A 57,671-nucleotide genomic window follows, 5' to 3' on the forward strand; every position below is an offset into this window, starting at 1 on the left:
GATCGCTACGTCGCAGCGCTCTGTCCACCGAATTGGGGCGAAAAACCCCTGAAAATCGCCGGAAATGTGGGGAATCCGCCGAATTCGGACGGCCGACATCTCTGATTTAGGGCTTCAAATCAACTACCATCGATAAGGGTTACTTATCGATGGTGAGAAGCTCAGCCAGCAATCATACCATGGGAGGAACTATAACATTTCGATAGAGTTCTTTTAGCAAATCGTTTACCATGATTTCAATGGCTTATGATCTCGCGAAAATCAGCATGACAGCCCTGATGCGGCCGGCTTTCGACGCCGGTCTTGCTCTCACGCGTCTGGATGAGCGTATCACCCGTTCGCCGGTCGGCGCGGGTTTCCTCGAGCGTACCCAGTTCACCGACGCCTGCGCATCGCTGTGGATCGACGGGGAACTCGTCCATCTCGAAGACCTCGTGCTCCATGACGCCACGCGGGATATTCGCACACCGACCCACGAGCTGACCATCGCCCGCGATGTGTTGCGAACTCGTCGGCGTATTGCCGCGCAGCCGCCCGGCTGGGCGTTGTCGCCTGACGGAATCCGCACGCTGCGGAAAACCTCGGAGATCGGGTCGGGCGGCGGGGACGAGGCGACGACGGCCGGCGTCATTCGGCCCGCGGCCGCGATCAATCCGGAAGGGGAGGGGGATGATGGTGACGACGTCGAAAGTCTCCCCGGCGTCGACTATGCCGCGATCGATGCGATCCTCGCGCGCTCTGACGCCGCGATCGAACGAGCAAAAAAGCCCGGCCGGGCTCCGGCCGATCCGCTGGTCTATGATCTCGACTGGGACGAGGACGAGCGGCTCGACGAATGGCGCAGCGTCCTGCGCCAGGCCGGAAACTTGCCGGCGGTGCTGCAGGCGATCGTTGTCCTCGACGCCTGGAACGAACTCTCTGTCCTGCAGCATGCGCCCTGGCTCGGCCGGCTGTTCGCCGCCTCCATCCTGCGCCAGGCGGGCATCACGTCAGGTGCTCATCTCGCTGCCATCAACCTTGGCCTCAAAACCATTCCCGTCGATCGGCGCCGGCATCGCGATCGGGAAACCCGGCTGCTGGCCATCGCCCACGGATTTTTGGCGGCCGCCGAGATCGGCATGAAAGAGCATGACCGGCTGACTCTGGCGAAGACGATGATGGACCGAAAACTTGAAGGACGGCGAACCTCCTCGAAATTGCCTGAGCTGGTCGAGCTGGTGATCGCGAAACCGCTCGTGTCGGCCGGAATGGTGGCGAAGGCGCTCGAGGTCACGCCGCAGGCGGCGCGGCGGATCGTTTCGGAGCTCGGGCTTAGGGAGATGACGGGGAGGGGGAGGTTTCGGGCGTGGGGAATTCTGTAAGCGTCGAGGCGGAAGCCTACGAATCCAGAAGAACGGTAGGCGGGCCTACTTGATTTATACGTCGAGCAACGGCTATCGCGACCAGGCCTTCGGTAGAAATCATTTTCTCGCACCTTACAACTGGTTGCAATCGTTACAACTAAGGAATAGTGCGGAGAGGAACCTTTAATTTCGAGAATTGGGCTGGCGTTAGCCTGTTGGGGGAAGAGACCTTGCTTGATTACCTTAAAGCAGGGCTGAACGTCACGCTTGTCGTGGGCGAGAACGGCGCGGGGAAAAGCCGTCTTCTTCGCGAAATCGCGACGAGGGAGCGTTGGCAACGAAAGGTGTTCGCAATAAGCAACACCGTCTACGATCGTTTCTCTAACCTCCGTGGCGTAGAGCGCATTTCGGCTAGTTCCGGCAAAAACCTTCCTCAGAGAATTTTGAAACGGGCTATCGTCAACGCGATGACGGAGGGGCCAATTCGTCTCCGCGCACTGGCAGAGACATTGAGCTACTGTACCTACGAGCCGAGAATTGGACTAAAGGTCACCTTCAAGACTGCAAAAAAAGCCATGGACGATGGTGTCAGTGAACGCACTACGTCGCCGGACGAGATCGTCTCAGTGATTGCAGCCGATCCTACTTTATCGTTGGAGGACAATCTCTCAATCGATGATCTGCGCTACCTGCTGCCGCTTCTGATGAACAGAGATAACCTCGGGCGTGACGGTCTCTGGTGGCTGGACTTCGACGATTCCTACAGTAGCTCTCGTAGTAATCAGGCTGCTCAGATTCTTGTCTGGGAACCTCACCTCCGAGCTGCAGGCTATCTGTCTCGTGTCGAGTTGTTCCTCTCAAAGAAAGAATGGGGTACCGTCCCGCTTCATGAAGCCAGCTCGGGCCAGCTTACGCTGATCGCTTGCTTGGCGTTCCTGAACGCATCAGTCACGGACGAATCGATTGTCCTGATCGACGAACCCGAGAACAGCCTGCATCCGCGATGGCAGCGCGAGTACGTCGAGCGACTCCTGGCCGTCCTTTCTTATCGACAGCCGAACATAGTCATCGCGACGCATGCGCCTATTATCGTTTCCGGGGCGCAGCTTCTAGATGACGTGAGACCTGAGGTGCTCCGCCTGACGAATGACGGTCTAAACGATGTTACCCCGAATCTTCGACCCGGGGAGAAGGCAAGTTTAGAGGAAACGTTATTCGAGTCTTTTCGCACGGTCACGCCAGCCAATAGGTTCGTCAGCGAAAGCCTTTCTCGCGAATTTTCGAAGCTCAGGGCAGGGACCACCACAGCAGTGGATGTCGCCGAATTGGTCGACCTCCTTCGCGATGGCAGTTTCGACCCACAGCAAATCTCTTTCCTGGACCGCGTCGTACAACTCGCAAGAACTGTCGAAGCCGAACGCATCAACTTCGGGGTAGATGGTGCCTGACGCTTATTTGCCCGCGCTCGCCGACTTTGAATTAAGTGACGACGAGATATCCGCGATCGAAACAGCCCTGCAACACGCCGATCCATGGGCCCATGATGATGCGGCGCTTGCTGCGGTTCGCACTCACCTTCAGAGCGCGAAGCAGAAGCTTGTCGACTACCATATGGCGCGGCATCATGAAACTTGCTGCTATTGCCGTACTCTGATGGGCGGTGGCGGGCGATTTGTCCGAGATCGCGAGCATATCTTGCCAAAGGGGCGATATCGAGCGTTGAGCTATCGGTCGAGCAACCTTTCGGCATCGTGCAAGCGTTGCAACATGGAGTACAAGGGCGAGAAGATTGACTTCGTGGTCGACCCTAACACCATCTTGGACGATCATGAAAACCCTGACCGATACCTAATCGTCCATCCAAATTTCGACCGGTACGAGAGCCATATTCGGCGCAGGTCGGTCCAGGATGGCATGAATTATATCGTATCGTACATGCTCAAACCCGGCGACGCCAAGGCACAGTACACTTTCGAGTTCTTCGGCCTAGCCGCGCTCGAAAAGGAGTCTTTCGACGAGGCACAGGGACTTTTTTGGTCATCAGAGTCGGAAGACAACATCGAGGGCGAGTTCCCCGACCGCATCTAATGCCTTGAGGCGTCGACATTTGATTTCCGGTTATACTTGATCTGATCGTCGAGTCTCGCTTTCTAATGGTTGGCAAGCATCGACATGAGACCGTCTGGAAGCTAGGTAAAGAAATTGCATGCGGTATAGGTCGGCATACCCGCGGAAGGCTTAAATCAATGGCCCGAAGATGTTGCAATCCTCTTCTCTGTTCCTCCAGAACGTGTAATCTGGCCGTGAAGAGGCAGGCGTTTGATGCCTGGCTCGAAGGGGCAACGCGCAACTAGATACCGGGAGCAGAGCTTATGAAAAGCGTTGTGGTCTGTTGCGATGGCACGTCAAACCAATTCGCGGCAGACAAAACAAACGTCGTTCGGCTGTTCTCCGTGCTGGCAAGAGACGACAATCAGCAGACATTCTATCATCCCGGTCTCGGGACGATGGAGCCGCCTGGAGCAATAACCGACGTCGGTCGGAAGCTACGACGGACACTTGGCATGGCGGTCGGCTGGGGCCTCGAACGGGACCTCGTCGAGGCCTATGCGTATATCATGAATACATATCAGCCCGGGGATCAAGTCTATCTTTTCGGCTTCAGTCGAGGGGCGTACACGGTCAGAGCGCTGGCGGCCTTGATCTACATGTACGGGCTGTTTCCACCCGGCAACGAGCCGTTGATACCTTATGCAATCAGGCAAATGACCGGGTTCAACGAGGACGATGGTGACGTACATGAGAAATTCAAGCTCGCCGACGGTTTCAAGTCCACCTTTAGCTCGATCGATTGCCCGATCCATTTCATGGGTATCTGGGACACGGTAAGTTCTGTTGGCTGGATCGCCAACCCTTTGAGCATTCCCTATGCCTCCAAGCTTCCGAACGTCCAACACATCCGGCACGCGGTGGCGATCGACGAGCGGAGGGCGTTTTTCAGGACAAACCTTCTTACTCAGCCGCAGCCGGGTCAGCTGCCGCGCGATATACAAGAGGTCTGGTTTCCAGGATGCCATGGAGACGTGGGCGGAGGATACAAGGAAGCGGAGAACGGTCTGGCGAAGCTTTCTCTCGAATGGATGCTCTACGAAGCGGAACTGCTCGGGCTGCGTGTCGATCATCAAAGGGCGAGGGCGATCTTGAGGGCACCCGAGGAAATCGGCGAGGGTGCGAAAATACATGAATCACTGTGCGGTTGCTGGTGGCTTGCGGAAGTCGTGCCGAAAAAACGGAGACAGACCGGAGAGTGGAAGCCGAACTTTGCGCACCGGCGGGTTATACCTGAGGGAGCGAAGATCCACAGATCAACGCTTTCTCGGAAGGGATACAAAATCCAGCTTCCGATGAACTACACGGTGGTGGAGCGTCCGCAGGACTTCATTTGACAAGTCTCAAGCAACCCTTCAACCAGTTGAGGCGGATCGCAAGTATACCTTACTCGTCGGTGGCTTCTTTGAGCGCAGAGCTTTCAAGAACCCTATCGAGAACAAGTTCTTTCCAGGCTTCGGCAAGCCGCCGGTCGATTTTCGCGCGAGCTTTATTCAACTCTTCCTTCTCGAACCATTTCTCCATCATGTCCGCAATTTCGTTTCGATAGCCCGAGCCTTGTCCCCAGCGGCGCTTGAGTTCCTTCCAAAACTCGACGTCGGCATCAAGGAATTGCTTGAAGGCGTTTTTGCCGATTGTCACAGCCCGAACGAGGAAGTCTTGGTGCCAATCCGCGAGGTCTTCAGCTAAGGTGTCCACGAGAGCAAGTGCCTCGCTTGTCGAATTGAACTGGTCACGCAGGGCATCAAGACGGCCTTGAATTTTTCGGACAAGACCGGATGTCCGCAGATTTGCGTCTGAGCGTACCCCTGTTCCGATGAAGTGGTGGATGTCGAGGTTGTACCACGCTCCTTTTCGGACAACCGCCGCAGCAATTGTACTGGGATGACTGCGCTTCAGTTCTGAAATTAATCCCTGCTGAGCTGGCCTGACGGCGGTCGGAATATCCTGGTATGCGTTCCAGATATTCTGGCCTTCCCTCGCCAACGTGTTTCGTGCCTGCTGGATCTTATGGGCGTCTGCGCTGTTCTGGAAATCAAGCGCCAGTGCCGTGAAGCGCGATAGTCTCTCCAGCTGCCGTTGGCGAAGGACGTCGATGTTCTCGCTGATCTCGCGCCATGTGGTAGCTGATCCGTCCTCAACGGCATTGAAGTATAAGATCGGCACAGAAGGGATGTTTTCTGCCGCCAAGGAATCGAGGATTTGTGAGGTCCTGTAAGCGTAGCCTTCGGCCACGCTTTCGACCGGCTCGCCCATGCCGTTGATGACCTTCAATGCTTCGTCTGCACGCGGGAGCACCAATAGCATTACGCGCTGACGCTCAATCGCGTCCGACCCCATGTCGACGAGGCCCTTCAAGATATCAAGCGTTTCCTGACCAGGAGCGTCGTTGAAGGCGCAGCAAAGGATGCTGAGCGTCCTTGGGTTGCTATACATTGACTGCAGATCAGGCCTATCGGTCGCGCCATGGATGCCCTTAGTGTCGATGATCGTCAAATCGAAATCCGACTTCCTCATCGCCCGCTTCGGCACGAACACCGTCACTCTCTGGGGAAGAGAGAACCGAGCGTGGCGTCCGAAATTGATTTCGGTCACGACTTTTGAAAGCCATTCCAGGCCGCCCGCGTTATCTTCGGACAAAAGAAGTTGCGTCTCTGTTCGCTGCTCCAACTTCATCCGCGCCACGATGGCGTGGACAATATCTTCTCGCGATTCGGGATAGTCTCTAGTCAGTTCCCTGATCGGGTCGATCAGAATTTTTGGATCATTTGGGTCTCTTGCCTTTGGGAGATCAGCCATATTTCTGATGGCGCGATCGATCTCGGTGGAAACCCCGCCCTTGCCGTCGAGTGCAGCATCAACAATCTCAGTGACGAGTATCCTGATCTCATCCTCAGTCTTCGGCTCGACGGCCACACCAAAGGCCGGTCCCAGCCGAACAACAACCTCGCTGGTGGTCGTTCGACCACCAGATGCCGGGAATATCGGCTTGGGCCGTCCATCCGTGCCTGGAAGAATGAGGTTCGTCAGGTGGGACAGGGCAGTAGTCTTCCCGATCCCTACAACTCCAATCCATGCCAGAGCGTGATCTGTTTGCCAAACGTAATCAGCAGTCGAGATCAGGTTGCTTCGCAGGAATTTCAGAGGCTCGGCGAGAAGGGCATCGAACTCACCTGCCTCGGATGCCTCCAAGCTCTGCAAGGCGGTCTCAGCTTGCCACAAGACGTCGCGGTTCGGATGTTTAAAATCGGGGCGCTTCGAAATCTTCCATTCGCGCGAATAGTAATCGAGCATCGCCAAGCTTTGCTCTGTCCCAATCGCCTTGAGGTACCGCTCCGCCATAGCCTGGTCGGTCGTTTCGGTTTTCTCAAGTCGCGAAACCACGCTGTTGCTACTCACGCCCAGGCGTTGAGCCATCTCAGTCTGATTGATATTGGCGGCCTCGCGAGCCTTTTTCAACGCTGCTGTGGGAACTGTCATGTGCATCTCCTGACGATAGACGTCATATATCGCATCGAATTGTTGAGTGCAATATGGATTTGCAAACTTGCATTTTCGGTTTGCATGTGTCTTCTTAGGCGCAGACACCAAACCACAGTTGCAAGTGTTCGCAGTCCAGCGATCCACAAGACTCCCTGCAAATATTGGTGTCCTCGTAGGTAATAGTTATGCACGAGCAAAACCATTGCTTGTGAGATAATGCTAGTTTATCGAATATAAGCATGGGCTTAAGCAAGCGCTGGTGGCAGTAAAATGAGCAAAGTCAAATTCGAGATTTTTGTCGATGATACGCTTTCGAATGTGACTTCTATTGCTCAGTTGAAGGCTGCGTTGAACAAGCGGCTCCTGAGTTACGTTAACGACTTCGAGGACGGAAAGTGGTGCCACCAGGATTTCCAGAACTTCATCTGGGACAATATCGCTCAAACCGCCCTCTCGGAGCGAGAACGAGCAGCGCTTACTGACCAGAGCTTCACTGCTCTGTTGGCCGCAGCGAAGAATCTGCGACTGACTGACAATGACAAGATCGGCGAAGGTAGCGAGGTCGCCGAGATTTTCCTTTACGGCTTGATGCGCGAGCACTTCAAAGCTCTTCCTGTCGTTCCAAAGATTTTCTACAAACAGAACAGCCAAGACAACGCGAAAGGGGCGGATAGCGTCCACATCGTCGTAGACGGCAACGACTTCACCCTTTGGTTTGGCGAAGCAAAATTTTACAACTCAATAGCCGATGCTCGGCTCGATACTGTTGTGAACTCGGTCTACGAGGCCCTCACCACGGCGAAATTGAAGAAGGAAAACTCGATCATCACTAATGTGAATGATCTCGATCTTCTTCCGATCGACGCGGCATTGAAAGAAGCTATCAAAGCGGCCTTGTCGCCTCACCACTCGATTGACAGGCTAAAGCCTAGGATTCATGTTCCGATCCTGCTCATCCACGAGTGCAAGATCACGTCTGCAGCTACAGATCTGACACCTAAATATCGACAGTCGATCATCGATTACCATCGCGATCGGGCTGAGGCATATTTCGCCAAGCAGATGGCGAAGGCCAGCACGGTTCACAAGTACACGGACATCACCTTCCATGTGATCTTGGTGCCAGTCCCCGACAAAAAGGCGATTGTCAAAGCGTTCACGAAGCAAGTTAAGCAGTTCAAGGGCGATTGATATGGATGTCTTCGACACTTGCCATGAAATCAACGACCACTTGAACCGAGGGGACGAAGTCGCCGCCAGGAATACCCTGATCAAGCTTCTGAGCAATATGAAAGAGAACGGGGAGCCGTACCCGCAGGTCCTGAACCACCTTATCCGGACCACGGGTCTTTATCCCTATATGGAACTCGATTCCGGGTCATGGGAGCAGAGATATGTTCATTCTGCCTTCGAGGTGGATGTCGGTGACCGTCGCGCAACCTTGCATCGTGAGCAGTCCCTGGTTCTAGGCAAGCTTATGCGTGGCACAAATCTTGCGGTGAGCGCACCCACGAGCTTTGGAAAAAGCTTCATCGTCGATGCTTTCATCGCCTTAAATGACCCCGATACGGTCGTCATCATCGTGCCGACAATCGCGCTGATGGACGAGACGCGGCGCAGGATTTTCAAGAAGTTTTCCCGAAAATATCGAATTATCACCGCGCCGGACACCCAGTTGGGTGAAAGGAATATCTTCATTTTTCCGCAAGAGCGGGTGTTCGGCTACCTTAGCAAGATTGAGAAGATCGATCTTCTCGTCATCGACGAATTCTACAAGGCCAGCAAGGTCCATGACAAGGACAGGGCGCCTTCGCTGATCAAAGCGATAATCAAGCTCTCAAAGAAATCTGTTCAACGCTACTACCTTGCGCCGAACATCAAAAAGCTGACGAGCAACGTCTTTACCGACGACATGGAATTCCTTGAGCTGCTCGACTTCAATACGGTTTTCCTTGAAAAGCACGAGCTTTTTAGAGAGATCGCGGGTGATGAGGATCGGAAGGCGGACAAGCTCGTCGAGCTTATAAAGCCCAGAACTGCAAAGGCTTTGATCTACGCGGGTACCTACACAGACATCAACCGAGTGGCGAAAATCGTCAAACGGAGCATGGATATCGTCGACAGGCCGCACACAAACCACTTTGCGAAGTGGCTTCGAGAAAATTATTTGCAGGACTGGGATTTGGCCGACCTAGTCGAGCGCGGCACAGGCATTCACAACGGCAGCATGCACCGGTGTCTCAGTCAAATCCAGATCAGGTTGTTTGAAAACGACCGTGGACTCGACAACATCGTTTCGACCTCCTCGATCATCGAGGGCGTCAACACTTCTGCGCAAAATGTCATCATTTGGCGCAGCAAGATCGGCAGCTCGAAGCTGAAAAACTTTTCCTACAAGAATATCATTGGCCGAGGCGGCCGTATGTTCAAACACTTTGTAGGGAATATTTACCTTCTGGACGAGCCGCCAAAGGACGAGGACGCGCAGCTAGAAATCGAGTTTCCGGAGCAGATCCTTGGTGATCTTGATGAGCAGCAGGATGGTGATAGGCTCACGCCGGAGCAGCTGGAACATGTCGTCGAATATCGGCAATCAATGTCGGGCATCATTGGGGAAGATGAGTTCGCTCGATTGCGGCGGGACAACGTCTTGCACGACAGCGACTCCGAATTCTTGCTGCGCCTGGCGAGCGACATGCATAACCATCCTGAAGAGTGGAATGGCTTCGCATTTCTGAATTCCGACAACCCTCAGCATTGGGAGCGGATGCTCTACAAGCTGCTCAATTTCAAGAGTACGGGCTGGGACGGCCGCTTCACAGACATCGTAGTTGCCACAAAAGCGATGTCACAGAACTGGAACTCGCATCTGTCGCGGATACTCGACCGGCTGGATGACGACGGTATAGGCATCGATCAATTTTTCAAACTCGAACGCACCATCACCTATAAGCTGTCGGCGTTGGTCAGTGACGCCAACGAGCTATATAAGATCATTATAAATTCGGAGGTGGATGTCTCTCGCTTTGTCGGCAGCCTAAGTCGTGCCTTTCTACCCGGGCCGGTATACTCGCTTGAAGAATATGGGCTCCCTCGGATGATTTCGAAGAAGATTCATCGAAGCAGGCTCATCGACTTCACGACGGCAAACTTCGGGCTGAACGATGCCATCCAGAAATTCCAGGATATCGGGCTGGAACGGATGTTGAAGATTGATTCACTTACGCCCTTCGATAGATATGTGATGAAGTTCTTCTATGATGGGATCACACCTATCGAAAACGATGCGTAATCGTCGGCGTGACGTCCGACTCGCTATCGATCTTCGCCCTGGTTTCGCAGGCTTTTCTGGGCCTATTGGGCCGCAGTCGTGATTTCCTCGTCGACCTCATCAAGCACGTCGTCGATGGCGTCGCTTGTTCGCTCCGCTCCAGGATCTACGTTGGTGATGCCAAGCTTCTTAAAGAAAATGCTGTTTCGCATCTTCGCATCAGCCAGGAGCTTCGGGTAGGAGATAATTTCAACGTAGGCGTCAGGGTTCGTCAGGTAGCCCACCAGCCCCATTCCGTCGGGCGTCTTCTCAAAGCGATATCCTCCCAGCTCATCCATGAGCGAGTTGGTCAGATCGGCGACGATATAGCAGTGGAAGGCCGCGTTCTGCATATGAGGCGACAAGATGCGCCCCTTCGAGTCCTTCAGAGATGTAGAGGTTTTGAACTTCTTTATGTAGCTGATAACCTGACGGAGCGGGTTGTCATCACCGTCGTAATTGTCTCTGGCCGGACGTTTAAATTCCACCAACACCACTGTATTCGGCGTCTCCTGCTCCCGCCAGGCAAAGCAGGTGTCATAGAAGAAGGCGACGTCTGGTCGGTCGAGAGAAGGGTTGTCGGTGTAGCTTTTGAAGGGGCGGTCGGACGAGAAGTGAGCGAAAAACGCCAATCGGTCGTCAATTAGCCAGAGGTTATGGTCGCCGATTTCCATTGCTGCGGAATCGGTTCTCATTGGAACGATGAGCTTATGTACGGCCTCTTCGAGATGGTGTTTCTCTGTCCCTTCCTGATATTCCGAGTATCGGTCAAGGATATCTATCACCGCCTTGCGAAGCAGGACATATTCAGCAAGGACCCCGCGCTGCTGTTCCTGCACGAATTTTTGGTACTCAGTCACCCGAGCCTCAAGCTCTTTTTTTAAAGCAGATCCAGGCTTGGATGCTTCTTCAAGCTTGTTGTGCTCCTGGTTCATTCGCCGGTAGCGGTGGCGGCACATCTCGACATAGACGGCTTCTCGGGAAGTAACGCCAGGTGCGAGCTTCGTGATAAATGCTTCCATCTCGCTTTGAAGATAAAGGAACTGAGGGTACTCAGCGATAACTTGCTGAACTAGGCGGCGCTTCTTCTCACGCTGCTGCGACACATAGGAACTTAGATAGGACATGACGGACGCTTGTAGCGCCCGGCGGATTTCACGGCTCTCGCTCGCGTCAAAGCTGAAGCCGGTTCGCTCCTGGTTGACGTGCCGATCTAGATGAGAGCCCGACACGCAGCCAATATAGACGTCGCCGCCATCAAGAGCCTTAAGGCCAATCTGGTCGTCAATAACCGTTTCCTCGACGGCGCGGTCATTTGCGGAGAGGAACAGCCAGTTATATGCCTTCTTGTTTACGTCAGGTCGTATCGCCTTCGCTGCGCGGATGTGGCGGATTGTAAGGTCGAACTTCTCGTCGTCTGAGAGCGTGACAGAAACTGTTTCCTCCGACGTATTCTGAATAAGGTCCTTGAAGGCTTCCCTTAGATCGATGCTCTCTAAGCCGTCTTGCATCATGATGGAGGGAGCTGCATTGGCCGCGAAGAGTTGCATGAAGTGCCCGATGACGCGTTGGCGCAGCGTCGCTGCCTCCACTGGGCACTTTGAGCCGTACAGCGTATCAAAGACCTTCAGAGAGACGCGGGTACCTGGACCAGTAGGCGAAGGCTTCGCGTCAGGCTTCCAACGAACTTGCTCATCGTCGCTCAAAACGAAATCAAATGAACGAACGGCCGCGTCTCCTTGAGCATCTTGATATGTGCTGTCTACGCGGATTTCCTTGAATACCTTCAGCCAGCCAAGGCGGCCCACACCTTTGCCACCACGGTCAAACTTGTGCTGAGAGTCTGGTTTCAAAAACGAATTGTAGTTGTCATCATCTAAGCCGATGCCGTTGTCTGTGACCACAAACCCAACCACTGGCGACGCCGCTTCTTTGGGGTCGTGGCGAAGAACTTCAATTACTATCTTGCCTTGCACGCGAGCGTTAGCTTTGTGACGATCATCTATGGCATGCAGTCCGTTTGAAACTGCTTCGAAAACAGGCATAAGAGCTGACGTCGCCGAGGGCTTGAGTGGCAAGCGCCTCACGCGGCCGATGAGATCGGTATTAAGTGTAGGCATCAGCGCTCCCGTATGGCAAACAAAGCCATGATCTGCGATACAGTCGGTGGTAGAATATCGCGTTTGCCGCGTCTAGGTAGTTCGTTTGATCGTTCGCACGATTCACACCTAAAAAATAATCAAAATCCTTCTCCTAAACCGCGATGAAATTTGCTCTGAATATCGATCAGCTCGGCTGGAACCGTCTTGCCAATGTTGCAGAGCTGATCAATACTCGCCTTATACTTGTCGAGGGGATGCGGCATGCGTAGTTTTTTCTTTCCATATTTCTCGTCATCATCGGACCGATCAGTGCGCTTGCCTGGGGGCAGGAGGGCCATTCGATCGTCGCCGAAATCGCCCAGCGGAGACTGTCACCACAGGCCGCCACGATGGTCTCGACCCTGCTTGGGCCTGGCGTATCGCTGGGGTCAATCGCGAGCTGGGCTGACGATGCCCGCGACGCCAGACCGACTACCTATAACTGGCACTTCGTTTCCATTCCGATCGGCCGGGCGACCTATGATCCGACGATCGACTGCAAGCCTGATGCCGCAAAAGTCGACTGCGTTGTGGCCGAGGTTGAAAGGGCACGCAAGGAGATGAACTGCGCGACCGACCAAGCGGCCCGTGCGGAGGCCCTCAAGTTCCTCGTTCACTTCGTGGGCGATCTCCATCAGCCTTTTCATACAGTCCTGGAAGAGATCGGCATGAACAACCACTCGGTAACAACGAGGATCGGGGGTGAGACCTGCGGGAAGAGCTGCGCGTTCTACCAATTGAAATCCACCGACGAGAACCTTCACACCGTTTGGGACAGTAGCCTAATCAAGAAGGAAGTTTATGGGTGGGGCGCATATGTCGATCGCTTGGAAAGCGGCTGGCTGGAAACGGCGAACGTAGTGACCGTTCAGGCTGGTGATCCGGCCTCGTGGGCAGTCGAAACCCACGTTGTTGCGATGAAAGTCTATGCCGACACCCCTACCGACAACTTCCTTGATGATGCCTACTTCGACAAAGAGATTGGGGTCGTTGATCAGCAGCTCGGCCGCGCTGGGCTTCGCCTCGCGAAGCTGCTGAGCGATCCTGTTTCCTGCCAGTAGAGTCGATCAAGGGGGATGCGGTCGATGGCGAAACGAACCACACCGGGCAAGCTGAGTAAGGAAACAAGGATACGCCTATACGCGACCCGGCGCACGCTGCCGCTTTCGGTCCAAAGTGACGTTGGCCTGCGTTTCAACGTGAACGTCTATTTCAAGGACCCGCTCGTCGCCAAGAACAATCCGGGTGCGGATATCGACAAGGATTTCGAAGTACCTTGGGAGCCGGGCATCACACACGGGCCGACCAGTGCCAGGTTCGCGGTTGTCGACTACGACTCCAGCTCCGGGACGCTTGAGGAACCTGCGCAGTGGGACGAAACGACCAATGCTTTCCTTGGTCCAAAAGGTGTTGATCTGAATACTGCCAGGGGAAGGAGCTTGGCTCAGTTCCGGCAGGTCAGCGTCTGGGCGACTGTGCAGCATACCTTGGATTTTTTCGAGGGCGGTCGAGGCCTTGGAAGACGGATCGAATGGGGCTTTGAAGGCAATCGACTGCTCCTGGTCCCGACAGCCGGATATGGTGAGAATGCCTATTACGACCGTATGAGCAAATCCCTGCAGTTCTATTGGTTCGTGGCAGACGCTGGCAGGGTGAACACATGCGAATCCAGCGACATCGTGAACCACGAATTCGGACATGCTGTGCTGGATGGGCTGCGACCATACTATTTCGAGAGCATCCTCACCGAGACAGGTGCCTTCCATGAATTCATGGGCGATCTTACGGCACTGTTGATGGCCTTTCGAAACAATGTTTTCCGCAAAAAGATCGTCGAACAGAGTAAGGGTGATCTCGCGGACGCGAGCCTCTTGGCCTCATTGGCCCAGCAATTCGGGGAGGCGGTAACCGCTCAACCCTATCTCCGTACTGCGCTTAATCAGATGAAAATGTCAGACGCGGCGACCGCCAACTCTCACACCATGTCGCAGGTCTTGACGGGTGCGGTCTTCGACGTGATGATCTCCCTGCTGAATATAAGAAAAGCCCGAGAGTTAGATCGGCAGGCGGCCAATCCGGCGTACAAGCTTGCCTCGCTCGAACGCTTGTTCTGGTACACCATCGATCACATGCAGATGTGCGCTATCCAGCCACTGGACTTCTTACCGCCATGTGATGTGACCTTCCGTGACTATGCTCTGGCAGTGCTCCGCGCCGAAAAAATCACGAACCCGATCGATCCAGACGGGTTTCGGAAGGCAATCTTCGAGGCGTTCCTTCACAGGGAGATACTGACGGAGGGGGATCGAAGCGTCCTTGATCCAACACCGGTCTTTACGCGCCCCGGATTGGCGGTATTCCACAGCATCGACGATATCTCCGCGTCGCGGGGCAGCGCCTATCGCTTCCTTGATGACAATCGCCGCGAGCTATTGATACCCCCGACGGTCGATCTCAAGGTCGCTGATATCGCGCGGGCTCGCAAACTCACGACAGAGGGGCGGCAACAGTCTGACCAGATCGTCCTGCAGTACATCTGGAAGGAAGAGATTTCCCTGAATGGTGCCCAGTTTGGGAAATTCGATGGAGAGCGCACTGCTATGTTGTGTGGCGGGACGATCGTACTCGACCAAAACGGCAACCTCATCCATTGGTCACGCAAGCCAGGGACAGAGGTGCTGGGAACGGATGACGCCCGGAAGAATGAGAGGGCTGACGGCTTGGCCCGTCGCTCAAAGTTCCTGGAAGACCTGGCCAAGCGAATCAAGCTTGGCATGATCGGGGACACGCAGTTCAGTCCGCTCGGCGTTCTTGCTCGCGCCATTCCACCTTATGAAGCTGGCCGTCAGGATGGTCTTCTGACCTTCGGCATGTCTCCGCATTTCAATCTCAACCACGACGATGACCAGGAAGTTGGAGGACGCCAGTGGCAGATCAGCTCCTGATCCGGATGTTTTACGTCGGCCTTGGCGACTTCATCTACTGCCGCATTCCCGGAGCCCATGAAAATGGGGGCGACTTCCACATTGTCATCGACTGCGGAACGTTGAGCGGCGAGGGGTACCTGCGGGATGCGGTTCCCCTCTTGAAAAAGGAGTTGCCGGAAGAAAATGGCAAAAAGCGCCTCGATCTTCTCATCGTAACGCACAAGCACAAAGACCATATGGCTGGCTTCGGGCTGCCCTTATGGGACGACGTGGCAATCAAGGCCATGTGGATGAGCGCGGCGATGAAGCCCGGGAACCCCCAGGCAAAACGCGCCAGCAAGCTCCACGAACTGGCCGGACAGGCATTGACGCAAGCCGTAACGCTCAATCTCGGTCCAGAATTCGACGCGCTTTTCGGTGCCTATGCAGCCGACAACGATACGGCCGTTCAAAATCTGACGAAGAACCTTCCGAACTCGAATGGGATCGAGCCCGTCTATGTCCATGCAGGTCAGTCGACCGGCGGAGATCTCAAACTACCGATAGCTGGCGCGACTTTCCACATCCTGGGTCCGGAAGAGGATATCGACCATTGGTATCTCGGAAAGCCGGAGGATTCCTCGATCAGCAAGCTAGTTCAACTCGCCGATGACGGTGAGGTAGAGCGCTTCATATCTGTGCCGCGCGGGTCGGAGGCATTGCCTAGAAATGTGGCTCCCATCGATTTCCGCAACCTTCAGAGCAGGATGCTGTCGAGTGCTTTAGCCTTCTCTGAGGGCGATGGGGCACTTGTGAACAACACCAGCGTCGTCTTGCTCATCGAATGGAACGGCAAACGACTGCTTTTCGTCGGGGATGCTGAATGGCAGCCGAAGTTCAAGGAAGGCAAGGGCAACAGCTCCTGGAACACGATTTGGAATCGACACAGGGCGCTTCTCGATAAACCGGTCGATTTCTTGAAAGTCGGGCATCACGGCAGCATTAACGCGACGCCGTGGGGCGAGGGGATCGACCGAGCGCCTGGCACTTCCTATGAACCGGTCGACATACTGAACGCGATATTGCCTCCGGGATCCAAGGCACAGGCTGCAGCTTCGACGGAGCGAGGTCGGTATAAGACGATTCCAGAGGCCAAGCTTCTCGTAGACCTTGGCGGACGCATCGGCAATTCGAAGAAGTATGCTCCAGCTTTCAAGGCGGCCGATATTAAGCCAGAGACCATCAAGCTTTACAAAGAGTACGAGGTGCTGTCTTTCTCGTCGCCACAGCCGCCTCGGACTGATTTCGAGAAGTTGGCCGCGCACGCTCCCTGGGTGGACATAATGATCTGAGGTAGAATGGAAAGAGGCTTTGTAAATTACATTGTTCTAGAGCTTTAATCAGTCAATCGGCAGGCTACAGACGAAACAGCAACTTGTGAAAAATGTAGTCGACTTGCGGCTCTTCGACCAGAGTGACGCTATACCGCCGATCTGACAATTTTTATGCGGATATCCAGGATTTGCCGGGATTGTTTCCCGTTAAAGCTTGAGCACATATCAGCACGATTGCTCTGATGGTGAACCTAGATCCTTACGGGCTGCTCCAAAAGCTGAGTTTGATATTATACGTTTGATGTAGATAGGCCTGCACCGAACCGAGGATTGGCAAATGGTCAGGGGCAGTCCTAGCCTTGGAATAGCCCGGCTGAACAAGGGTCATACTAAACCGCGTTACGAGGTCTCTGCGGTGCGTCAACCAGTCATCCAGAATTGGGCGATCGCCACTGATGAATCGAGTTTGTTGGCAAGACTTCTGCCTGTTCTCCTCCTGTCGGCGAAGCCTCTGCAGGAACTTACTCCGCGGGTCAGCCCATCGAACGGCCTTCATTGCCTGTCCGCAGATCTCGTAGAGATCGTCAACGCGAGCGCCTGGTTTATCCTTCGACGAGAACTTGCAATGATAAAGCTCGACATCGAGGAACCGTCCTTGCCTACGAATGGCAACGATGTCCGCCACCTCGCCGGAAGCGTCACAATCGAAAATCACGTTATAAGCCGGCTCCGCCGCGAGCAGCCTGGCTATCGTCGCATGCTGAATCGTCCCCGACTTTCGTAACGGGCCTTGCGACTCTTGCGTGATATCGACGCCCTCCCATGAAAACGCTTCCATCGTCGTCACATCGAAAAGGGGTCAGACCAAGAGCAGTCCGAAATCGTACGCTAAGGCCGAACGAAGCATGAACAATGCCATAGCTGTGTTTAAGCATGGAATGTTGACCCCTCTGGTGGGGTGAATGTTCGGTGCTGATTGACAGGCGAGGCCGCCCATAAGATGAAACGGGCTGTGTTCTTCCACGAGCGGGGCGAGATCCGCGACCGGTCGTTCGAGAGCCAAGCATTCCGCGCCTCAGGGCTCAATCTCGTCGTCAGTGCAATCGTGCACTGGAATACGGTCTATCTTGATCGCGCGGTCACACAGCTGAAACGAGCCGGACGAGACATTCCTGATACTCTGTTGAAGCACATCTCGCCGCTGAGTTGGGAACATATCAACCTTACAGGCATCTACACCTGGGATGCCGAACATCAGATGCCCAACGGATTTCTACCGCTCCGTCTGCCAGTCGGCCTACGGCGGGTCGCATAAGTTCTCATTCCGTTCGCCCTTAGCGTACGATTTTGCACTGCTCTTGTTCCGACCCCAACTTCAGCGCATGCAATCACTACTGGCACTGCGCTAAGACGGCTATCGTGGTAACTTTAAAGATATGACGGCTGTCCGCCAAAACCCGACGGCGGAGGGTGCCTCTATTTGGTTCGGTTCTTGGCAAGTCAACTCTAGTCGACATGGCTGATCGGTCTTGGACGACCATCTAACCCTTTGACAGAGTAGTTATAGGCCAGAAGCCATGGACGAGTACAATTCTATGCTCGGTACCATTTTGCTGGTGCTCGCTTTCTCGGACAATGTCTAATTTCCATCTAGGAGCGGCACGCAGGCCTTGGTCAGACCCGTAGCGTCGACGTAGCCGATCATCGACATTGGCAATTGTTCGGGTCATGGGTCCAACTCGTTCCAAACCTGCCATAATCGCAAAACCATGACCTAGCGCGTAGGCGCCGGTCACAATCCGATCCACGCCTTCCGCGACATATTCATCATCCGAACTTCGGTTATTCGCATCGAGATACTTACACTCAATACAGAGGTAATCACCGCGCCTTCCGACTTGCTGACTGAATAAAATACGAATGTCGAGCCGACGAAATGCTATCACTCTACCGTCTTGGTCCACTATCGGCAGTTCGCCCTGATGCTCGATGTGATAACGTCCTCCGCCCGCCGCATCGCGTGCATCCTCGAAGCATGATGCAAGTTGACGAGTAAAACGCGGCTCCAGATGACGGACATCGCCGATGAGACCGACTGTAGTCAAAATAGCGTCATTAAACGTGAACAGAATTTTTCGAAGAACCTGCGGCTGTATCCGGTGGAAGTTATTCGGTAGTATGGTGGACCCGACTGCCCCCAGATGATCGTTAAGAGCACTCATGTAGCTGCACCGCTATCCACAGTGGTCTGCATAGGTTGCATTAAATCTGCAAGAATTCGGTCTCCGTCAGAGAAGGCTGCCGCGGGAGTGAAGCATCGATACCTTGCGGGCTTCGCAATGATGAGCGCGTCTTGCACGTACAACCTCAAGCTTCGGAGGGGCTTTAGGTAGGGAAGTTCAGAGCCTCCCAAAGCGGATGAAAAATCCTGGGGAGCCACATCCGCAAGCTTTGCTTGTCTTATGTCTCCTCCTTTTGCAGCTCCCTTCCGCCCCAAGCTGAATCTCATCACGACAAGATCATTTGCGGCAGCAGCATAGCATTCGGGTGTGAGAACCTGATCGTCGTCGTCGTCCGCGTACTCATTCAAAGCGCTACAGAGGTTTGTAGCATAGGTGAGGACCTCGTCGGCGGAGGGCTCCATGTCCATCGATGATCTGTCGCTAGGGGTCTCGAACATTACTGCTCGCGCTCGTCGGACCGCGTCACTGAGAATTGCCTTTTCCGGGGCGATCAGTCCGCATGCGTCGTAAACAAGCTCATCGAGTTTTTGGAGGATCGGCTTGGTCTCAAGGCTGTTTGCAAGTCTGTTTTCAAGTTCGGCGAGGTCCTCAATAACCTGAGGATTAAGTTGTTCGAGCCTCGGAAGCCAGATATTGTCGAGATCTACCCGCTCCACTTTCGTCTGTTTGATTCCTAATGTGCAGCCAATTAAGGCAAGCTGGTAGGCTACGAAAGACGAATTCATAACGGCGGTAAGCGCACGGGCCATTAGATTGCTCGATGCGGCGAACGAAATGCCAATGAAAGATTCGTTAAAGGCTAGATCGCGCTCGTCAAAAGCTGCTGTGTAGCGGCCCCGTTCGAGTGCTGCCGTTAAACCACCTTCCGGTAGGAGGACCAAGGGGCCTCTATAGCGATCAAGGCCATACGCGCGATTTGCATGCGGCGCGTCAAAAATTGAAAGATTGCGAGCGACCCGCATGGCACTGAACTGCCGAGTGGTTAGAATAGGCAAGCCTTGAAGGTGTGTGGCTGGGTATTTTTTCCCCGGCTGGTAGCCTTGGCCAGCGGGCAGGCTCAGTTCCGCCAACAATGCCGCGAATGTGGTGACGTGTTTATTACGTGCAAGGCGCTCAACAAACCAGACGTCGCGTTCTTCACCATAGGCGGCAGTCTTCAACAGCTCAGGACGAAGAGCCAGCAGATCTAAAGGAACGCCCTTGGCGGGATCCGCGGGAAGCTCAAAGATTCCGGTGCTTTCAAATGTCGACGTCCACGGAAGGTTAATAACTGTGGCTGTGTCTGGATCCACAGGCAGGCAATTCGAGAAGAACAGAAGGGCTGGTCCAGCCGCAGCCTTCGCTTCTCCCTGTTCTGCCTCGTATTCTTGAAACAGTCGCGATAATCGAAGCTGCGCCATGTTGACCAAACTAACGTTCGGAAAGGCCCGAAGCAGTCGATTTCGGCGCTCGGCTGCACCTCGCTCAAGGCTGAAAAACGGTGTCGCTTTCATCACCAAAGCCAAGCGGGTCTTTGAGTGGGAGAAATCGCGGCACCTCCAGAGAAAGGCCCAATCGTTGGATCTTTGCGGCAGAGGAACACCGGACAAGCGAGCGTAGGTGATTCCTGATCGCCGCTCCGGTTCCTGCTCGAGTTCCTCCGGATCGTCTCCACGTCCTTTCGCGTCGCGCTCTAGTTTTACGAGCGCGCGATCGGCTTCTTTGGCTTTTGGATCATGAGTCCAGGGCGGATTTCCAATAATGGCGTCAAACTGCGGTTGGCCTAAGACCTCACCCTCGGTCATGCGCGCGGCTAGCCTCGGGTCGAATGTACTTGTTGAGAACAAGACTTTTTCGTGCAAGGGATCGAATTTCAGGCAGTCCAGGGCGTCGATTCCACGTGGGGGATTTGGATCGAGCTCGAGAAGCGCAAGATAAAGACTGAATGCCGCTACTGATAACGCAGCTGGACTTATATCGACTCCTCGAATTTGCCACATAAGCGTATCGCGCACCAGCTCGCGGGTGACCGGTTGTTTACGAGAATGAAGCCAGACAAGGCGCCGCAGGCTCTCTACAAGAAAAACGCCAGAACCGCAGGCAGGGTCCAGCACTCGTGCCGTAGGCTCAAGCCCTTCAAATACAGGGTCAAGTACAAGATCGACGAGATTGATGGGCGTATAGTGTACGCCGAGCTTTTGTTCGCCGTCCGTGTCCGCCATGTGCACGAATTTTTCGTAGATCGAACTAATTAACTCAACCGGGATCGCGTCGAAGCGGAATGGAAACAGACGGCCTTGCTTGTCCGAAACGTTGAAATGGCCGAAGAAATCGCTCAGTGGTTCCAGCCAGGCGGCACTATGGCCGAGTTGATCACGCTCCGCGGCCTCGTTTTCAATCGGAAAAAGGTCACCATTGAATGTCGCACGGATCCACCGAAACAAGCCATAGGTGCTGTCGAGATCTCCCAGAATACTATGTAGTTCACCTCTACCAAATCGTGCCTCGAGTTCACCTTCAGTCACATACCCCCGATGGACTAGATACTGAAAGAAGATGCATCGTCCGACAAGCTTTTGTGCTAGAGCAGGTCGTATGCCGCGGCTGACAAGGTTACGGAGAAGCGCGGTGAGTTCACGTAATAGGACATTATCGATCCGTGTACGCCGATCTATACGACGTGCGAACTCCGAGCGCCAGAAGCCGCCCATAGCGACATGTCGGCGCCCGCACACTTGCCGCAGCTGAGTAAGGGCCTGATCAAGTCCATTGGAGAGCGTGAATTCACCTAGAAGCGGAGACTCGTGCCCAAAGGCCTCTGGCGGCTGGTAGGCATTATAAATTCTGACATATTGGGGAGTTGTTACCCAAAGCAATGGTGCCACGCCGAAGTTCCAGGCGAGCCGATGCCATTCGGTCTCACTGTCGGCTTGTGTCTCTGACGACTTGAAGACAATAACCGGAGCAGTACCCACCTTGAAGACAGCATCGGCAGACAAACCATGGTCGGCCGACATCAATGGGGCCACACGAGCCCCATCCCCCGCTGATAAACGCTCGCTACCAGGTAGAACCATACCCTCTGACGGTATCCCGTCGGGCCTAAAATAGCCCGCCCCTTCCAGGATACGTTGGGCGAGCGGCGTCATCTCGTTCATTTTACCCGCCTAGTCGCAAACAGTGGCAGTTTGTGTAGACGATTCTTGTGGCCAGTCGGCATTATCGACGTCTCTCGTTGCTGGCGATGACCGCTGGTGGGAATTGCAGATGTCCCTGCGCATTTTCCGGTTCTGCCGCAAGGAGACTTTCCCGTAGGCGACCTATAATTGGAGAACAGGGGACAACCAAAATCGGGTCAGACTCGTTTTGAAGTGTAAGAGATTCCAGTATGCAAATTTTTGCGAAATCCCGACCGACCACAATACAACATGGGTCTAGCTCCAACCAAGAAAGGTCATGGCAGGCATTTACAACCTTATCCATACGGTCCTCGACGGCGCTAATCCGGACGCCGTAGTCCCGTACAAGCTCGGCGATAACAGCAATTGCAACCACGTCTCCGGGAGTGAAGGTAGGACCGTGGCCGCGATGCTGTGTAAGAGCTTGTATTGCGCCTCGCCACGTTCGAAATGTTTCGACTGGAATGGAGAGAAGCTCTCGAATTTGTCCTTGTGTGAACCGCATGCCACAGGATAACATCGGTTTGACCCCGTGACAACCTGTTGTATACCACGTTACTGTTCCTATTGCATACAGACATTTTCCTTGCGTCGGACGTAGCGCCGCTGGTTAAGGACAAAACGCGGAGTTTTGCAGCTTTTAGATGCTGTTTTGCCGACTATCTAGTTCGTATTTGCCCTTGAGCTATGCACAGACCTTTGTCACAATAATAAGATATGAGCTTTCTCGGCCTATCACTCGATCGGCTCAACCTGTTTACGACCTCTATTAAGTCGCTCATATTTCTGTTTGCTGTTTACGATCGCCTCGTCGAGTTTTCGATCCAGTGGAATAATGCTGGTATCGATGCCGTCCGTAAGCGACAAAGTTTGGCGAAGATTCCGAGAGGTCTTCAGCGTCATAACTGAAATGTTTGCTACAGCTTCAAGTAAGCTATGGAATAATCTTCGATATTTCAAGCTTACGTTTAGTATTGATCCCATTTCCATATTATGGAATGGTGAAAAAGAAAATTCACTTGACCGTTCGCTATTTTCTTGAACATCGATCATCCAGATCAGGCTATGAGCCGACGGGTGTGTATAGTTGCAAAGTATTTGGTACGCTTCGTAATTGTCTGGCGATCCGGTCTCGTTTAACGTGTTTATATAGTCACGAGCAGAACGAGGTGTATGGCCAACCTGCTTTTGCTCTCCGGTAGTTTGGATGCGGGCGTGAGTGAAGTGTATTAGCTCGTCCTCAAGCTTTTTCGTTACCACCAACGTCCAGCCAACATCCCCGGCAAGGCAAGCTTGGATCGTACGATGGTTTTCTGCCAGCGTGGTTGCTGCATAGCGCAAGACAAAATAAGAGTCTGCGACAGCCTCTATCAAGCCGCGTGCGGCGGCGGCCCAGGCGAGTAAATTTTTACTTCTGTAAGCTTCGATAGCGCCTTCTGCCCAGCGCTGAGATCGAAGTAACGAGGTGAGGGTGCACAACTCCGTGCGCTGCAGTATCTCATCCCACATTATCCTATTCATTTCTGCCGTGTCTTGCACGTTGAGACTGGACATGTTTTGGATGCTATATTCAGAACCAAAGCCCCTATTTATGAGAGCCTCCGCAATTTTGCCGAAGTATGGAGCTGAGGCCCCAAAAATATCAATTGCACTTTTTTCAGAGAATAGTCCGTAATTCACATTAAATCTCCATCCAACATCAGCCTTAAAATACTAAAAGTCTTAAGCTAGAGTTGCTGAGAGGATACAGGCCGGGTTTCCACAAACTAAATATGGAACAGACCTTCCATTATACCGGAACCTTCGACGAGGTTGCCAGCGATTAGTATACGCAAGGCGTATTGCAGCCGTTCGCAGTTGCGACCGGCCCTATTCAATGAGGCCGGTTTCGCTTCTGTCGTTTCCCACTCCAAAGCCACTCATCGCGGTGACAAGCGGAAAGCGGTCACGATCAACCCCTACATGTGAAAATCGCTTACGTGCAGGGTATTGATAGCAAACGACTACGATGGATCTGTTTTCCTGTCTGGTAACACGTCATACTGAGCATACGCGTCCAGCATCATTTGCGTATAATCGCTCGTGCTCGAGGTTGTCACGCCGATACCCGGCCAGTGAAAAGGTGGAGTGGACCACATCGTTTCAACTTCAATCTCGATACCCAGTTGCGCCGCTACAATCAAAGCCTGAACCGGCTCCTTGTCCTGCGGCCACAAATCTTCATCAAGCGCGATACAAGCGTCATTTTCATCATCGACACTAACCTGCGCCTGAAGAGCGCCGAGCCTCTCGCTGATATTTGTGGCGTCATCAAGCAGAGCGCTTCGGAGGAGAAGAATGATCTTCTCGCCATTCAAGTCGAGTTTGGGACTGTCATCGACAACCCGAAAATCAGGCGCGCCTCTGTCAACGCCTCCATCAGCTCTCACGTGCTGGAGAGATCTCCCATCATCTCCACACCAGAACGCTTTCTCATATATGTCGAGAGGAGATGCCCCGCACTCCGGACAATGCCAAAGATTCTTGGCGATTTGAGTGCCGGTAATTTTTCCATCGCAATGCATGCAAAACCATACATCCGACTCGCCGCCCCACAGCGGATGGCGGACTATCCCGTCTACGTCTGGCTTTGTGGAACGGCGTGCCCAATCTGTCGAGATTTCGCCTCGAACCTGGAGAGCGAGATCATTCGCCACACCAAGTGCTTTCTGAAGGAATTTCTGTTCAAACACCGGATAGTTCCTGTCATTTTCAGGCGATGTCTGGACGATTGGTGCGGCGCCAGGGTTTTCGGAAACCTTGATGCTCCATCCGTCTCCGGCCATAATGACGTCGTGGGAAACCACTTGAAGGCGGTATGAATGACCTTCAATTACACCATGTCCGGCCTGTTCGAGGTATGCGAAGCGGCGTGCCATCGCTTCAGCGTTTCCAAGCTGAAAATCTGCCGTCGGAAGGGCTTGGTGAACGAATTCTTTGATGATCGCTATTTGGTCGGGATTGGGGGTCCAATCCTTTTTGCTCGCGGAGACGAGTTTCGTCCAATTCGCAAAACCCAGTTTCTCCGCGACAAAATCTAGGGCCTGGACTTGTGTGAGCCCGCTAGCCCGGGCGTATCGCTTTGCAAGATGCTTGATGCTGCTCAGTTTTTTTTCGGTCATATCCATATCCTGAAATGATCCGACCATGTGCCCGCTAATGACCAGACCATGCCGATGGGCAGGGAGTGACACCTTGAAAATAAAACGCTGAACTAGCTTTGCGTGGCGGGCACACCGGCCCGCGTGTAGGGCCACCCTTTGTATGCAAAAATGGAGATGACCGTCAAGTCGATCCGTATTCATACTTGCGGATCTGCGAACGCATGCCGATTACATAACGACATTCGCCAACTCAACGCGCTAAGGCACCGCGATCAATGTAGAGTTCATCGCTTTTACTCTTCCACCAACCGCAGCATGGGCGACGCACCTAAAGCACGGAATGTCCTCAGGTCAACCTGGATCATCGGGCCACGCGGTGTGTGCATGGTGAGCGTGCTGATGTCGACATCAAGGCCCGATTTATGAACGTCTCGAATGGCGTCGTTCAGCTGTCGAAGCGCTGCGTCCGTTCTCGTGGGCCGAGTTCAACACCCAACCGTGAACTGGAACACCAACTGCCGGAATTTTTGTGCTTCTACTTAGCCTGATCCTTGTTGGTGATAGTAAAACTGGTGATTATTATCCATGAGCCCAAACAGCGAATCAAATTGCCAAGAAATCTTTGGACGATACGTGGATCTGCAGCGTACTTTCCACGAACTCTCCCAGTCGGGCGGAGAGGACGAGGAGATCGTGCGAAGCTTCCAGATCGGACAGCGTATGATTTGGCAATCGCTGCTCGAACACCCGCGTGTCGTGATCCTGTCGGAAGCCGGTTCAGGCAAAACCCGTGAGATCCGTCAGGCCGCGCAGACACTCAGAGGCCAAGGCAAGGCAGCATTCTTCCTGCGTCTGGAAAACGTGGCAAACTGGTTTGAGGATGCTTTCGAAGCCGAAACGGGTACGTTCGACCAGTTTGAAGACTGGCTTGCGTCTAATGATGAGGGTTGGTTGCTGCTGGACTCCGTTGATGAAGCGCGCCTGCGAGACCCCGGAGATTTTGACCGCGCCATCCGCACACTTGGCCGTAAGACAAACACCGCAAAGGATCGCGTCCACATCATAATCACCGGACGCACGAGTGCGTGGCGCGCACGATCCGATCTGGACATCTGCCTGAAGGCCTTCCCGCCCCCGCAAACGCGGACACAGGAAAAGGCGCCTCCACCGAATGATCTGGCTGACGAGATCGAGGAAACGTTCAACACCGGAATTGCCAAGAAAGCTGAGAAACCGAGCTTTATGGTGGTCTCCCTGGACGATCTGAACAGAGAGCAGATCGGGGAATTCGCGCGCGCCAAAGGGATTGACGACACGCAGGCATTTCTAGCCGCGATCGAACGCGCCGACGCCTTCACGTTTTCCGCCCGGCCGGAAGATCTCTCAGAGCTTGTCCAGTTCTGGATCGACAAGGGCAAGATCGGCGGCCGGCTCGAATTGATGCAAAACAGCCTAGACCGCCGTTTGGAAGAGCGTGACCAGGCACGGCGCGACTATCGTCCTCTCTCCCTGGATCGAGCGCGGGAGGGCGCGATGCTGATCGCAGTCGCCGCAACGCTTTCGAAAACCCAGACTTTGCGTATCCCTGATGGGTCCGCGCATACCGAAGGCCTCGACGTCCGCCAGGTCCTCAGCGACTGGGATGACCGGGACCAGGCGACACTGCTTGCGCGGCCGATTTTCGATGAAGCCATCTACGGAACTGTGCGCTTTCATCATCGATCCGTCCGCGAATATCTGACCGCTGCGTGGTTCGCACGGTTGCTGCAGGCACAGACCTCCCGCCGTCGGATCGAGGGCCTGTTCTTTCGCGAACAATACGGCATGGATATCATCGTCCCAGCGCTGAGGCCCATTCTGCCCTGGCTTGTTCTGCTGGACGAAAAGATCCTTAATCGCGTGCGCCGGGTTGCTCCGGAAATATTCTTTGAGGGCGGCGATCCTGCGCGCCTGCCGGTGGATGTCAGGCGCTATGTGCTGGCGGAGGTTTGCGAACAAATCGTCTCGGGAAATTCGGGGCGAAGCATGCAAGATATCTCGGCCGTGCAGCGGTTTGCAAACCCTGACATGGCCGCGGATATCGAAGCGCTGCTGCAGAAATATTCCGAGAATAACGAGATCATCGCATTTCTGATGCGGATGATCTGGGTCGGCGAACTGGTCGCGCTGCGGCCTATAGCACTCAAATTCGCCCTAAATCCCGACGGTGAGCACTACGTCCGCGTCACAGCAATTCGGGCGCTGGCAGCGATCGGCGATGCTGCGGATCTGGCACGCTTGCGCGAGAGCTTCCTGAGCGAGGCGAGCGAACTCGACCGTGACTGGTTTGGGGAGATCCTAGGAGGGACCAAGCCAACGGCCGAGACCGTTGAATGGACCCTTGCCTGCATCGAAAAACTAGCCGAGCAACAGCGCTTCTCAGTCGATCAGGCAGCAATCAACCTCGATTCCTTCTTCGCGGCGGCAGAGATCGACCTGCTACCCGATGCCATCGCGAGGCTCAACCTCCTCCTGGAGACGCCGCCGGTCATCGAGCGGCGGTATTGCGAGATATCAGAGCACTATCCGTGGCTGTTGCCGATCGCCGGTAAAATGTTGTCGCGCTTGATTGTTAACCGCCATCCAAGTGCCTTGGCGGCGTCTTCCCTTTCGATCTTGCGAAAGGTCAGCGCAGCAAAGGGTTATGGCATCGATCATATCGAAGAGGTACAAAGGCAGCTCTACGAAACGACGGCCAGTTGGGCTGAGCTGCGCTACGCGCTGTTCTGGTCGGAAGTGTCTGCCACGCGCCTTGCCCTTGATCGCAAGAAAGGCGAACGTCTGACCGAGCACTGGCAGGCCTCCATGTGGGGTAGTTTCTCGATCTTCGGCCCGGCTGACTTTCCGTATGTGCTCGAGGAAATCGCCAATCGGCGCGACGAGGACGATAGGCTGGTTGCCTTGTCGCTCGCCTTCACGCTCTATCGGAATGCTGATCGCCCGACCGGCTGGCGGGACAAGCTGAAACGCAGGACGGCCAAGGAACCCGCGCTTGCAGAACGCTTGCATCAATATCTCCATCCAGAACCGCGATCGTCGGAGAGCCGCAGGTTCGAGAAGACGCAGGCGCGCTGGAAGCGCGAGGATGCAGCCCGCAAGCGGAAAGACCTCGCCTATCACGACGGGTGGCGGAATTACTTCGATGAAAAACTCCCGGAGGCACTAGCCGCTCAGGAGGCCGCGCCAGGAGAGATTTCAAATCCGCTTTACTATCTGTTCCACCAAGCCCGGCATAAGCAGGCGATTGCGAAGCGCTGGACTGACTACAATTGGCAGAGACTGGCAAAGCGATACGGCGATGCGCCGGCACGCTTTTATCGTGACGGGGTCGTCGGCTTCTGGCGAAATTATCGGCCAAAACTTCGCTCGGAAGGATATCCGGCGAATACGACGGCTCACGGGACAATCCTAGGGCTGGCAGGCCTTGAGATCGAAGCCATCGAGTGCGGCAATTCTTTTCCGTCTGCCTTGAGCGAAGACGAGGTCATTCGGGCCTGCCACTACGCGTCTTTCGAGCTGAACGGTTTTCCACTCTGGTTTCCAGCTCTTTATGCGGGGTTCCCGGCGGTTGTCTCGCGCTTCATGTTGCACGAGATCACCTACGAACTAGCGGCGCTGAGCAAGGAAGGTGATCCAAGCTATATCCTGAGCGACATAAGCTGGTCGGGACAATGGGCCTGGGACGGCCTCGGCCCTGGAATTTTCGAATTATTGCGACAGCAGGAACCGGCCAACGCGGCCATGCTGAAGAAGCTCCTAAAGATCTTGCATGGCTCGAACGTCCCGGACGCGCTTGTTACAAACCTAGCGATCGAGAAGTGCCGAACCGTCGAGGACCCGGACAATCTTGCGCAATGGCTTGCGGTCTGGTGTGGCACCCAGCCTTCCGCTGCAATCGCGGCTCTCGAGGAGAAGACTTCCGCGATCAAGGATCGGGAAGCGCGTGTCGATATGGTCATGAAGTTCATCACGGCGCTCTGGGGTGGGAGCCGTGATGAATCTATCAATGCCCGCGACGCCTACCGTACACCTGAACATCTCAAAGCCCTCTACCTGATGGTCCATCAGCATGTGCGTACCGAGGAGGATATCGAGCGGGCCGGCACTGGAGTCTACTCGCCGGGGCTGCGTGACCGCGCGCAAGATTCGCGTAATTCCCTTCTCGGCGCCCTGACCGCCATTCCGGGTAAGGCGGCGTTCCTAGCGCTAGTCGAAATCTCCAAGTTGCACCCCGTGGCGAAAATGCGGCCATGGATGCTGCATCATGCCCGGAGCAAGGCCGAACAAGACGGTGACATGCAGGCATGGACGCCGGGCCAGGTTCGGGTATTCGCCAAGGACATCGAACGCACGCCCGACAACCACCGGGATCTTGCCGAACTCGTTTATCTGCGCTTTCTTGACCTCAAGGATGACCTAGAAAATGGCGATTCTAGCGTGGCCTCGCTCTTGCAGGTCATCGGCCAGGAGACAGAAGTTCGAAAATATCTTGGCCACGAGCTGCGCGAAAAGGCGGCAGGGCGCTATTCGGTGCCTCAGGAAGAAGAGCTCGCCGACATGAAGCGTCCCGACCTACGCTTTGCCGGCGTCGGCTTCGACGGACCTGTCCCCGTCGAGCTAAAACTCGCCGACAAATGGTCAGGCCCCGACCTTCTCGAACGGCTTGAAAACCAACTTTGCGGCGATTACCTTCGAGACAACCGTTCGAACCGTGGACTGTTTGTTCTCGTCTACTCAGGCGAAAAAAAAGGTTGGGATGTCCCCAATCGTGAAAACAGGGTCGATTTCGACGGCCTCATTCAGGCATTGATCGACCATTGGCAGTCGATCTCGGCGAGTTTTGTCAACGTTGAAGACATTCGGATTGTGGGTATCGATCTCACCAAGCGCTCGAGTTAGGCGTACGAGACTGTTCGCATTGCCGACTTTACCGATGCCTGCCAATCCGAGATAGCTCTAGTTGGTAGATCGGGAAGCATCTGCGGTTTTGACCACAATGCCGGTCAGGGCGTGATCAGTCGATGATCGCGAACTCATTTCGCCATCTCGGCAGGCCGAAGTGATCTGGGGATTTTTTACGCGCCGCCGAACAAAAGCGAATTTCGGGTTAGTCGTCTCCGAGCGCTTTTAATAGCGCCAGTACAGCCGAAACAACCTGAATGAAAAAGATAAACCAATGCATCGCAACCTCCGTCGTTGATGTCGGCAATCATCGTTGATTGCCACTCAGACGGCATCACCTAAGTTGTACCTGTCTTCTCCATCTGCTCCCGAAAGGCCGGTTTTAAAAGGGTGCCAAAAAGGTGGTATCCGAGGCTCCGATTCGCTCAATTCCTGTTATGATCGCTCATCACGGAGAGCTCAATGGCACGGCGAGGAACAGAAATTCACAACTTGCAGGAAAAACTGCGAATTTTCACGGAGTTGCTCCACCAAGCAGATATCATTGTTTCCAACTCAAACGCAGAGCTCGCCCGCGCCCTTGGAACAAGTTATGAAACGTTGAAGTCTGCTTGGCGGGAAGGCCGGTTATCTGACGAGCTCATAAATAATTGCGCCAAACTCGGCCATTTTGAAAACGAGCGGCACTATTTCGTCGATCCAAACGTGGCGCCAAAAGAGCGTTCCAAGCCAGGCGTGATCTACTCTGGGCGAGATACGGTGGATGCCTTTCGCGCAATGCTTCTTCGCTCGCTTAACGTTGCTCCGATTCACACCCGAATTTTAGGGAAACCTCAAGTCCGAAATCGAAATATCGCTTGGTTTCAGGTCGATGACGCAAGCCAAGCCAGGCACCTCGGAAGCGTGTCGGATTTGTTTCTCTCCATCGGCCTCGAGACCGTAGAATATGACCAGTTTTTGGTCGGGATAACCGAGGTCAGGATCCGCCTCTCCTTCTCTCCGAATTCCATGGTCCAAGCTAGCCGCCTAGCTGGAAGAGACAAACCGATAGAGCTCAATGGAGCGTATCTCACCGCGAAACCAGCTGATATGCTTCCAGAGTGGCGCCTAAGTGGTGCAGGGAAGCCATTGAACCAGGACTTCGTGACAACTGAAAGGCCACTTCTTGAGGTCTCGGGACTGAAGCTGGGGGAGGAATTCATGGCGTCTCTTGCATTCAAGCCCACAAGGGCGCTGCACCTCGAGGGTCAGGGCATTGAGCCGATAAGTCTGCTAAAGCAACGAATATTAAGTGCTCTTTTCGTCGAGTCTCTCGATGATGAGCCTGACCGTGACGGGTGGATAACGCTTGGTGTGCAGAAGATGCGCCTTGTGCGGGGAGATCAGATTGGTCAATAATATCGAAGCGGCAGCCCGCGCCGTTCTCGCAAGCCAGAGCGAGGAATTTGTTCAACTTGTCGCCATAGCGGGGCTTTCTCCCAACCGATCGTTCAAACATCTCAACCTGCGCGGCATCAGTTTTGCGGGCCAGGATTTGTCCGGGTTTGATTTTACCGGCGCAGATCTGCGTGGCTGTGATTTCGTAGGTGCGAAGCTTGACGCCACCATCTTAGACAACGCGCAACTTGACGCTGAAGGCGAGGCAATAGTTTCCCTTTCTTCTGAATTAACCAAGCCTACATATAAACAGGAACCATTTGTACCCGATATCTACGTCGATCTGGTTGGGGAGTCACAAGATTTTCTGCAGTCAGTAAGTGCTTTGCGTGCTCTCAACGCCGAGGATTACATTCCCGTCCACTGCTATCTTCACGTGCTCGGTCTGGCCTCATCGGAGGCGACAGCATTCAGTGTTTTCGAGTCATGGAAAGATTATCCAGGTGCTTACGACCCACTCGTCGCGCAAGCGCTATGCACCCGAATTAGGACGCGCTCCACGGCAAGATTGATAGCCGATCGTCTGGATCAATGGGGGATTTTTCCGCACGATATTTTGATGAGCTTCAGGTCAAAGGACGCAAAATGGGCGTTCCTAGTCCGGCTGGCAGAGGGCGGAGTCCTAACCGAAGACTTATTGCAAAAGTTGCCGCCCACTGCGTTTCATGAATTTGAAATCGAAGAAATGTTGGGCCAGTTTCGCAAGCTTTCCGAAATTGGACTTCTGGGTTTGAACTTGGCAAGACTCGTAACGTGGGCCCGCTCATTCTGCGAAGCAAAGATGATTTTTGAGGAGCTTGAGCAGTGGAATAAAATGCTTTCGCGAGAGGAATGTTCGCGTTTTGTGTTGGCTCATGCTCGAACAGCTGAGGAGGCCATGGCGGCACTGTCAATCGGCTCGGAGCCGAAAGCTCGGGCGAATGCCCTACGTACAATTCGGCAACTTTCAATTCGTGAAGCTCGCATATTCCTGTTGGGTAGCCCGTCTAGCCTAGATCCAAAAGCTGCGTTAGATGCACTCTTGATGAAGTCATCTCTTGGAGTGGCCGACCATCTGCAACTGCTCTCGTTCACCGTCGCAAGTGGTATCGCCTATCCGAAAAGTAGTTTAAGTGCGCTTAGCAGACTAAGGCCCGCTTTGCTCGAAGTTCTGCATGATGACGGGGATATGGAGGATCATCCTGGCTGGAAAATCCTCCAATATCATTGCCACTCGGAAGAGGAACACCAGGCACTCTCTGAGCTTCGATCGGCTCTCCAGGTTCCTCGACCGAGGTAGTATGGTGGTCGCTCGTTAGCAGCGGGTCGGGGTGCGAGCCTGATTCCCCGAGATTTAAAATAGGTGGTGTAGTCCGTGCCGCTCAGGAAAACGTTCCCTCGGCAAGATCGTGAGCGAAGAGTGGTTTCTCTCGGAACTGTCGAATTGTATGCTCGGGAAGTTATGTCGATTCAGTGGGTTCGAAGCTTGCTAGAATCGTAAGTCACTCATTGAATACCATAATCACGGACTGTGCCGGTGGTTCGAATCCTATCAAGGCGGTGGCTACGTCAGCTTTGTCCCACGCGTCCTTGACGACGACAAAATTGCCAGCCCTGCCCTCGGCATAATACTGTCGAAGTTACTGTACGCTCGTCCCGTCGTTTCGGTTCACTACCGAACAGCATCCGCTCATAGCATGCTCCAGAAATTTCTTACTTCGATAATCCTTAACCAAAAACCGCAATCAGCACAGCCGAACTATCGACTATAACACACAGAATTACATAAAAGCCCAAAAATTGCTGCGGGATTGATGGCACATAGATAGTTACGTGAGCCAGCAAGTCAGGGCGTCTAGCTCGTCTTGGTGGTGCAGTAACGTGCAATATTCCACGTGCCACCAGCCGATTTCCGCAGCAAGAAAAGTTCCTCGTATGCCGCGGGTGCGACCTTGCCGGTTGCTTTGGTGGTTTCCGTACCCCTAGTCGCACTGCGGACGAAAGCCCAGTCAAGGCTTGTCTGCACGACCTCTATGACCTGATACGTCATACTGAAATCAATTTTCTCAAAGACACCGGGATAGACTTTTGCGAGTTCTTCTTTCCCTACGGAGGAGGGTCTGCCGGGACCCATCAATACGCCGTCATCAGCAAATGTTGCTATAACTCCTGCGACGTCTTCCCGAGCGAAGGCAGTCAGGTACGAAACGGCCGTCGCTTCGATTGCGGCCAATTCAGTGTTCATTGGTTCAGTCATCGTCTTCTCCTTCTGCAGCAGTTCTTCTTGGTCGGCGATAATGATTCTCACACGGGTATAGCCAGTGGAAAGGCCAGCTGGGCTATTTGACGCTTACCAATACCGCTCTTTCGTCTGATCGCTGGGATTGGGCTTTGCTTACCTCGTCTAGCGCATTTTAGTAATCACACGTCAATTTCATTGGCTGCGAACCATCGTGCCAGAACAGATCCTATCAGGCCTAGACCAGCGATAGAGATGCTCGATGAGTTGCATTCCTTCGAGAAAGCATGCGTCCACGGCAAAAGCTCATTTGGCGGCATTATTTTGAGATTGGGATCGCGAGACCCTCTCGGCGGGCTATCTCCGCGGCTATATCCGCAATTGTCACACTGCCTAACTCCGCCTTTAATGCTGCCTGCGCCTTATCAAGGGTTGGGCGCAAGACGTTCTGGATATTTTTTCCAACTTTGCAGACATTGCTCGGTGACGAACGGTGCATTGAAAAAAAGCTACTGTCCTCCACTGCGCTGTAAACGTCTAATAAGCTGATATTGTCGGCATCTTTAGCAAGTAGGGCCCCTCCACCTGCCCCGAGTTGTGCAGTCGTGAAACCAGCGTTCGCCAGCGCCGACAACAAAGATCGGATGACCGTTGGATTGGTATTAACGCTGAGTGCCAAATCCTCGGAACGCACAGGGTGCGTATCTTTGATAGCTAAGATCGCTAGCGTGTGAACGGCTACGACAAATCGAGTACTAGTAGGCAAGCCCTGCTCCAAACGTATGTCTGTAACCTTCATACTTACATATGATCGCATCGTCAATTTATTTTATGGTCTCATGATCGTGTCGTTCCGTTTCCAATCACTTGAAATAGTGAATTTTGTCGCCCACTAAAAGTTATGAAATCGACTGCGCGCTTCAAAACTATCGTTTTATGATGGTTGTCGTATGCTGATAGTCACGAGCAGACACACCGAAGTGCCGCTTGAATTCCCGGCTGAATTGCGGCGTGCTCTCGTAGCCGACCCGCTGCGCCGCCTCGCCAATCCGTGCGCCGTCGAATGCAATCATGTCCCGTGCGGCGTGTAGGCGTAGACGCTTTACATATTGCAGTGGTGATTGGCCGGTGCGCTGCCGGAAAGCCCTGTGGAAAGTCGTGATGCTCATTGCGACGCTAGTGGCCATCTCCTCGATCGTAACAGGCCGGGAAATATCGCGCTGGATATCCTCAATCAGCTTATCCAGCTTTCCGTCATCGCCGGTCTGCTGAGCATACGCTACCAGCGCCGGGCCGCACGGCCCGCGCAGGGCGTGGAATAGCAACTCTCGCCGCAGGGTTGACCCAATCAACCGCCCTGCGAGCGCATCATCAAGAACAGAAACTAGCCGCTCAATGGTTGATCGCATCCTCCAATCGACCGGAGCGGGGGCCAGCCCACTACGCCGCGATTTCGACGAGATCGAGCCGACGTCTGCCATCTGTCCCAGCAGGCTGGTGAAATCGTCGCGCGTTGCACTCACAAACAGCCCGCAAAGTGGTTCGGCGCGGCTGGCGCGATGCGCGCAGAGGAAGGGCATGGGCAATGTTAGGACGAGATAGTTGTTCTCGTCATAGACGAACGATCGTTCACCAAGCTGCCCGTCCTTGCGACCGCGGAGTACGATGACGATCCCCGCATCATAAACCAATGGCTCGGGTTGTGTGGACATCGTTGTCCAAAACAGGCGCACGCCCTCCACTTCCGTCTGCAAAACACCCGCGGGCGCTTGGGCCATGCGGGCTGCAAGTTGGTCGTCGAGCAATTTCTGGAACGTCATGGTTGATCCGAATTGGTAGGAATAGGCAAATAATTGGCATGTATCGACATTGGTGAACGCCAATCTGACACTATTATTCATGGCATGCAACGCCCTGTCTTTGGGCGGCATCTTCAACAGACTGACTGCAATCGAGGAAAACACATGCAAAACATTAATGGAAAAGTTATCGTCATCACTGGCGCATCCAGTGGCTTCGGCGCAACCACGGCCCGCTACCTTTCGGAACATGGAGCGAAAGTCGTGCTTGGCGCGCGCCGACTTGACCGGCTGGAGGAGGTCGCCGCCAGCATCCGCGAGACGGGAGGAGAAGCGGTTGTGGCGCAAGCCGACGTGACCCAACGTCGCGATGTACAGAACCTCGTCAACTCTGCGATTTCAGCTTTTGGACGACTAGACGTGTTGATCAACAATGCCGGCCTGATGGCTATTGCACCGCTCGATGCCGACAAGGTCGAAGAATGGGACGCGATGATCGACATCAACATCAAGGGTGTTCTCTACGGCATTGCCGCTGCACTGCCTGTCTTCCGCAAACAGAACAGCGGTCATTTCATCAACATCGCCTCGGTGGCCGGACACAAAGTTTCAGCGCCGGGCGGCACCGTGTACTGCGGCACTAAGTTCGCCGTGCGCGCTATCTCCGAAGGACTACGCATCGAGGCGGGGTCGCATATCCGCACCACGATCATCTCACCTGGAGCTGTCGACAGTGAACTGAAATTCGGCTCCTCCGATCCTCAGGCACGAGCAGCCATAATCGAGTTGTACAAAGCGGCCATCCCGACCGAGACGATTGCGCATGCCATCGCCTATGCGATCTCGCAGCCGGACAACGTCGACATCAACGAAATCCTTCTGCGGCCAACTGTGCAAGAGTACTGATGATTCAAAAGCAAGAGATACGCGCTCACCCAAGCTCAGACCGCTGGTGGGTGCGCTATCGTCGAGCGTCGCTAGGAAGCGCTATGCTCTTTGCCCGCCATCCTATGCAATGGAGTTGCCTAGAGCTGACCACCGGCGGATTTCGTTCTTCTGTGACACGATCCTCGATTGATTTTCCGGTAAGACTTTAGCAGATAAACTAAATTCCTTTCGACGGTTAAAGTCGATCAGATTTCCGCTCGAAGAGCCAGCCATACCGAGCTGTCCTGAAATCAGTGAAGCGACCGTGCGGGTCTTGGTGAATTGACTGTCCTTTCTTCTCCAAGTACCCGTGGTAGCAGTAGCGATACGGTAATTTATTTCGGAGGAGCATTGGAATGGCAGACGATACCTCACTGTGGCTCGAGGAAGAGAGGCAGGTTCGCGCCAAACTGCTGGCTGTAGATGTGGTGTCACAGGAAGAACTCCTCGCCCGACCGGGACTTGATTTCTTGACCGCGATCCTTGCCGGTGAGCTTCCGCCGCCGCCTATTGGCGACGCCATGGACTTTGTTCCCATAAGTGCCGAGCACGGTAAGGTCGTCTTTCAGGGTCGACCGCAGCGACGGCACTACAACCCCTTAGGAAGCGTTCACGGGGGATGGTTCGCTACCCTTCTCGATTCTGCGGTGGGATGCGCAATCCACTCAGTATTGTTGGCCGGACAGGGCTACACAACCCTAGAGTTGAAGGTAAACATGATTCGCGCATTGACAGAAAAAGTTCCCGTTGTGCGGGCGGAGGGCAGTGTCATACATGTGGGTCGCCAGGCCGCGACCGCAGAAGGCCGCATTTTTGGTCCTGACGGGCGGCTGTATGCCCATGCCACAACGACCTGTATGGTTTTTGAACAACGATGATAGCTTGTTAGCATGCGGCCAATTCCCCTCGTCCAAGCAAAGAAGGACGTTGGTCGACCGCTCTCCCCATCTTTGAATGAGAGTGACCGGCTAACGCGTGAAACGGGACAGTGACATCGTCGCGACCCCCATGGCAATCGTGAGCCCATGTTTCATCTTACCCGGGGCAGTCGTCCATGTCAGATTGCTCAGACAACGTCTTAGGAAAAGGCGTTCGCGATTGCCTCATGTTCGAAAGCTTGAGGCATTTGTGTCTCCAAGGAATTCCCGCATGCTAACGCTTCTGGGTTATCGAAAATCCGCCAGGTTCACCGATTCCGACTACTTCGACAGCTCCGTGAAGACCACCCTGTTCGCAACCTTCCCAGCTAATCCCATATCGTATGTGACAATGATTATTGTCACGCCATTTTCAGCCAGTGAGACCTTAGTGTTGAGAACCTGCTTCACTATTCCCGGGTCGAGAGCAGACTAACGCCCGCGCCTATGTTCAGTGAATGTCCGGAGACGACAACAGGTCTCTTCAAGTCCTTCTAGATTCTTCTGCCCCTTGAAGTACTGCTACGAGGCCGAATGGGCTAGCCGACGGTCACCCGAGATCGGCTGGACGGGATTTCAACGCGACGCGAGCCGCTGCGGCTGAGAGCAGCGCGCAGGCGGTCATGGTTCCAACCATTGGAAGCTCGGTGCCGTCTGCGGTTGCAGCCACCACGAAGCTTGCTAATGCACCGGCCGCAAAACCTGCCGTTCCTAAGATCGCGGAGGCGGAGCCTGCGACAGCGCCGTGTGCGTGGAGGGCCATAACGGTGCCGACAGGCACCAGGATGCCCAATGAGAAGAAGACCATGGCGGCTCCAAGGACAAGCACAAGCATGCCACCGAGGTCGAGAAGCCCCACCACAAGAAGAGCAGAGGTCAGAATGGCATTTGCGCTGACGCAGCAGCTCAGAATGGGCGCGGCCCCGAACCTGTCCATCAACGGACCGGACAACTGTGCCGAACCAGACCAGACGACCGCAGCAAAGCCGAAAACCATGCTGAACTGCAACGGGGTCAATTCGTAGATCGTCATGAAGACGAACGGTGACCCCGAAACATATGCGAAGAACGTGGCCTGGGCCAAGCCGATCATCAAGGCGGCGCAGATGAAGCTTCGGTCCCGTAAAAGCAAGCCGTAGCCCCGCAGGGTGGCCATTCCCGAGACGCGGCTGCCTACCGGTAGTGTTTCTGGAACCTGCGTGACGACGAGCGCTAGTGCGATTACGCCGGCGATGGTCAGGAACCAGAAGATAGATGTCCATCCGTACGCCCCGACGAGAGCCGTCCCCGCCATAGGCGAGACGAGGGGCCCGATCGAGACGACAAGGACCATGAGCGACATCATCCGTGCAGCGGTCGACCCGGTGTAGCGGTCCCTGATCAGCGCCCGCGGTACGGCCATGGCGGCGCAGGCCCCGATACCTTGCAGGAACCGCCATACGATCAACTGCTCGGCTACGACGGCCAAGCTTGCCCCTATCGACGAGACGACGAAGAGAAGCAGTCCCGCGTAGAGCGCCGGCTTTCTCCCGAACCTGTCGGAGAGCGGTCCGAAGATGTTTTGTCCGATCGCGAGTGCCGCCAGATAGCTTGTAAAGCTGAGTTGGATCGTGGCGCTGGTCGTTTCCAGCGCCCTGGCCATTTCGGGGAAGGCAGGAACATACATGTTCATCGCGAGAGGGCCCGCAAGCGACACCAATCCTAATATCAGCGCTTCCTTCCTGAACGACCTGGTACTTTCATCATGCGACTTGGCTCGAGATGTCATCGTAGAAGCTTCCATATTGAATCGATAGGGTGGCGACCGAGGGCGTTCGATCTCTATCTGAGGAATGGAAGCTGCCCGATGTAGTCCATCTTTCCGATCCGAACGCCTTTGTGGCGGAGTATGTCGTAGGCCGTGACCAGGTGAAAATAGAAGTTTGGCACCCCATGCTGGTAAAGGTAATCCTTCCCGAGGAAGGCGCCGGACCAGCCCGGAGGCGCCACGATACGTTCTTCCCAACCTGAGAAGTCGCTTTCTTCGATCGAGCTAACGTAGACGATCGTCTTTTCGATGAGCGCTTTGAGTTCCGGGATCGTTTTCTCGGTCTTCTCAAAAACCGGGACCGGCTTGCCGGATAAGACTGAGGCAACAAGTCTTGCCATCTCACACACCCACTGAACCTGGCTCGTGAGTGGCAGCATATCTGGCGCAAGACGGGCGTCCAGAAGAACTTCCGGCTTGAAGTGATTCGCCTCGGCGTGCTCTTGCGCCTTGTCCAACAGACGCGAGAGCGTGTGGAGCATTTTGATGAACTGCGTGATCTGCGCGTACATGATTAGGGTCTTTCGTTAGGTTGTCGCCTGGGCGGTTATCTCGAGTGAGCGCACGCGCTTGCTGAAGTCAAAGATGTCAGTGACGATCATCAACTCGTCGGCCCTTGTCTCGGCAATGAGCTGGTTTAGGCCAGCGCGGACGGTCTCGGCGCTGCCCACCACGCTGCAGCTTAGCATCTGTTCGGTCTGAGCTTTCTCCCGCGGCGTCCAGTAGGCCTCGATATCGGCTACGGGCGGCTTGAGAAGGCTTGGCATGCCCCGGAACATGTCGGCAAATGTCATCTGCTGGGAGGTTGCGAGTAGGCGAGCCTCGGTATCCGTTTCCGCCGCGATCACATTCACCCCGATCATGGCATAGGGTTTTTGCAGCTGCTCTGATGGCTGGAAATTGTTTCTGTAGACTTCGAGGGCCTGATGAAGCGCCTGAGGGGAAAACTGCGACCCGAAGGCATAGGGAAGGCCGAGTGCGGCTGCAAGTTGCGCGCCGAACAGGCTCGATCCCAAAATCCAAAGCGGCACGTTGGTACCGGAGCCGGGAACCGCTTCGATCCGCTGTGCTTCGCCCTTCGGGGCGAGGAATGCCTGGAGTTCCTGGACGTCCTGTGGGAAGTTCTCCGCGTTGCCGGGATCCTGGCGCAGCGCCCGCAAGGTCATCTGGTCGGTGCCTGGTGCGCGACCAAGCCCCAGATCTATACGGCCCGGATAAAGGGTTTCCAGAGTTCCGAATTGCTCTGCAATGACGTACGGGGCGTGGTTGGGCAGCATGACGCCACCAGCGCCAACGCGGATCGTCGTCGTACCGGCCGCGATATGCGCCACCACGACCGATGTCGCCGCGGTGGTGACCGCCGGCGAGTTGTGATGCTCAGCTACCCAAATACGTTGGAAACGCAGACGCTCGGCGTGCTGGGCAAGCGCACGAGCGTTATCAAGCGAAGACCGGCGATCAAACCCTACGCGAACGCGTCCGAGTTCGAGAACTGACAGGGGGATCATTGTGCGGGCACCCCCTCGATGACGACCTTACCGACGTGGTTGCCGCTCTTGAGGCGCTGATAAGCGGCCTCGTACTCCACGAATGGAAAGACCTGGTCGAGGACAGGGTGCACCTCGTGCAAGGCCATTGCGCGCAGCAGCGCCTCGAAGCTCGCTCGGGATCCGATCGACGTGCCGGCGACGCGGAGCGACTTGGCGAGGATGTTGATGGGCGGCAGACCACCACCGAAACCGCTGGTGAATCCGACCAGTGAGATATCGCCGCCGTTGCGGGTCGCGGCGGCCGACTGCACGATCGTCTTCTCGCCTGCGATGTCGATGGTCTTGTCGACACCCCTACCGTCTGTGAGTTTCAGAATCTCCTTGTCCCAGTTGGGATGGGATCGGTAGTTGACGACGGCTGAGGCTCCCAGCGCCTTCAGCCGTTCCGCCTTTTCGTCCGATGAGGTAATTGCGAGTACTCTGGCGCCGAACATCTTTGCAATCTGGAGCGAGAACAGCGCTACACCGCCGGTGCCCTGCACCAGCACCGTTTCGCCTGCCTGGAGGGGCGACGACAGGTTCAGACCCGTCCAGGCGGTAACGGCGGCACAGGGCAGGGACGCCGCCTCAGCATATGACATATAGTCCGGTAGATGCACGATGGCGTTCTCGTGCAAGAGAATCGTCTCGGCCAGCCATCCATCCGTCGTCATGCCCAGGCTGTTGGCATGATACTCTGGACGGTTGGGTCCGCCGATCCAATGCTGGCAGCAGGACGCCGAAACACGGTCGCCAACCTTTGTGCGCGTGACGTCACGACCGACCGCGATCACTTTACCTGCGCCGTCCGACAGCGGGACGCCGTTTGGCTTTGTAGGGCCGCCATAGGCACCATCGAGGATTGCCTGGTCTCGAAAGTTCAAGGACGCAGCATGAACCCTCACCACCACCTCGTACGGCCCAGGATTGGGCGTGGCCTCGTCGTGCAATTCCAGACCTTGCTTGTCCCCGGTCGTCCAACGTACAGCCTTCATGGTCTCATTCTCCTTTTGAGTAGTATTAGTGTCCCGCAAGGACCAATAGATTTGGCGGGCGGGTCGAGATCTGATCCGCTATTTACTGGACCGCAAAATAGCGGTAGCCTATCGGTATGACAAGAACACACTATTTGGTGTTATACCCACCGAAAGGTAAGTTATGAAACGAAACTGGCAAAACGGGGATCCGAAGCAGCAACTGTTCTGGGCGACGGCAACCTGCGAAACCCTGCGGGTGCTGGAAGGAAAGTGGAAGATCGTCATCATCGTCCAGCTCTTTGCGGCCAAGGCCCCGCTGCGCTTCTCGGAGCTTGAGAAGCGGGTCGCGGGCGTGAACCAGAAGATGCTGATTCAGCAGCTCAGAGAGCTGGAGAAAGATGGCATCGTCGCCCGGAAGATTTATCCGCAAGTGCCGCCTAAGGTGGAGTATGAGCTGACGGAGCTTGGTCGTGCACTCGGTCCCTCCATCGAGAGCCTGATTAACTGGGCCTTCCTCAAGTGCGAGATGAGCGGGGGAACGCCGCAGCAGGAGCCGTCGGGGGCGGCAGCTTAAGTTCGGTGTTTCGGTGTGCTGCATAGTCGCGATGGGCCGATTGAGATCCATCGCTGAAGTGCCTCAACCGGGTCGATCAACAAGAGCCAGCTTGAGGGGGCAACCACCAAACCAGCTCTTGCCGCCGATCATGGGCATCGAACCGAGCTCAGGCTCTACTCGCAGGAAGAACCGATCGCACCTGGTTGACAGTCAAACGATCAAGATGTGATCCCGAGGACCTTCTCGGTGATCGCCTCAGCCCGGTAAATCGCAGCATCGCCCCCTCTATCATTGTTCGTCGTGATAAAGAGTTCACCGGTGTCAGGATGGATCGCAAGACTGGTGGTTCCGAGGAAGTCTCCCTGCTCCCTTTCCGAAATCAATACCTGAGCAATCGGGACACCTCGTGAATCAAATACCAGCACGCGCCCTTCGGTATAAAGCGCGACATAGACGTTGCCATGCTCGTCCGTGCGAAGCGAGTCGACCTTCGCACCGATGAACCGGTAGGCGATCGTCAGTCCATAGTCGGCGATGGTCGTCGGTCCGGCGAGTTCGATGCGATGGAGCAGTCCTTTTCCAGTCTCGGTGGCCCACAAAATCTTCCCGTCCGGGCTGAGCCCAATCCCGTTAGCCAGTGACAAGTTCGGGAGGATGGGCGTGATCGTCGTCATGTCCGGGGCGACATAGAAAACCCCGCCTGTGGGGTTGGCATTGTTGCCTTGCATATCGGTGAAGTAGAAGCCACCATGCTTGTCGTAGACCAGGTCATCGGGGACGTGCCCGGCCTGGGGACCGACGATGATCTGTTTGCCCGAACCGTCCGGCTCAATGGCGAACAGTGTGCCGCCGCTGTGAATAGTGGTGAAACCGGCGACAACGATGCGACCGTCCTTGTCAAAGTCGATGCCTGCGGCTCCGGCGCTGTTTTCGGCGAGAACCACGGTCAATTCCCGATCTGGCGAGAGCTGCAAGACGCGCCCGGTGATGCATTCGACGAAAACTAGGTTACCCTGCTTATCGAACCTCGGGCCCTCGAGAATAACCCGTTCACTGACACCGCCGAGGGGCGCCATATCAGCCGTTACCGGGAACCATGATTCGGCGACAATCGTTGGAAGGCTTCTTTCCCACATCGGGATATTGGGCCCGCGACTTGAAATTATCATTCCTTTTTCTCCGCTCTTGTTTCGCAAGAATCAGAGTTACGAGAAACTATTTAAGTCAGCAAGAACCCACCTTTTTGTGCTATACACACCATAAGGTAAGTTATGTGAAGTGAGGCTGGGTGGACGAATATCTCAATCGAGATATTGAGCTTCGGCGACGAGCGCGATCCCGTATCGAGAGACGCTTCTTGGGTCGGCTGTGCCTCGAGTTCTCCATCGCTGCCGGCTGATGGTCGGACGCGCGGATTATCCGTCCGCCGTGCTTGAGGAGGTCACAGCCGATGAAATCGCCATGGCGCTGGCCAGTTCTATAGCAAGACGGAAACTGAAGCACGCGATGCGACGGCCAAGGGTGCATCAGGCGCTCGCGACGAGGATCTCGACGGTCCGGTCGGATACGACAGCGCCGCCCAGCGCAAGCGTGAATTCGCAGCCGATATGGGCATTCAGGCCCACGCGCTGCGCCTGGCCGCTGAAGGTGGCGTCGCGGCTTACGAACAGATTGTCGGCGAAGCGTGGAAGCCATTCGACCGTCCGGTCGACAACCCCGGCCAGACACTCGACCGCAAGGCGGCCGAGGCACAGATGGACGCTCTCGGCTGAGATTTATCCGGCGGAGCATCTGGCTCCGCCTTTTTCGTGACGGGGCTGCCTCACTCCGAGGCGGCCATTTTTGTGTCACTGCCAGAGCGAAGCTCAATGGGGATAGAAAAGTAAAATGAAGAAAGAACGGAGCGCGCCCATCGCGGCCTCCCGACAAGGAGGTTCGGACATGACAAGGAAATCAGAAAACACGCGCAGCGATATCTACGCGCGCATCACGGACAGAATCGTCACCGACCTGGAAAGGGGCGTGCGCCCATGGGTGAAGCCGTGGAGTGCGGCCAATCTATCCGAACGGGTCAGCCGGCCGCTTCGCCACAACGGACAACCCTATACCGGCCTCAACGTTCTCCTTCTCTGGTCGGAGAGCGTCGCCAGCGGTTTCAGGTCGTCGACTTGGATGACGCTGCGTCAGGCCAACGAGCTTGGTGCTCACGTACGCGCGGGTGAGAGCGGCGCGACCGTCGTCTATGCCAGCCGCTTCACCAAAACCGAGACGGACGCGGATGGCGGTAAGGTCAAACGTGATATTCCGTTCCTGAAAGCGTACACCGTTTTAATTGCGATCAGATCGATGGTCTCGCGGATCACTACTATCGTTGCCCTGCGCCGGTCGCGAAACCGCTTGAGCGTATCGAGCACGCCGATCGCTTCTTCGACAATACCGGTGCTGTCGTCCGATACGGCGGGGACAAGGCCTATTATTCCCCTCAACCGACCACATCCTGCTACCACGACCCGAACAGTTCCGGCACATTGCTTCGTTCATCGCAATTCGTGCGCACGAGACGCTGCATTAAGCAGGCGGCCCCGCCCGGCTGAACAGGGATCTCAGCCGCTACCACAAGGACCGCCGGGAAAGGGCATTCGAAGAAATGCTCGTGGAATTGGGGTCGGCGATGCTGTGCGCCGATCTGGGCATCGTGTCGGAGCTGGAGCCTCGACCGGATCATGCCGCCTATATCCACAGCTGGGCGGAAATCCTCGGCTCTGACAAACGCGCGATCTTCAATGCGGCAGCGCATGCGCAACGCGCTGTCGCCTACCTACATGACCTTCAGCGGCAAGCGACCGCCTGGCAGGAGGCTGCCTGATGCTTCATGATCCGAGCTTTGCAGGAGAAGGTGCGTCCTCCCCGATCCGGCTGCGCGCGCTTTCGCTCGGCGCTGGTGTCCCGTCCACCACCATAGCGCTGATGGCAGCGCATGGTGAAATCGCACCAATGCCCGACTGCGCGATCTCCGCCGACGATCCGGAGGCCTGGGCAGACGCGGTAATAGTCGATCAAGCACTGCGGACGGGCATTCGACGCATCCATGGCGAGGTTTATCTTCATCGCTCATGCGTTCCGCTTGACGAAGCCGACCTGGTAACAGCCGCCGATCATGGTCAACTCGATTTCTGGCCCATCGAATGAAAAGACACGTGTGGCTTATGATGAGTTCATATTAATTCGTATTATGTAGAGCTAGGAGCAATGTCGATGCGCCCGCATTCCCACCAGTCTAAATACAGCAATTACGACATTGCTGTATTTGCTGGAAATCTGCCTGTCAAATCGTTATGCTCGGTTAGCTGCCAATAACAGGAGGTCGATATGACACGTAGCGTCGGATACTATTCGACAAGCGATCTTTCCCGCAAATCCGGCGATATCATCGCCGAGGCATTGCGTCATCCGGTAACGATCACACAACGTAACAAGCCACGCCTGGTTCTCCTCAACATCGAAGACTATGAGCGCCTCATGCGTCAATCCGACCTCCGGGCCGCGGGTACGCTCGAGACCATGCCCGATGACTTGTTTACTGAATTCGAAGCGGCGGTTGATGCCTATGCCGGTTCAGACGAGCCGATGCGATGAGCCCGTTTGACGAAATCCAGACCGCTTGCGTGATCCGCTATCCCTATTTGTGGGCGCGAGAGGCTGGCAAAGGTGAGACCGAAGGCCGAAAAAATCGTCCTGTCGCCGTTGGCGTGAGAATGCCGCGACCGGATGGCGACATGATCCTGTTCTTTCCGATCACCACCAAACTGCCGTCCCGCGAGCGGTTTGCCGCGGAAATCCCGGATATGGAGAAACGTCGGGCTGGCCTCGATGCTGACCTTCGACTGTGGATTATTCTCGATGAGTTCAACAGCGATATCGTTGGGCATTCCTTTTATCTCGAACCCGAGCCTCCGGTTGGCCGGTTCAGCAAGGCGTTTTTCCTGCCCCTGCTTCGCGAGTTCATCGCCCGCAGGAAGGCCGCAGCCGAGGTCAATCGTTTCCGACGCTAGGCTCGCATCCTTCATCAGGCTTGCCGATCGTGGTTACGCGGGTGCAATCGGGAAGGGCCGGGGAAAACCCCGCCTGTTGGATGGGCAGCGATCATCAAGCCGGGGTATTTTGATCGGGTGGTTCCAGACCAGCACGTATGGCTCTCCAGTCCGAGTGGCTCAGACCGGCAGTGAGCAAAGCAGGAAGTGGGATGCACGGCCTCATTGTCGTGGGAAGGGCGATATCGCCGGAAACTGGCACAGCGGGCGGCGCATCGGCGGGCAGTTCGGCCATGACAGCTAAGCGAAGGCGACAACGCGATGCGTTCGGCCGGGAGCGGACAGTCTGTTCTGGAAAACTGGAATGTGCCGGTCGGTTAAAGGGTTGCTGTCGGTGGTGAATTCATAACCGATGATCGACAACGCCATCGTCATGATCCATCCGGCTTGAACAACCGGGCGCGGCCAACGCGGCCTCGATTTGACATGTCTGATCGAAGACCGGCTGCGCCTCGATCGTTTTCCCGCAACGGCTGTCGCCGACTTTCTTCCCCTGCGAACGGTGTTCGCATTCCTCACGGTCCAAGAAAGCCGCCTCTCGCCGCCCTCCACTGCGTTGCGGTTTCTTCGAGATGCGGTCCGATCGTCCCCGATCCACTCGACAGTCATCGAGGACGCGATGGTCGCGGCCCGAACAACCCGAAAGGATCACGACAATGGCAATCATCGGCGAATTCTCCACCAACGGCAACACCATCATCGGCAACGTGCGCACTCTGACGGTCTCCATGAAGGCCCGCCTGAATCCAATCGAGCGCACCTCGCGCGACGCTCCCGACTTCCGTGTCATGTCCGGGGCGGCCGAAGTCGGTGCAGCCTGGGACCAAGTCTCGGGCGATGGCGAACCCTACATCTCGGTCAGGCTCGACGATCCGAGCTTCCCGGCTCCGATCAACGCGGCCCTGTTGCCCTCCGAGGAGGACGGCGAGTACACGTTGGTCTGGAACCGCCCGAAGCGCGATGCCTGATCGAGAACAAGGCCCTGCCGGAAACGGTGGGGCGTCCCCTTGCCCAGGATGAAGAAGAAACCGGGCATTGAGCCCGCTTTCTTCTTACGGTCGCGATACGGGGAGGTGGGGTCTGCTCAGAGTGACCAATCGTGCCGTAACAAATGCCGGCCTCAAGGACTTCGCGGCCCCTCCAATTTGCTTCGATCGCCTGCGGCAATCTGCGCAAATCGGTTCCTCCGCTCGCCGCCTCCGGCGGTCGCTTCGCGATCCCTGACCCCGTCATTTCCCCATGCCCCGCGGCGTCATCTTTCTCAAACGTCAAGGAGATGGCGATGCTGCTGGAACAACACATTGAAGAACTACGCGCCGAATCAAAACACTGCCATCCGGATGAACGTCGCCAGATCCTGGCGGAGCTGGAAATGGCGGAAGCCGAGCTGGCGGTCATCATGGCCAAGCAGGACGGTTCAATGGATGCCGCGCCGCCCTTCTGAGGGCGGCAAGCAATCTCGCAAGTCGCCGGTTTCCGGCGGCTTGCATAATACAGACCATCCGTTACTTGTTCAGCGTATCCTTCAGCGCCTTGGCGGGGTGAAAAGTCAGCTTCTTTGCAGCGGCAACCTTGATGGTGGCACCTGTCGCAGGATTGCGAGCTTCACGCTCCGGCGTGTCCTTGATTTTAAACTTGCCGAACCCGGGGATCGACGTTTCCGCGCCGGACGTGGCAGCCGCCGTGATCGATGCGAAGACGGTTTCGACGATCGTCTTTGCCTGCGCTTTGGTCAGGCCCTGTTCGGATGCGATCTTGTCGGCAATTTCATTGGTTGTGGTCATGACGCTTTCCTCGTTAAAAGACTGAAAACCTTTTCAGTAGATCAGGGCGTTGTCATGGGAGGCGGAAGGGCGAAAGATGCTGTGTGGGCAGGTTTCCACAGCTTGTTGCCGGTTTATAGCCCCTTTTCCGCTTCAGTAGCGCCAGTTCAAGGAAGCGCGAGATAGCGTCCTTTTCCTTATCGAACACCTCAGTCATCTCCCCGCCCGCCCTACCAATGCGTCCCCATGTTCGAACGACGACCGTTTCCCCAAACAGGGTTTGCTGGATCGTGAGCATATAGTAGCGCGCCATATTCTTGTCGGCGTCGATCCTTTGGCAATAGAGTTGGTAGTGATGAATGCACATGTCGCATCATCGCGGATGCTCATGATCTGGTCCAACGACACTTTTGAATCGAAAGATCGCTTCCGATTCATTTCCGTGATGGATGTCTACGTGAGGTTGGGGCCCGTGTTCGGGCGAGGCGGCTGTGCCGCACGGCTCTATGCGCACGCGCACCGAACCCGCACGCGGTTTCGTCCATTCGGTTACGATCCTCTCGCGGGCCAGCACTGCTGGCTAGACGTCATGTTGTCTGTGCTTCCCGATGAAACCTGTTCTCACCGACGCAGGATTTCATATCGTCTCGCCGGAACCAGAGGGCGCGACCACAGCGCAATGGCGGATTGCCCGAGGTGAACACGATCTGCTCGTCACTGCGCATACGCAGCACTTCATGCGGCAGGATCAGCGGCCGGCGGCTGAGCTGCTTCGATCGCGAGCGCGACGATCCTTTCATTCCGGTCGAACGGTTGGTTTGGTCGACCTCGACTGTGGTGTCGCCACAGCGCTTGGAAATGTAGTCGGCGGAATCGGGATCATTGATTGCCGAAAACGAAATCCACGATGCCGATTCGAACCATTTGCTGGTCGCATCACGACCACCATAGGCCTCGCGCATCTGGCCGAGTGACTGAAAGATCATGGTCAGCGTGATGCCGTATTTGCGACCGGCGTCGCGGGCGGTTTCGAGGATGCGCAAATATCCGAGACGCGCCACCTCATCAAGCAGGAAAAGCGTGCGTCCCTTCACATTGCCATTGCGGTTATAGATCGCGTTGAGCAGCGATCCGATGACAACACGTGCCAGTCCTGGATGGGCTTCCAGCACCTTCAGATCGAGCGCGATGAAGATGTCGGTGCCACCGGCGGCAAGATCGTCGGTAGAAAAGCTGTCGCCGGAGACAAGGCCGGCATAGTTCGAATAAGAGAGCCAGTGTGTTTCCTTCACCGCATTGGCGTAGACACCGGAAAACGTCTCCGGCGTCATGTTGACGAAGACAGAGACATTCTCCTTCACAAAGTCGGATTCAGACCCTTCGTAGATTTTCGTCAGACGCGCCCGAAGCTTCGGCTCAGGTTCGGACAGGTTGGCGCGAACCTGACGCAATGTCTGGTCCTTCTCGTCCGTGTGACCAGACAGGCAGACGTCGGCGATCAGGGCCGTCAACAATTGCATCGCAGAGGCCCTGAAGAAGTCGTCGCGGACGGACGCGCTACGCGCGTTGTCGGTCATGATCCAGGTCGCGACGGCGACGATATCCTCTTCCTTGGTATTGCCGTGACGGCCGATCCAGTCGAGGGCATTGAAACCGACGCCATCGGCCGTCGGATCGAGAACGATAACCTTCCGGCCGGCCCGACGACGATGCTCCGAGACCATCGGCGCGACCTCGCTTGACGGATCGAGAACCACAAGCCCGCTCCCCCATTTGAGTGCGGTCGGGATTGTCACCGAGGTCGTCTTGAAGCCACCGGAACCGGCGAAGACGATCCCGTGCGATGAACCAAACGAGCCGTCGAAGCAAAGCAGCGGCGACTGGCCGCCGGCCCCCCAGCTTTGCGGTTCATCGGACCGGAACGGCATAGCGGCCACGCTATCGCGATCGACGCGATACTGCTCGCCTACGACGATGCCGCCGGCATCGGGAAACAGCTTGGTCGCGTCCTGCATTTTCATCCAGTCGGCCTCGCCATGCACGGCGCGCTTGCCGCCGATCCGCTTCGGAGCGGTCGTGGCGAACGCGACATTGCCCTTTATCGCAACGCGCAGGGCGAACACCCCGCCGATGAAGGCGAAGCCTGCGCCGGTCATCGTTGCCGGATCCACATAGGCCAGAACAAATTGTCCTGCTGGCACGTGGCTGGAGATGCCGTTCAGGCGGATTGTCTCGCGTGCGATGGCTATGCTGATGACTGCAGAACTTCCTGCCAGCACGCTCATGCCAGCCGCCGTGATGTTCGCCGATCCGTTCGTTGCGAACAATGCGGTCACGCCGATAGCGGTCGCTGCGATATAGGGCAGGGCGAGCCCGGCGCGTCCCAGCATCAGCTTCGCCTGCTCAACTGTGCCGAGCGTGGCCAGGTGATGTTCCATGCCGGAAGTCAGGCCCATCATGGCGAGCATGATTGCCGCGGGCAGGATCAGGAGCAGCAACCTACTCGCCGTCATTGCCAAATGCCTCCGCGCCGATCGTGGTCAGACGCGAGCGTTCCGCGTCGTCACTCCTGATGCGACGGCTGGCGTCGATCAGCAGGCCGAGCAACAGCGCGCGTTTCTCGTAGCGCAGACCCGCCTTGACGATCAGGCCGCCGAGCTGGATTTTTTCGCGCGTATCCTTCTTGCGTTCGTCCGTGGTCATCGTTCTGGCCATCCGCTCAAACCTCGCCAGCCCCGCCCGCATCCGCGCCAGCCGGCTGCGTCGCGGACGGTTCGCCGCCGCTCCTGGTCTCGCCGGCATTATTCTTTCCGGTTGCCACAACCTTGGTTCCGCGAAACCGTTTGGCAATCTCCTCTAAGGCCGCCTGAAGCTCGGCCTCGTCAATCTCGATTTCCCCAAGCCCTGCCTTTAGCGCGATCCGGCCGATGCGTTCGGCTTCGCGTGACTCGGCCTGTCTCAGTTGGTCCTGCAATCTGGCGATTTCTTCCCTAATCTTCGATGACGGTTTTTTCATTCCGGTTGGGTCTCCTTGAGATTCTGGCGTTGCATTCGCGATGCCAGAATCCTCGCCGATGCCATGAAAAGGAACGTGCAGATCTGCACATCGGCAACGCCGATACTTTGCAGCATCATCCCGCCGTTCCGAAGGAGCGGTTCCAAGGGCGCAATTATACGTCGCGATGCGACGCGTTGCTTTTCGGCCCATTGAGACCGGGCTCTAGCGCCGCTCCCTACGAACTTGGTTCTAACCGGGAGCGCTCATCGTCGTGGCCATCGCCCATTTCTCAGCCAGCATCGTCAGCCGCGGCTCCGGCCGCAGTGCCGTGCTGTCCGCGGCCTACCGGCACTGCGCGAAGATGGACTATGAGCGTGAGGCTCGCACCATCGACTACACACGGAAGCATGGGCTCCTGTACGAAGAGTTTCTTCTTCCGGCAGATGCCCCGAACTGGGTTCGCTCGATGATCGCCGACCGCTCTGTGTCAGGTGCGTCGGAAGCCTTCTGGAACCGGGTCGAGGCTTTCGAGAAACGTGCCGACGCGCAGCTCGCCCGTGACCTGACGATTGCCTTGCCGCTGGAACTGTCGGCGGAGCAGAACATCGCCCTGGTGCGGGATTTCGTCGAGAAACACATCCTCGCCAAGGGAATGGTCGCCGACTGGGTCTATCATGACAATCCCGGTAATCCGCATATCCATCTGATGACCACCTTGCGGCCCCTGACGGAAGACGGGTTCGGTGGAAAGAAGGTGGCGGTGATCGGCGATGACGGCCAGCCGGTTCGCACGAAAACGGGAAAAATCCTCTACGAACTCTGGGCCGGGGCGACCGAAGATTTCAACGTGCTGCGCGACGGCTGGTTCGAGCGGCAGAACCATCATCTGGCGCTCAGCGGGATCGATTTGCTCATCGATGGCCGGTCCTACGAAAAGCAGGGCATCGAACTTGAGCCGACCATCCATCTCGGTGTAGGCGCCAAGGCGATCGAGCGGAGGGCGGAAAGCCAAGGTGTTCGACCTGAGCTGGAGCGCATAGAGCTGAACAATAGGCGCCGTCAGGAAAGCACTCGTCGTATCCTGAAGAACCCCATGATCGTGCTTGATCGTATCATGCGGGAGAAGAGCGTCTTCGACGAACGCGATGTCGCCAAAGTCCTGCATCGTTATGTCGATGACACTACCGTCTTCCAGCAGCTTCTGCTGAAAATCATCCTGAATCCGGAAGTGCTGCGGCTCCAGCGCGACACGATCGATTTCGCGACCGGTGAGAGAGTGCCAGCTCGCTATTCGACCCGGGCGATGATCCGGCTGGAAGCGACAATGGCGCGGCAGGCAACCTGGCTGGCCGAGCGTGAGGGACGTGCTTTCTCCAGGACCATTCTAGAGGCAACGTTCCAGCGTCATGAGCGGCTGTCGGAAGAGCAGAAGACTGCGATCGAGCTGATTGCTGGTCCGGCCCGTATCGCCGCCGTCGTCGGCCGCGCAGGTGCAGGCAAGACCACGATGATGAAGGCGGCACGTGAGGCCTGGGAGCTTGCCGGATATCGTGTCGTTGGTGGTGCCTTGGCCGGCAAGGCGGCCGAGGGTCTGGAGAAGGAAGCAGGCATCGTTTCGCGCACGCTCGCATCCTGGGAACTGCGCTGGGGCAGCGGTCGTGATGTGCTCGATGACAAGACCGTCTTCGTCATGGACGAGGCCGGTATGGTCGCATCGAAACAAATGGCAAGCTTCGTCGATGCTGTGGTCAAGGCAGGGGCAAAGATCGTGCTGGTTGGCGATCCCGAACAGCTTCAGCCGATCGAGGCGGGCGCTGCTTTCCGTGCCATCGTCGATCGGATCGGTTATGCCGAACTGGAGACGATCTATCGTCAGGGCGAGGACTGGATGCGAAAGGCATCGCTCGATCTGGCGCGCGGCAATGTCGAGAGGGCAATCGTCGCTTATCAGGGTCAGGGCAGGGTGCTCGCCTCGCGCCTGAAGTCCGAAGCCGTTGAAAGTCTCATCGCCGATTGGAATAGGGATTACGATCAGACAAAGACCACGCTGATCCTCGCCCATCTGCGCCGCGACGTCCGAATGCTCAATGTCATGGCTCGCGAAAAGCTGATCGAACACGGCATCGTCGGCGAGGGCCACGTCTTCAAAACGGCCGATGGTGTCAGGAATTTTGACGCGGGTGACCAGATCGTCTTCCTGAAGAACGAAGGATCGCTCGACGTCAAGAACGGAATGATCGGACATGTCGTCGAGGCGGCGCGTAACCGTGTTGTCGCCGTCATCGGTGAGGGCGACCAGCGCCGGCAAGTCACAGTCGAGCAGCGCTTCTATAACAATCTCGATTACGGCTATGCGACGACAATTCACAAGAGCCAGGGCGCCACAGTTGACCGCGTGAAAGTGCTGGCATCGCTCTCGCTGGATCGTCATCTGACCTATGTGGCAATGACCCGTCATCGTGAGGATTTGCAGCTCTACTACGGAACCAAATCCTTCTCCTTCAACGGCGGCCTGGCCAAGGTTCTCTCCCGCAGAAACGCCAAGGAAACCACCCTCGATTATGAGCGCGGTCTATTCTATCGCGAGGCGCTGCGCTTTGGGGAAAACCGTGGCCTGCACATCATGCAGGTGGCGCGTACACTCGTCCGCGACCGGCTCGACTGGACGCTGCGCCAGAGCCGAAAACTGGCCGATCTCGCTCGCAGGCTTGGTGCTCTCGGTGAGCGCTTTGGTCTGCACCAAACCCCCAAGATCCAAACGATGAAGGAGGCCAGGCCCATGGTCGCAGGCATCACGCAACTCTCCGGCTCTGTCGTTGACAGTGTCGATCGGAAACTCGACGCCGATCCGGCATTGAAGAAACAATGGGAGGAGGTATCCACCCGCTTTCGCTATGTCTTCGCCGATCCTGAAGGCGCTTTCCGCGCCATGAACTTCGATGAGATTCTCATCGACAGGGAGAGAGCAAATCAGGCGTTGCGCAAGATCGAGGCTGATGTAGTTTCGTTCGGGCCGCTGAACGGCAAGACAGCCATGCTGGCCAGCAAGGCGGACCGGGAGGCTCGCCGCATCGCCGAGCTCAATGTCCCGGCATTGAAGCGCGACCTCGAGCAATATCTCAGGATGCGCGAGACCGCGGTTCAGCGACTGCATGCGGATGAGCAGACGCTGCGCCAGCGCGCCTCGATCGACATTCCTGCATTGTCACCGGCGGCGCGTGTTGTGCTGGAGCGGGTACGCGATGCGATTGACCGTAACGACCTGCCGGCGGCTATGGCCTATGCGCTCAGCAACCGGGAAACGAAGCTGGAAATCGACGAGTTCAACAAGGTCGTCACCGAGCGGTTCGGCGAGCGCACGTTGCTGACCAACACGGCGCGTGAGCCCTCCGGGAAGCTGTTCGACAAACTATCGGAAGGCATGGAGCCCGAAGTGAAGCAGCAGCTGAAGGAAGCATGGCCGGTGATGCGCACGGCGCAGCAGCTTGCCGCTCATGAACGCACAACGCAGACGCTGAAGCAGGCAGAGGAACTGCGAATGACGCAGCGCCAGTCACCGGTGATAAAGCAGTGAGACGACGCAGAGTGATTGCGTTTCTCACCGGTGCTGGCATCACCATGCTTGCCATGACATCGGTGGGCTATGTCGGCGGCATCAGGCTCAATCTCACGCCGAGCGAGCCGCTCGGGCTTTGGCGCATCGAGGCGCTCAGCCGGTCCGTCGCAATTGGCGATCTCGTCTTCATCTGCCCGCCAATAACGGCGGTGTTCGAGCAGGCAATGCAGCGTGGATATCTTCGTCGTGGTCTGTGCGACGGCGGTGTGGCGCCGCTGATCAAGACAGTTGCAGCATTGCCCGGCCAGCATGTCGAAATCACCCATCACGTCGTCATCGATGGTCAGCCGATCGTGGCATCCGCCGTCCGCGCAAGGGACGGTGAGGGTCGAGAGCTGAAACCATATCCCGGTGGCGTTGTGCCATCCGGAAACCTCTTCTTTCACTCACCCTTTGCGAGCTCTTATGATAGTCGATATTTTGGGCCGGTCCCGGCTTCCGGTGTTCTCGGCCTGGCGCGGCCGATCCTTCCCGTCGAGCCATGATGGCAGCGGCGGCAATCGCTCCGCCTGTTGGCAATCCGTCCTGCTGATTGCCGCGGCTGTCGTCTGTGGCCGCATTGCCTGGAGCGGAGACGTGTCTCTTCTTCCGGTCGCGATATATTTCCCGGCGTTTTGGGCGAACGCCCCTTCGCGTTCAATAGCAGCGCTCATATCGGCTGGGTATTTCCTTGCAGCGTCGCGAGGTCTGCCCCAGGGCGTGGCCAACTTCTATGCTGCCGATCTGTGGCCGGGGTTACTATTGTGGGTAGCGGCTTCCATCTCCTTCGTCGCCGTAAACGGCGTGCTTTGGACGAAGCATACTGAACAAAAGGCCTTCGGAAAGATGTGGCCGGATGCGGCAAGGGCGGTGCGCTATCTGGCGGCGGCAATGCTCACGGGGCTACCGCCTTTCGGCATCACCGGATGGGCGCATCCGCTGACAGCTGCGGGTGTGCTGTTTCCCGGTTGGGGCTGGTGGGGTGTTTTGGCAGCTGCGACCGGCCTGCTTGCCATGACTACAAGGTTTTGGCCAGCCGCTGCCATGACGCTATCAGCGTTCTGGCTATGGTCTGCCTCTTCCTGGACAGAACCGAATCTACTGGAAGGATGGAGGAGCGTCGACCTTGAACAGGGACACAACCTTGGGCGTGACGGATCGCTTCAGTACCATCGTAACCTGATCGCAACAGTGCGGCGCGTTGCCACCACCGATCCCGGTATCCGCGTCGTGGTGCTCCCCGAAAGTGCGCTTGGCTTCTGGACGCCTACCGTGGCGCGGGCTTGGCAGGAAAATCTCCGGGGCTCGAACCTCACCGTCATTACAGGGGCCGCCGTCATCAACCCGCGGGGCTATGACAATGTGATGGTGGCGATCTCGGCTGGCGTAACAGACGTTCTTTATCGCGAGCGCATGCCGGTTCCAGGTTCGATGTGGCAGCCGTGGCTAAAATGGACCGGGCAGGGCGGCGAAGCGCGGGCGGACTTCTTCCGCAATCCGGGGGTTGAAGTTGATGGAGCCAGGATCGCGCCGCTGATCTGCTACGAGCAACTCATTCTCTGGCCGGTCCTCCAGTCGATCCTGCACAGCCCCGACGTCATCGTCGCTTCCGGCAATGGCTGGTGGACCGCGGGAACGTCGATCGTCAATATTCAAAAAGCAAGCGTGATCGCCTGGGCAAAACTGTTCGGACTTCCTGTCGTCACGGCGTTTAATACATAAGGAGATATTCGTGATGGTCGATGCTGCCCTCATCAAGCAATGCAGCGATCACGGCCTACAGCCGGGGATCGTTGAACAGTTCATCGAACGGGCAGGGGTACCAGACCCACTCGCGATTACAATCCGCTCGGGAAGCCGTGTCATACTGGTGCCGAAGCCCACGACTCCAGAGGACGCTCTCTTGTTGATACGCGAAAACCTCGGGCGCAACACGGTGCGGGTCGGGATCACACAGTATCCCGCCGGGCTCGGGATACTGGAGGCTGGCCAGCTGAAGCCGCACCTGGTCGATGAGTGCGAGAACATCCGCTTGGGCACGGCGCTGTTCGCCAAGGTTTATCGGATTGTTACCAAGTGGTATGGCGACCCGACCGAAACGGAGGTGCTGCCGCAGGTGTTCGACGACGCGATCATTGCCTGGCAGACGGGATATTTTGAAGGAGCGGCAGTGTTTCAGATGGAATATCTAGATGATGCAAAGCCCGCCAAACCGGAGTCGGTCCAGCGCGATGGCGTTGATACAGGAGCTGGGCTCCCGGAAAATGAAGACAGGCCCGAGGTGCCAGCCGAAGCTTCGGCATCCGATCCCAGCAAAGCAGGAATAAGGATCGACCTGTCCGGCATTGGCGCAAACCGCTGACTTCATCGTATCTGCAGATCTGCACGGCGATTGTTTATTCATCGCCCTAGCGAAAGCGGCTTGAACCTTCTATAAGGGTCTCGACGCAGCACGCACTGCGTTGCGGCTTAGAATCCGCAGATGAACGGTTGGTGCTGACCGAAACGGCGCCAGGAACCCTCTGACTTTATGTCCGGGGGCCTGCGACGCATGTCCAGGCTCCGGCTAAAGGTCGCAGGGCCGATTCATCTCGGATTCTAACCCCCGGTCAGGGTTCACAGGGTTTATCGTCAGCGGGGGCGGACCGCAGACAATGCTCAGGGTTAGATCACAAATGGATTCCGAAAAATTAGCAGTCGACACCTGTGAACTGCGCCCTTTGATAGGGCTGACAAGCGGCCTTGCGCACGGAGACGTCGAGACGTTGACGGTCAACGCCATTCGTCTGCATAGGCAACTTCTCGACAAAGCGGATCAACTGTTCCAGGCTTTGCCAGAGGACTACAGGACTGGCAAGGCTACTGGCGGTGTGCAGCATCTCGAATACATCGAAGCAATGATCGAGATGCATGCACAGATGAGCGCGCTCAACACGCTCCTCGGGG

47 protein-coding genes and 4 pseudogenes (1 of these 51 running past the window's edge) are annotated in these 57,671 nt (G+C 55.9%); 28 read left to right on the plus strand and 23 right to left on the minus strand.

Annotation, left to right across the window (positions count from 1 at the left end):
* Nucleotides 1-230 precede the first annotated feature (230 nt).
* The 4 genes from G6L28_RS22090 to G6L28_RS22105 all read left to right on the plus strand — a co-directional run bounded on the left by G6L28_RS22090 (nucleotide 231) and on the right by G6L28_RS22105 (nucleotide 4,789).
* Complete coding sequence (locus tag G6L28_RS22090) at nucleotides 231-1,361, plus strand: RHE_PE00001 family protein (protein WP_174066264.1); 1,131 nt, start codon at nucleotides 231-233, stop codon at nucleotides 1,359-1,361.
* Between the two features lie 212 nt (nucleotides 1,362-1,573).
* Nucleotides 1,574-2,791, plus strand: a complete 1,218-nt coding sequence (locus G6L28_RS22095; protein ID WP_174066266.1) for an ATP-binding protein — start codon at nucleotides 1,574-1,576, stop codon at nucleotides 2,789-2,791.
* A 7-nt stretch (nucleotides 2,792-2,798) separates the two neighbouring features.
* Nucleotides 2,799-3,431: a hypothetical protein gene (locus G6L28_RS22100; RefSeq protein WP_202033808.1), complete on the plus strand. Its 633-nt coding sequence runs from the start codon at nucleotides 2,799-2,801 to the stop codon at nucleotides 3,429-3,431.
* A 284-nt stretch (nucleotides 3,432-3,715) separates the two neighbouring features.
* Nucleotides 3,716-4,789 carry a T6SS phospholipase effector Tle1-like catalytic domain-containing protein gene (locus G6L28_RS22105; protein WP_174066268.1) on the plus strand — a complete coding sequence of 358 codons (1,074 nt, stop codon included), beginning with the start codon at nucleotides 3,716-3,718 and terminating at the stop codon, nucleotides 4,787-4,789.
* Between the two features lie 49 nt (nucleotides 4,790-4,838).
* Here G6L28_RS22105 and G6L28_RS22110 read toward each other — a convergent pair whose 3' ends face one another.
* Nucleotides 4,839-6,932 carry a helix-turn-helix domain-containing protein gene (locus tag G6L28_RS22110; RefSeq protein WP_174066270.1) on the minus strand — a complete coding sequence of 698 codons (2,094 nt, stop codon included), beginning with the start codon at nucleotides 6,930-6,932 and terminating at the stop codon, nucleotides 4,839-4,841.
* A gap of 273 nt (nucleotides 6,933-7,205) precedes the next feature.
* Between G6L28_RS22110 and G6L28_RS22115 the strand changes: the two genes are divergently transcribed.
* The gene (locus G6L28_RS22115) at nucleotides 7,206-8,126 is read left to right on the plus strand and encodes a HamA C-terminal domain-containing protein (RefSeq protein ID WP_174066272.1); all 921 of its coding nucleotides are present in this window, start codon (nucleotides 7,206-7,208) and stop codon (nucleotides 8,124-8,126) included.
* A 1-nt stretch (nucleotide 8,127) separates the two neighbouring features.
* Nucleotides 8,128-10,227 (plus strand): DEAD/DEAH box helicase, encoded by a 2,100-nt coding sequence (locus tag G6L28_RS22120; protein ID WP_174066274.1) that lies wholly within the window; start codon nucleotides 8,128-8,130, stop codon nucleotides 10,225-10,227.
* Nucleotides 10,228-10,289: 62 nt separating this feature from the next.
* Here the strand turns inward: G6L28_RS22120 and G6L28_RS22125 are convergent, their stop codons facing one another.
* A complete protein-coding gene (locus tag G6L28_RS22125; protein ID WP_174066276.1) occupies nucleotides 10,290-12,365 on the minus strand; it encodes a hypothetical protein in 2,076 nt (691 codons plus the stop codon).
* Nucleotides 12,366-12,484: 119 nt separating this feature from the next.
* On the minus strand, nucleotides 12,485-12,685 hold the full coding sequence (locus G6L28_RS22130) for a hypothetical protein (RefSeq protein WP_174066278.1): 201 nt from the start codon (nucleotides 12,683-12,685) through the stop codon (nucleotides 12,485-12,487).
* 30 nt (nucleotides 12,686-12,715) lie between these two features.
* Between G6L28_RS22130 and G6L28_RS22135 the strand changes: the two genes are divergently transcribed.
* From G6L28_RS22135 to G6L28_RS22145, 3 genes are read left to right on the plus strand one after another with little or no spacing between them, the layout of a single operon-like run.
* Entirely contained in the window at nucleotides 12,716-13,447 is a 732-nt protein-coding gene (locus tag G6L28_RS22135) for a S1/P1 nuclease (RefSeq protein WP_234902696.1), read from the plus strand.
* Between the two features lie 24 nt (nucleotides 13,448-13,471).
* Entirely contained in the window at nucleotides 13,472-15,331 is a 1,860-nt protein-coding gene (locus G6L28_RS22140; RefSeq protein ID WP_174066280.1) for a serine protease, read from the plus strand.
* Nucleotides 15,313-16,644, plus strand: coding sequence for an MBL fold metallo-hydrolase (locus G6L28_RS22145; RefSeq protein WP_174066281.1), 1,332 nt, complete (start codon nucleotides 15,313-15,315; stop codon nucleotides 16,642-16,644). The genes G6L28_RS22140 and G6L28_RS22145 overlap by 19 nt, the downstream gene beginning before the upstream one ends.
* A gap of 241 nt (nucleotides 16,645-16,885) precedes the next feature.
* Here the strand turns inward: G6L28_RS22145 and G6L28_RS22150 are convergent, their stop codons facing one another.
* Nucleotides 16,886-17,464 (minus strand): hypothetical protein, encoded by a 579-nt coding sequence (locus G6L28_RS22150; protein ID WP_174066283.1) that lies wholly within the window; start codon nucleotides 17,462-17,464, stop codon nucleotides 16,886-16,888.
* 144 nt (nucleotides 17,465-17,608) lie between these two features.
* Between G6L28_RS22150 and G6L28_RS22155 the strand changes: the two are divergent.
* Nucleotides 17,609-17,941 (plus strand): annotated as a pseudogene (locus G6L28_RS22155) (Tn3 family transposase); the annotation flags it as partial.
* A gap of 226 nt (nucleotides 17,942-18,167) precedes the next feature.
* On the opposite strand, the gene G6L28_RS22160 reads toward G6L28_RS22155, so the two are convergent.
* The 4 genes from G6L28_RS22160 to G6L28_RS22760 form a co-directional block, all read right to left on the minus strand.
* Complete coding sequence (locus G6L28_RS22160; RefSeq protein ID WP_174066285.1) at nucleotides 18,168-18,848, minus strand: hypothetical protein; 681 nt, start codon at nucleotides 18,846-18,848, stop codon at nucleotides 18,168-18,170.
* On the minus strand, nucleotides 18,845-22,006 hold the full coding sequence (locus G6L28_RS22165; RefSeq protein ID WP_174066287.1) for an N-6 DNA methylase: 3,162 nt from the start codon (nucleotides 22,004-22,006) through the stop codon (nucleotides 18,845-18,847). The genes G6L28_RS22160 and G6L28_RS22165 overlap by 4 nt, the downstream gene beginning before the upstream one ends.
* A gap of 756 nt (nucleotides 22,007-22,762) precedes the next feature.
* Nucleotides 22,763-23,707: a hypothetical protein gene (locus G6L28_RS22170; protein ID WP_174066290.1), complete on the minus strand. Its 945-nt coding sequence runs from the start codon at nucleotides 23,705-23,707 to the stop codon at nucleotides 22,763-22,765.
* A gap of 323 nt (nucleotides 23,708-24,030) precedes the next feature.
* Nucleotides 24,031-25,188 carry a hypothetical protein gene (locus G6L28_RS22760; RefSeq protein WP_202033809.1) on the minus strand — a complete coding sequence of 386 codons (1,158 nt, stop codon included), beginning with the start codon at nucleotides 25,186-25,188 and terminating at the stop codon, nucleotides 24,031-24,033.
* A gap of 615 nt (nucleotides 25,189-25,803) precedes the next feature.
* Here G6L28_RS22760 and G6L28_RS22180 point away from each other — a divergent pair.
* From G6L28_RS22180 to G6L28_RS22190, 3 genes are all read left to right on the plus strand, one after another.
* Entirely contained in the window at nucleotides 25,804-30,108 is a 4,305-nt protein-coding gene (locus G6L28_RS22180) for a hypothetical protein (RefSeq protein WP_337795797.1), read from the plus strand.
* 465 nt (nucleotides 30,109-30,573) lie between these two features.
* The gene (locus G6L28_RS22185; protein WP_174066294.1) at nucleotides 30,574-31,509 is read left to right on the plus strand and encodes a hypothetical protein; all 936 of its coding nucleotides are present in this window, start codon (nucleotides 30,574-30,576) and stop codon (nucleotides 31,507-31,509) included.
* Entirely contained in the window at nucleotides 31,499-32,827 is a 1,329-nt protein-coding gene (locus G6L28_RS22190) for a pentapeptide repeat-containing protein (RefSeq protein WP_174066296.1), read from the plus strand. The genes G6L28_RS22185 and G6L28_RS22190 overlap by 11 nt, the downstream gene beginning before the upstream one ends.
* Nucleotides 32,828-33,382: 555 nt before the next feature.
* Here G6L28_RS22190 and G6L28_RS22195 read toward each other — a convergent pair.
* The 3 genes from G6L28_RS22195 to G6L28_RS22205 all read right to left on the minus strand — a co-directional run bounded on the left by G6L28_RS22195 (nucleotide 33,383) and on the right by G6L28_RS22205 (nucleotide 35,667).
* On the minus strand, nucleotides 33,383-33,784 hold the full coding sequence (locus G6L28_RS22195; protein WP_174066305.1) for a YybH family protein: 402 nt from the start codon (nucleotides 33,782-33,784) through the stop codon (nucleotides 33,383-33,385).
* 301 nt (nucleotides 33,785-34,085) lie between these two features.
* The gene (locus tag G6L28_RS22200; protein WP_174066307.1) at nucleotides 34,086-34,532 is read right to left on the minus strand and encodes an Rrf2 family transcriptional regulator; all 447 of its coding nucleotides are present in this window, start codon (nucleotides 34,530-34,532) and stop codon (nucleotides 34,086-34,088) included.
* 160 nt (nucleotides 34,533-34,692) lie between these two features.
* Nucleotides 34,693-35,667, minus strand: a complete 975-nt coding sequence (locus G6L28_RS22205; protein WP_174066309.1) for an AraC family transcriptional regulator — start codon at nucleotides 35,665-35,667, stop codon at nucleotides 34,693-34,695.
* Nucleotides 35,668-35,730: 63 nt separating this feature from the next.
* Here G6L28_RS22205 and G6L28_RS22210 point away from each other — a divergent pair, with 63 nt between their 5' ends.
* Both G6L28_RS22210 and G6L28_RS22215 read left to right on the plus strand, forming a co-directional pair.
* The gene (locus G6L28_RS22210; RefSeq protein WP_174066310.1) at nucleotides 35,731-36,471 is read left to right on the plus strand and encodes an SDR family oxidoreductase; all 741 of its coding nucleotides are present in this window, start codon (nucleotides 35,731-35,733) and stop codon (nucleotides 36,469-36,471) included.
* Nucleotides 36,472-36,848: 377 nt separating this feature from the next.
* Complete coding sequence (locus tag G6L28_RS22215; RefSeq protein WP_174066312.1) at nucleotides 36,849-37,370, plus strand: PaaI family thioesterase; 522 nt, start codon at nucleotides 36,849-36,851, stop codon at nucleotides 37,368-37,370.
* A gap of 333 nt (nucleotides 37,371-37,703) precedes the next feature.
* On the opposite strand, the pseudogene G6L28_RS23000 reads toward G6L28_RS22215, so the two are convergent.
* The 5 genes and pseudogenes from G6L28_RS23000 to G6L28_RS22235 form a co-directional block, all read right to left on the minus strand.
* A pseudogene (locus tag G6L28_RS23000) lies at nucleotides 37,704-37,841 on the minus strand (amino acid ABC transporter ATP-binding protein); the annotation flags it as partial.
* A 118-nt stretch (nucleotides 37,842-37,959) separates the two neighbouring features.
* A complete protein-coding gene (locus G6L28_RS22220) occupies nucleotides 37,960-39,177 on the minus strand; it encodes a multidrug effflux MFS transporter (RefSeq protein ID WP_174066314.1) in 1,218 nt (405 codons plus the stop codon).
* Between the two features lie 53 nt (nucleotides 39,178-39,230).
* On the minus strand, nucleotides 39,231-39,728 hold the full coding sequence (locus G6L28_RS22225) for a DUF1993 domain-containing protein (protein WP_174066316.1): 498 nt from the start codon (nucleotides 39,726-39,728) through the stop codon (nucleotides 39,231-39,233).
* A gap of 15 nt (nucleotides 39,729-39,743) precedes the next feature.
* Entirely contained in the window at nucleotides 39,744-40,724 is a 981-nt protein-coding gene (locus G6L28_RS22230) for an LLM class flavin-dependent oxidoreductase (protein WP_174066318.1), read from the minus strand.
* Complete coding sequence (locus G6L28_RS22235; RefSeq protein ID WP_174066320.1) at nucleotides 40,721-41,740, minus strand: zinc-dependent alcohol dehydrogenase family protein; 1,020 nt, start codon at nucleotides 41,738-41,740, stop codon at nucleotides 40,721-40,723. Before G6L28_RS22235 ends, G6L28_RS22230 begins: the two co-directional genes overlap by 4 nt.
* A gap of 163 nt (nucleotides 41,741-41,903) precedes the next feature.
* Between G6L28_RS22235 and G6L28_RS22240 the strand changes: the two genes are divergently transcribed.
* A complete protein-coding gene (locus G6L28_RS22240) occupies nucleotides 41,904-42,296 on the plus strand; it encodes a winged helix-turn-helix transcriptional regulator (protein ID WP_174066322.1) in 393 nt (130 codons plus the stop codon).
* Between the two features lie 200 nt (nucleotides 42,297-42,496).
* Here G6L28_RS22240 and G6L28_RS22245 read toward each other — a convergent pair whose 3' ends face one another.
* Nucleotides 42,497-43,447, minus strand: coding sequence for an SMP-30/gluconolactonase/LRE family protein (locus tag G6L28_RS22245; RefSeq protein WP_174066324.1), 951 nt, complete (start codon nucleotides 43,445-43,447; stop codon nucleotides 42,497-42,499).
* 291 nt (nucleotides 43,448-43,738) lie between these two features.
* Between G6L28_RS22245 and G6L28_RS22250 the strand changes: the two are divergent.
* From G6L28_RS22250 to G6L28_RS22270, 5 genes and pseudogenes are all read left to right on the plus strand, one after another.
* Nucleotides 43,739-44,050: pseudogene (locus G6L28_RS22250) on the plus strand (hypothetical protein); the annotation flags it as partial.
* 169 nt (nucleotides 44,051-44,219) lie between these two features.
* A pseudogene (locus tag G6L28_RS22255) lies at nucleotides 44,220-45,144 on the plus strand (ArdC family protein).
* Nucleotides 45,144-45,467, plus strand: coding sequence for a hypothetical protein (locus G6L28_RS22260; RefSeq protein WP_174066326.1), 324 nt, complete (start codon nucleotides 45,144-45,146; stop codon nucleotides 45,465-45,467). The pseudogene G6L28_RS22255 and the gene G6L28_RS22260 overlap by 1 nt, the downstream one beginning before the upstream one ends.
* 180 nt (nucleotides 45,468-45,647) lie before the next feature.
* Nucleotides 45,648-45,914: a type II toxin-antitoxin system prevent-host-death family antitoxin gene (locus G6L28_RS22265; RefSeq protein WP_174066328.1), complete on the plus strand. Its 267-nt coding sequence runs from the start codon at nucleotides 45,648-45,650 to the stop codon at nucleotides 45,912-45,914.
* Entirely contained in the window at nucleotides 45,911-46,330 is a 420-nt protein-coding gene (locus tag G6L28_RS22270; protein ID WP_174066330.1) for a hypothetical protein, read from the plus strand. The genes G6L28_RS22265 and G6L28_RS22270 overlap by 4 nt, the downstream gene beginning before the upstream one ends.
* A 382-nt stretch (nucleotides 46,331-46,712) precedes the next feature.
* Here G6L28_RS22270 and G6L28_RS22275 read toward each other — a convergent pair whose 3' ends face one another.
* Nucleotides 46,713-47,036: a hypothetical protein gene (locus G6L28_RS22275; protein ID WP_174066333.1), complete on the minus strand. Its 324-nt coding sequence runs from the start codon at nucleotides 47,034-47,036 to the stop codon at nucleotides 46,713-46,715.
* Here G6L28_RS22275 and G6L28_RS22280 point away from each other — a divergent pair.
* Nucleotides 47,026-47,337 (plus strand): DUF736 domain-containing protein, encoded by a 312-nt coding sequence (locus tag G6L28_RS22280; RefSeq protein WP_174066335.1) that lies wholly within the window; start codon nucleotides 47,026-47,028, stop codon nucleotides 47,335-47,337. The two genes, G6L28_RS22275 and G6L28_RS22280, sit on opposite strands and share 11 nt — an antisense overlap.
* Before the next feature lie 314 nt (nucleotides 47,338-47,651).
* Nucleotides 47,652-47,813 (plus strand): hypothetical protein, encoded by a 162-nt coding sequence (locus tag G6L28_RS22285; protein WP_174066336.1) that lies wholly within the window; start codon nucleotides 47,652-47,654, stop codon nucleotides 47,811-47,813.
* A 61-nt stretch (nucleotides 47,814-47,874) separates the two neighbouring features.
* On the opposite strand, the gene G6L28_RS22290 is transcribed toward G6L28_RS22285, so the two are convergent.
* The 5 genes from G6L28_RS22290 to traC form a co-directional block, all read right to left on the minus strand.
* Nucleotides 47,875-48,153 carry an HU family DNA-binding protein gene (locus G6L28_RS22290; protein WP_174066338.1) on the minus strand — a complete coding sequence of 93 codons (279 nt, stop codon included), beginning with the start codon at nucleotides 48,151-48,153 and terminating at the stop codon, nucleotides 47,875-47,877.
* 52 nt (nucleotides 48,154-48,205) lie between these two features.
* Nucleotides 48,206-48,499: a WGR domain-containing protein gene (locus G6L28_RS22295; protein ID WP_174066340.1), complete on the minus strand. Its 294-nt coding sequence runs from the start codon at nucleotides 48,497-48,499 to the stop codon at nucleotides 48,206-48,208.
* A gap of 220 nt (nucleotides 48,500-48,719) precedes the next feature.
* The gene (traG, locus tag G6L28_RS22300) at nucleotides 48,720-50,645 is read right to left on the minus strand and encodes a Ti-type conjugative transfer system protein TraG (RefSeq protein WP_174066342.1); all 1,926 of its coding nucleotides are present in this window, start codon (nucleotides 50,643-50,645) and stop codon (nucleotides 48,720-48,722) included.
* Complete coding sequence (gene traD, locus G6L28_RS22305) at nucleotides 50,632-50,847, minus strand: type IV conjugative transfer system coupling protein TraD (protein ID WP_174066344.1); 216 nt, start codon at nucleotides 50,845-50,847, stop codon at nucleotides 50,632-50,634. The genes traG and traD overlap by 14 nt, the downstream gene beginning before the upstream one ends.
* A 4-nt stretch (nucleotides 50,848-50,851) precedes the next feature.
* On the minus strand, nucleotides 50,852-51,148 hold the full coding sequence (traC, locus tag G6L28_RS22310) for a conjugal transfer protein TraC (protein ID WP_174066346.1): 297 nt from the start codon (nucleotides 51,146-51,148) through the stop codon (nucleotides 50,852-50,854).
* 253 nt (nucleotides 51,149-51,401) lie between these two features.
* On the opposite strand from traC, the gene traA reads away from it, so the two are divergent.
* The 5 genes from traA to G6L28_RS22335 form a co-directional block, all read left to right on the plus strand.
* Nucleotides 51,402-54,704 carry a Ti-type conjugative transfer relaxase TraA gene (traA, locus tag G6L28_RS22315; protein WP_174066348.1) on the plus strand — a complete coding sequence of 1,101 codons (3,303 nt, stop codon included), beginning with the start codon at nucleotides 51,402-51,404 and terminating at the stop codon, nucleotides 54,702-54,704.
* Entirely contained in the window at nucleotides 54,701-55,231 is a 531-nt protein-coding gene (traF, locus tag G6L28_RS22320) for a conjugative transfer signal peptidase TraF (RefSeq protein ID WP_174066350.1), read from the plus strand. Before traA ends, traF begins: the two co-directional genes overlap by 4 nt.
* The gene (locus tag G6L28_RS22325; RefSeq protein ID WP_174066352.1) at nucleotides 55,152-56,447 is read left to right on the plus strand and encodes a conjugal transfer protein TraB; all 1,296 of its coding nucleotides are present in this window, start codon (nucleotides 55,152-55,154) and stop codon (nucleotides 56,445-56,447) included. The genes traF and G6L28_RS22325 overlap by 80 nt, the downstream gene beginning before the upstream one ends.
* A 13-nt stretch (nucleotides 56,448-56,460) precedes the next feature.
* Nucleotides 56,461-57,087: a TraH family protein gene (locus G6L28_RS22330; RefSeq protein WP_174066354.1), complete on the plus strand. Its 627-nt coding sequence runs from the start codon at nucleotides 56,461-56,463 to the stop codon at nucleotides 57,085-57,087.
* 313 nt (nucleotides 57,088-57,400) lie between these two features.
* Nucleotides 57,401-57,671: the 5' portion of a transcriptional repressor TraM gene (locus G6L28_RS22335; protein ID WP_174066356.1), read on the plus strand. The gene runs 35 nt beyond the window's last position; only the first 271 of its 306 coding nucleotides appear in the window; its start codon is at nucleotides 57,401-57,403; its stop codon lies beyond the right edge, outside the window.

Source organism: Agrobacterium larrymoorei (assembly GCF_013322225.1).
GTDB classification, from domain to species: Bacteria; Pseudomonadota; Alphaproteobacteria; order Rhizobiales; family Rhizobiaceae; genus Agrobacterium; species Agrobacterium larrymoorei_A.

Bases quoted from the DNA above. Each gene is read 5' to 3' on its own strand.
- G6L28_RS22110 (WP_174066270.1), bottom strand. From the start codon at position 6,932: ATGACAGTTCCCACAGCAGCGTTGAAAAAGGCTCGCGAGGCCGCCAAT.
- traD (WP_174066344.1), bottom strand. From the start codon at position 50,847: ATGGCCAGAACGATGACCACGGACGAACGCAAGAAGGATACGCGCGAA.
- G6L28_RS22280 (WP_174066335.1), top strand. From the start codon at position 47,026: ATGGCAATCATCGGCGAATTCTCCACCAACGGCAACACCATCATCGGC.
- G6L28_RS22090 (WP_174066264.1), top strand. From the start codon at position 231: ATGATTTCAATGGCTTATGATCTCGCGAAAATCAGCATGACAGCCCTG.
- G6L28_RS22235 (WP_174066320.1), bottom strand. From the start codon at position 41,740: ATGAAGGCTGTACGTTGGACGACCGGGGACAAGCAAGGTCTGGAATTG.
- G6L28_RS22220 (WP_174066314.1), bottom strand. From the start codon at position 39,177: ATGACATCTCGAGCCAAGTCGCATGATGAAAGTACCAGGTCGTTCAGG.
- G6L28_RS22105 (WP_174066268.1), top strand. From the start codon at position 3,716: ATGAAAAGCGTTGTGGTCTGTTGCGATGGCACGTCAAACCAATTCGCG.
- G6L28_RS22295 (WP_174066340.1), bottom strand. From the start codon at position 48,499: ATGTGCATTCATCACTACCAACTCTATTGCCAAAGGATCGACGCCGAC.
- G6L28_RS22290 (WP_174066338.1), bottom strand. From the start codon at position 48,153: ATGACCACAACCAATGAAATTGCCGACAAGATCGCATCCGAACAGGGC.
- G6L28_RS22140 (WP_174066280.1), top strand. From the start codon at position 13,472: ATGGCGAAACGAACCACACCGGGCAAGCTGAGTAAGGAAACAAGGATA.
- G6L28_RS22330 (WP_174066354.1), top strand. From the start codon at position 56,461: ATGGTCGATGCTGCCCTCATCAAGCAATGCAGCGATCACGGCCTACAG.
- G6L28_RS22120 (WP_174066274.1), top strand. From the start codon at position 8,128: ATGGATGTCTTCGACACTTGCCATGAAATCAACGACCACTTGAACCGA.
- G6L28_RS22260 (WP_174066326.1), top strand. From the start codon at position 45,144: ATGCTTCATGATCCGAGCTTTGCAGGAGAAGGTGCGTCCTCCCCGATC.
- G6L28_RS22115 (WP_174066272.1), top strand. From the start codon at position 7,206: ATGAGCAAAGTCAAATTCGAGATTTTTGTCGATGATACGCTTTCGAAT.
- G6L28_RS22275 (WP_174066333.1), bottom strand. From the start codon at position 47,036: ATGATTGCCATTGTCGTGATCCTTTCGGGTTGTTCGGGCCGCGACCAT.
- G6L28_RS22185 (WP_174066294.1), top strand. From the start codon at position 30,574: ATGGCACGGCGAGGAACAGAAATTCACAACTTGCAGGAAAAACTGCGA.
- G6L28_RS22215 (WP_174066312.1), top strand. From the start codon at position 36,849: ATGGCAGACGATACCTCACTGTGGCTCGAGGAAGAGAGGCAGGTTCGC.
- G6L28_RS22270 (WP_174066330.1), top strand. From the start codon at position 45,911: ATGAGCCCGTTTGACGAAATCCAGACCGCTTGCGTGATCCGCTATCCC.
- G6L28_RS22245 (WP_174066324.1), bottom strand. From the start codon at position 43,447: ATGATAATTTCAAGTCGCGGGCCCAATATCCCGATGTGGGAAAGAAGC.
- G6L28_RS22125 (WP_174066276.1), bottom strand. From the start codon at position 12,365: ATGCCTACACTTAATACCGATCTCATCGGCCGCGTGAGGCGCTTGCCA.
- traG (WP_174066342.1), bottom strand. From the start codon at position 50,645: ATGACGGCGAGTAGGTTGCTGCTCCTGATCCTGCCCGCGGCAATCATG.
- traC (WP_174066346.1), bottom strand. From the start codon at position 51,148: ATGAAAAAACCGTCATCGAAGATTAGGGAAGAAATCGCCAGATTGCAG.
- G6L28_RS22165 (WP_174066287.1), bottom strand. From the start codon at position 22,006: ATGAACGAGATGACGCCGCTCGCCCAACGTATCCTGGAAGGGGCGGGC.
- G6L28_RS22160 (WP_174066285.1), bottom strand. From the start codon at position 18,848: ATGAGTGCTCTTAACGATCATCTGGGGGCAGTCGGGTCCACCATACTA.
- G6L28_RS22760 (WP_202033809.1), bottom strand. From the start codon at position 25,188: ATGACCGAAAAAAAACTGAGCAGCATCAAGCATCTTGCAAAGCGATAC.
- G6L28_RS22205 (WP_174066309.1), bottom strand. From the start codon at position 35,667: ATGAATAATAGTGTCAGATTGGCGTTCACCAATGTCGATACATGCCAA.
- G6L28_RS22325 (WP_174066352.1), top strand. From the start codon at position 55,152: ATGATAGTCGATATTTTGGGCCGGTCCCGGCTTCCGGTGTTCTCGGCC.
- G6L28_RS22130 (WP_174066278.1), bottom strand. From the start codon at position 12,685: ATGGCCCTCCTGCCCCCAGGCAAGCGCACTGATCGGTCCGATGATGAC.
- G6L28_RS22195 (WP_174066305.1), bottom strand. From the start codon at position 33,784: ATGACTGAACCAATGAACACTGAATTGGCCGCAATCGAAGCGACGGCC.
- G6L28_RS22265 (WP_174066328.1), top strand. From the start codon at position 45,648: ATGACACGTAGCGTCGGATACTATTCGACAAGCGATCTTTCCCGCAAA.
- G6L28_RS22225 (WP_174066316.1), bottom strand. From the start codon at position 39,728: ATGTACGCGCAGATCACGCAGTTCATCAAAATGCTCCACACGCTCTCG.
- G6L28_RS22230 (WP_174066318.1), bottom strand. From the start codon at position 40,724: ATGATCCCCCTGTCAGTTCTCGAACTCGGACGCGTTCGCGTAGGGTTT.
- G6L28_RS22240 (WP_174066322.1), top strand. From the start codon at position 41,904: ATGAAACGAAACTGGCAAAACGGGGATCCGAAGCAGCAACTGTTCTGG.
- G6L28_RS22210 (WP_174066310.1), top strand. From the start codon at position 35,731: ATGCAAAACATTAATGGAAAAGTTATCGTCATCACTGGCGCATCCAGT.
- G6L28_RS22285 (WP_174066336.1), top strand. From the start codon at position 47,652: ATGCTGCTGGAACAACACATTGAAGAACTACGCGCCGAATCAAAACAC.
- G6L28_RS22150 (WP_174066283.1), bottom strand. From the start codon at position 17,464: ATGGAAGCGTTTTCATGGGAGGGCGTCGATATCACGCAAGAGTCGCAA.